Here is a 53849-nt window from a genome sequence, read left to right as displayed (position 1 = left end):
CCGCGGCTGGAGCCCCATCCGGTCGTGGAAGTGGACGACGCCAATGATCCGCGCGCGGCCCGTCGTCTCGCAGCGACCCCTGATGCTGATGGAAACCGAGACGATGCTGCCTGCTGACCTGGCCCCCGTGGCCGCCCCCGCATTGACCCCATGGGGCATGTACCTGGCCGCCGACGTGGTGGTGAAGGCCGTGATGATCGCGCTGGCACTGGCGTCGCTGGCCACCTGGACCATACTGCTGGCCAAGGGTTGGGAACTGACGCGCCAGGCCCGGCAGCTGCGCGCGGCGCGCGCGCTGTTGCTGCAGTCCGCACAGCTGCCGCCGCAGAGCGAAGAGGCAAGTCTGCAGCAGGGCATCGCGCTGGCGATGCTGGACGCCGCCCGCACCGAACTGCGTCTGTCGCAGGATCTGGATAGTCGCGACGGCATCAAGGAGCGCATCGCCTCGCGCCTGGACCGCATCGAGCTGGAGACCGCGCGCGTGCAGCGGCGCGGCATCGGTGTGCTCGCCAGCATCGGCGCGGTGGCGCCCTTCGTCGGCCTGTTCGGCACGGTGTGGGGCATCATGAACAGTTTCATCGGCATCGCACACAGCAACACCACCAACCTGGCGGTGGTTGCGCCCGGCATCGCCGAGGCCCTGCTCGCGACCGCACTCGGCCTGGTCGCGGCGATTCCCGCGGTACTGGTCTACAACCATTTCAGCCGCGTGCTGGCCGGCCTGCGGGGCCTGCTCGGCGATCTGTCGGCGGCCGTGCAGCAGCTGGTCTCGCGCGATCTTGATCGTGTCGTGCCGCGTAGCGCAGCGGCACCGCTGCGCGCCGTGCACTGAGGCGCGACGATGGCGATCAGGACCGCGTCCGACCGCGACGACGCACCGGAAGAAGCACACGAGATCAACGTCACGCCCTTCATCGACGTAATGCTGGTGCTGCTGATCATCTTCATGGTAGCCGCACCGCTGGCCACCGTATCAGTGCCGGTGCAGCTGCCGGCCAGCAGCGCCAGTGCCACGCCGCCCGAACAGGCGCCGGTGTATGTGACCGTGCAGGCCGATCTGTCGCTGCGCGTGGGCGAGCAGGCGGTGGCGCGTGACGGGCTGGCCGCTGCATTGCAGGCGGCCACCCACGGCGACACCGCGCAGCGCATCTTCCTGCGTGCCGATACCCACGTGCCTTACGGTGAACTGATGGCGACGCTGGACGCGCTGCGTGGCGCAGGCTACTTGAAGGTGGCACTGGTTGGACTGGAGCAGGGCGCGCGATGAGTGGACTGCGGCGCTGGGCGACCAGCCTGGCGATCGTGCTGCTGGTGCACGCGCTGCTGATCGGCGCAGCCTGCTGGTGGGCGACGCGCGCACCGGTGCTGGCTGCGACGGCGCCGCCCGCCGCGCTGATGCTGGAACTGGCACCGATGGCGCAGGCACCGCCGGTGCCGCCGCGCGAGGTCGCCACCGGTCCACTGCAGCAGCAACAGCAGCGGCAGGCGCCGAAGCCGGCGCTGCGCGAGCAACCGGAGGCGCCGGTGCAGCCGCAGGGTGACCTGCCACCGCCGCGGGCACCGGATCCGACCCCCTCGCCGGACACCGCCGACGCCAACGTCGCGCAGACCAGCGCGCCACCACAGGTGGCCGCCGATGCGGCCACGCGCTATACCGCGCCGCAGACGACGGCCGGCGAGCGCAGCCGTGCCGAGGCCACCTGGGAAGGGCGCCTGCTCGGGCACCTGCAGAAGCATCGTCGCTATCCGCGCCAGGCCGAGCGGCTGCGCCAGCAGGGCGTGGTCTACGTGCGCTTTGCCGTGGCCCGCGATGGCGCGGTCTCGGGGTTGAAGCTGGGCCGCAGCAGTGGCTTCGCGCTGCTTGACCAGGAGACGCTGGACACCGTGCAGCGCGCCAGCCCGGTACCGGCGCCGCCGGCCGAAGTGGCCGGCGACCCGGTGGACGTAATGGTGCCGGTGTCGTTTTTCCTGCGCGGGCGGTGATTGACGGTGGGGTCGGATCCCTTTCCTGGGAAAGGGCTCTGACCCCATCGAGGCCGTCATCCACGCATGGCGTGGATCTACAACAACGGCACCAGCAGCAGCGCCACGATGTTGATGATCTTGATCAGCGGATTGATCGCCGGGCCGGCCGTGTCCTTGTACGGGTCACCGACGGTATCGCCGGTCACCGCAGCCTTGTGCGCCTCGCTGCCCTTGCCGCCGAAGTGGCCATCTTCGATGTACTTCTTGGCGTTGTCCCAGGCGCCACCGCCGGTGGTCATCGAAATGGCCACGAACAGGCCGGTCACGATCGTGCCGATCAGCAGGCCACCCAGTGCGCGTGGCCCCAGCAGCAGGCCGACCACCACCGGCACCGCCACCGGCAGCAGCGAGGGCACGATCATTTCGCGGATCGCCGAGCGGGTCAGCATGTCCACCGCCTTGTCGTACTGCGGCTTGCCGGTGCCCTGCATGATGCCGGGGATCTCGCGGAACTGGCGACGTACTTCCTCCACCACCGCACCCGCCGCGCGGCCGACCGCTTCCATCGCCATCGCACCGAACAGGTAGGGAATCAGGCCGCCGATCAGCAGGCCGATGATCACCGTGTGGTCGCTGAGGTCGAAGCGGAATTCCTGCCCGGGATGTGCAGCCTGCAGGTTGTGCGTGTAGTCCGCGAACAGCACCAATGCGGCCAGTGCGGCCGAACCGATCGCATAGCCCTTGGTCACCGCCTTGGTGGTGTTGCCCACCGCATCCAGTGGATCGGTGATGTCGCGGATCTCCGAGGGCAGCTCGGCCATCTCGGCAATCCCACCGGCGTTGTCGGTGATCGGCCCGTAGGCATCAAGAGCGACGATCATGCCGGCCATCGACAGCATCGCGGTGGCGGCGATGGCGATGCCGTACAGCCCACCCAGCGCGAACGCGCCCCAGATCGCCGCACACACGGCCACCACCGGCAGCGCCGTGGACTTCATCGAGATGCCGAGGCCGGCGATGATGTTGGTGCCGTGGCCGGTGGTCGAGGCCTGCGCCACGTGCTGCACCGGCTTGTACTGGGTGCCGGTGTAGTACTCGGTGATCCACACGATCAGCCCGGTCAGGACCAAGCCGATCAACGCGCAGCCGTACAGGGCCATCGGCCCGTGCACGTTGTCACCCATCAGGCCGGTAGTGATCGGGTAGAAGGCGATGGCGGCCAGCACGCCGGAGACGATCACGCCCTTGTACAGCGCGCCCATGATCGAGCCGCCAGGCTTCACTTTGACGAACAGCGCGCCGATGATCGAGGCGATGATCGATACGCCGCCCAGCACCAGCGGATACAGCACCGCATTGGTTCCGGCTTCGGCCAGCATCAGGCTGCCCAGCAGCATCGTTGCGATGACGGTCACCGCGTAGGTTTCGAACAGATCGGCGGCCATGCCGGCGCAGTCGCCCACGTTGTCACCCACGTTGTCCGCGATCACCGCCGGGTTGCGCGGGTCGTCCTCGGGAATGCCGGCTTCCACCTTGCCGACCAGATCGGCGCCGACGTCGGCGCCCTTGGTGAAGATGCCACCGCCCAGCCGCGCGAAGATCGAGATCAGCGACGAGCCGAAGGCCAGGCCGACCAGCGCATGCAGCGCCTGTTCCATCGGCAGGCCCATGCGCAGCAGCAGCGCGTAGTAGCCGGCCACGCCCAGCAGGCCGAGGCCGACCACCAGCATGCCGGTGATGGCACCGCCGCGGAAGGCGACGTCCATTGCGGCGCTGATGCCGTGGCGTGCAGCTTCGGCAGTGCGCACGTTGGCGCGTACCGACACGTTCATGCCGATATAGCCGGCCGCGCCGGACAGTATCGCGCCGACCGCGAAGCCGATCGCGGTGTACCAGCTGAGGAACACACCGACCAGCACGAACAGCACCACACCGGCCACGCCAATGGTCAGGTACTGGCGGTTGAGATAGGCACGCGCACCTTCCTGGATCGCCGTGGCGATCGCGATCATGCGTTCATTGCCGGTGGGTTGGCGCAGGATCCAGCGCGCCGAGACGATTCCGAACAGGATCGCGAGAATGGCGCAGCCCAGCGCCAATGACAGCCCGTGACGTTCCAGCATTAGACCCCTCCGCAGAATGGATGTAGGCATCCAGTGGCGATGAACGGCACCACGAGGGGGACGACGGGCTGCAGCCTGGAACCAACCCGTACCGACCTTGGCGGTCGTCCGACGTATGGCGGTGTTCAGCATTCCCTGGTGCCCGCAGTATGCGTGCCGCGCACTGTAGAGTCGAGCCGTGCTCGACTGGCTTCTGCGAGCCGCAGCGCATGCCGCCAGTCAATGGGCTTGATTCGAGAGCCACCGGCCTTTGCACCCCGTTAAGCCAGGCTCTGCAAGCCTGCGCTCAGTCCTGTAGGAGATCTCCCATGCGCCTGTCCCTGTTGATGCTTGCCGCCCTGGTCCCGGCCGTACCAGCACTCGCCGCGGAAACCCCGGAGCTACAGCGCGCCGTGGGCGCTCCGCAGGCGGTAGGCGCGGTGCATACGCTGCGGCAGATCCCCGAGGCCTGTGCGCGCCTGGAAGGCGCCTTCACCGGGCAGGCGGCCGAGCCGTACCGCTTCTCTGCGGTGCGTACCAGTGAGCAGTGCCAGCCGCGCGCGCGCTTCGTCGACTACGCCAAGGCGCAGCCAAGTGCCGACAAGGGCTGGAAGCTCAATGATGTGATCCGCGTGCCCAGCGCCGCATGCCCGGCACAGCAGGCCGTGGTGCGCGTGTGGCGCCTGCCGTCGACCAACAAGGTCGAGCTGGACGGTCAGGGCCAGTCGCGCATCTATCTGGAGGAAGCGAAGAAGCAGGCCGCTGCCGGCCAGATTCCGCAGGTGACGATGTTCGCCGCGCAGCTGCAGATGGAAGGCAAGGCCTGCAACTGAAATTGCCTGGGCGGTGTACCCAAGCGGTCATCCACGGGTAGTGCCGGCCGCTGGCCGGCAACCCTGCAATCATCACTCCGCCAGCGTCGCCCCGCGCGCCACCAGCAGCTCGCGCAAAGCCCTGCGATGGCAGTGCGCCTCATCCTCGCAGTAGCACCCCACGCTGATGTCGCTGTGCTGCGACAGTGCGGCAAGCAGGTCCAGTGCATGGGCGGCATCCGGCGCTTTCATCTCGGCCTTGTAGTGGCGGAAGAACGCGGTCCAGTCGGCGGCCGTCGTCGCCTCATGCGCCCGCTTCACCAGTTCCGCGCTGGGTGCCAGGGTCGGGAACCAGACGTCGTACCAGTCCTGTCGGGCGAACTCGCTGCGCGGAACGCCGCGCGGCGGCCGCCGCACGGTGCCGATGCGCAGGCCCTCGCCAGACACGCGCGGCGTACCGAGTCGAACAACACGCAGTGCCATGGTGTTCCTCCATTAAAAGGGGACGGAGGGGATTAAGTCGTATCCGACCCACTGCTGACGCTGTTGGAGATGACAGAGGGGCGTATGCGACTTAATCCCCTCCGTCCCCTTTTTCGGGTCAGCCCTCGAACGGCGGCAGCTTCTGCTTCACCGCCACGTTCTTCAGGGTGACGTACTTCGGCAGGCCGTCGGCGCCATACGGCAGCGGCGCTTCGCCCTTGATCAGTGGCGACAGGTAGGCCCGCGCCCTGGCGGTGATGCCGAAGCCGTCGCGGCGGATGAAGCCGGCGGGCATCTTCTTTTCATGGTTGGCGATCTTCGACAGTGGCGCCGCTTCGATCTTCCAGCGGTAGGGCGCATCGCTGCTGCGCACGATCACCGGCATCACGCCGTTCTGGCCCTTCAGCGCCAGCTGCACGGCGGCCTTGCCGACCGCCTGCGCCTGCTCCCAGTCGGTCCTGCTGGCCAGGTGCCGGGCCGAGCGCTGCAGGTAGTCGGGCAGCGCCCAGTGCACCTTCAGGCCCAGCTGGTCCTTGACCCGGCCGGCCAGGTGCGCGGCCACGCCGCCCAGCTGCGAGTGGCCGAACGAGTCCTTGCCGCCGCCAGCGTCAGCGACGAAGCGGCCATCGCCGGTGGCGATGCCCTCCGACGCCACCACCACGCAGTAGCCGACGCGCTCGACCACCGCTTTCACCTTGGCCAGGAACGCCGCCTCGTCATAGGCGCGTTCGGGCAGCAGGATGACGTGCGGCGCTTCGTCATCGCCGTTGCCGGCAAGGCCTGCGGCCGCGGCCAGCCAGCCGGCGTGGCGGCCCATCGCCTCGTAGATGAAGACGCGGGTGGAGGTTTCGGCCATCGCCGCCACGTCCAGCGCTGCCTCGCGTACCGACACCGCAGTGTACTTGGCCGCCGAGCCGAAGCCGGGGCAGGTGTCGGTCACCGCCAGGTCGTTGTCGATGGTCTTGGGCACGCCGATGCAGGTCAGGTCGTAGCCGGAGGCTTTGGCCAGCTGCGAGACCTTCAGCGCGGTATCGGCCGAGTCGTTGCCGCCGTTGTAGAGGAACCAGCGCACGTCGTGCGCGCGCAGCACCTCCAGCAGGCGGTCGTAGCGGGCGCGGTCGGCGTCCAGCGATTTCAGCTTGACCCGGCAGGAGCCGAACGCGCCGCCCGGGGTATGGGCGAGGGCGCGGATGGCCGCAGCGCTCTCCTTGCTGGTGTCGATCAGTTCCTCGCGCAGCGCGCCGAGGATGCCGTTGCGCGCGGCCAGGACCTTGATGCCCTTGGCCCGGGCCTGCTCGATCACCGCCGCCGCCGTGGCGTTGATGACCGCGGTGACACCACCGGATTGGGCGTAGAGGAGAGTACCGTTGCGCATGCGTCTACCTGCTCGGGGGAAAGGACATTGCAGGGACATTACCCGGATGCGGTAAAGTGGCGCTATTGCGGTGCAGCGATACCGGTCCGTCCGGGACGCGAACCTTCTTTGTTTTCAACACGTTGGAGTCAGGTCAATGCGATTGGTTCTGTTGGGACCGCCCGGTTCGGGCAAGGGGACACAGGCGACGCGCCTGAAGGAAAAGCTGGGGATCGCCCACATTTCGACCGGTGACATGCTGCGCGCGGAAATCGCCGCGGGCACGGAGCTGGGCAAGCAGGCCAAGACGGTGATGGATGCCGGCAACCTGGTGTCGGATGACATCCTGCTGGGCATGCTGGAGTCGCGCCTGACCCAGCCCGATGTCGCCAAGGGCTTCATTCTTGATGGTTATCCGCGCAATGTGGCCCAGGCCAATGCGATGGACGGCCTGCTGGCCAAGATCGGCCAGCCGCTGGATGCCGTGGTGCAGCTGGACGTGGCCACCGAGCTGCTGGTCGAGCGCATCGCCGGTCGTGCCAAGGAACAGGGCCGCGCCGATGACACGCCGGAAGCGGTGCGCCAGCGCCTGCAGGTCTACAACGACCAGACCGCCCCGGTGGTCGACTTCTACGCTGGCCGTGGCACCCTGGCCCGCGTCGATGGCGTCGGTGAGCTGGACGAGATCGAAGCCCGCATCCTGGCGGCGATCAAGGCCTGATCCGGCGGGGCCGGCCTGTTGCCGGCCCTTCGGGCGCAAAAAAACACAGGCCTGGTCCGTGAGGATCAGGCCTGTGTCGTTTGACAGGCGCCAGCGAAGGGCTTGCTCAGGGCCCCGCAGCATGAGCTCCCTTGGGGATGGCCTCTTGGGGAGTAGGACCGGTTCGGGTACTGCGGCTGGCAGTTCGAATTGTGTCCGGGTTCACAGAACATCGCTATCGGGAATTCCCTGACAGGTGATTGGAGTTTTCTCACATCCCGTGTAGGACTTGTCTTACCCGGGGGCGGACATTGGCCCTATACAGCCGTCATCGGTCACAATCCTCGGTCATGAGCAGCGTACATATCCTTGCAATCGCCGGCACCTTCATGGGCGGCGTGGCCGCCCTGGCGCGGGAACTGGGCCATACGGTCAGCGGCAGCGACCAGGCCATCTATCCGCCAATGTCGACCCAGCTCGAGCAGCTGGGCATCGCCCTGGACCAGGGCTACCGCGCCGACAGCGTGCCGGCCGGCACCGATGACGTGGTGATCGGCAACGCCCTCTCGCGCGGCAATGCCGCCGTTGAGGCCGTGCTCGACGCCGGCCAGCGCTACATTTCGGGAGCGCAATGGCTGTCCGAACAGGTACTGCCGGGTCGCGACACCCTGGCCGTGGCAGGTACCCATGGCAAGACCACCACCACCACCATCCTCACCTGGCTGCTGGAAAGCGCGGGTCGTTCGCCCGGTTTCCTGATCGGCGGCGTCGCCGAGGATTTCGGCGTCTCCGCCCGGCTGGGCCAGGGCCGCGAGTTCGTGGTCGAGGCCGACGAGTACGACACCGCGTTCTTCGACAAGCGCAGCAAGTTCGTGCACTACCGGCCGCTGGTGGCCATCCTCAACAACCTTGAATACGACCACGCCGACATCTTCCCGGACGTGGCCGCGATCCAGCGCCAGTTCCACCACCTGGTGCGCACGGTGCCGGCGCGTGGCCGACTGATCGTCAACGGCGAGGACCCGCATCTGGCCGAAGTGCTGGCGATGGGCTGCTGGACCCCGGTCGAGCGCTTCGGCTTCGACCCGTCGCTGGAATGGCATGCCGAGCTGCTGGCCGCCGATGGCAGCGCCTTCCGCGTACACCACCGCGGGCAGGCAATGGGCGATGTGCACTGGTCGTTGCTGGGCCGCCACAACGTGCTCAACGGCCTGGCTGCGCTGGCTGCCGCACACGCTGTGGGCGTGGCGCCGGCCGACGTGATTCCTGCGCTGGCGCGCTTCCGCAGCGTCAAGCGCCGCATGGAAGTGATCGGCCGCGATGACGGCATCACCATCTACGACGATTTCGCCCATCACCCGACCGCGATCGCCACCACGCTGGAAGGCCTGCGTGCCAAGGTGGGTGACGCGCGCATCGTGGTCGCGATGGAGCCGCGCAGCAATTCGATGCGGCTGGGGGCGCACGCGCAGGCGCTGGCCCCGTCGCTGGCGTTGGCTGACGAGGTGGTGTTCCTGCATCGCCCGGAACTGGCCTGGGATGCGGCCGCGGTGATCGCCGCGGTGCGCGGCGAAGCGCACGCGGTGCCCGATACCGACGCGCTGCTGGCGCAGCTGCAGGCCAGCGCGCGCAGCGGCGACCACGTGGTGTTCATGTCCAATGGGGGCTTCGACGGCGCACCGCGCCGCTTCCTCGCCGCGCTGCAGGCCCGATGAGCAGCGACACATCACTGCCGCTGTTTCCGCTGCATACCACGCTGGTGCCGGGTGCAGCGGTCGGGCTGCGCGTGTTCGAGCGGCGGTACCTGGATCTGGTCCGCGACAGCGGCCGCAGTGGCGAGGGCTTTGGTGTCTGCCTGATCCTCGACGGCCAGGAAGTGGGAGCCCCAGCGACACCGGCAGCGTATGGCGTGCAGGTACGCATCGAAGACTTCGATGTCGGCGCCGACGGCGTGCTGCAGTTGCGCCTGCGAGGCACCCGCCGCTTCCATGTCGAGCGCACCCGCGTACGCGACAACGGCCTGGTGGTGGCCGACGTGCGCTGGTGCGACGAAGACCCCGACGATGAGCTGCGGCCGCAGCATGCGCTGCTGGCCACGGTGCTGGGGCACATCATCGAGCAGGCCGGTGAGGCCTATGCGCCGGCCAATCCGGCGTTGCTGGACCAGGCCAGCTGGGTTGGCTGGCGGCTGGCCGAACTGCTGCCGCTGAGCGAGCAGCAGCGCCTGCAGCTGCTGCAGATGGACGACCCGCACCAGCGGTTGCAGCAGTTGCTGGGCTGGATGCCGTAGCCGATAACCGCCAACCAAGGTTGGCCACTACCCACGGCAGGGGACGACCAGGGCGCGGCGGAACCGGTAGCTGCCAACCTTGGTTGGCGGCCTTCCCCGAAACGCCAACCAAGGTTGGCATCTACCAGAGCGCCGCGGCGGCCTCAGGGCGTTGTCGTCTTCAACCGCAGCACCGGCAACCCGGTTTCGCTGTGCACGTCCTCGCGCTGCGGCAGGTCCTGCACGGCGTCCTTCACCGCGTTCAACGCCGGGTCGACGCCACGCAGCGGGTGCCACATGCCGATCCACTCGAAGTGGCGTTCGTAGCGCAGGGTCTGTGCACTGCCCAGCCACAGCGGCGTGTTGCCCGCCTGCAGCTGCGCGGGTGCCGGCCACAGGCGCAGCACATAGCGTTCGTCCGGCTTCGCACCCTGGCGCACCATCAGCAGTGCTTCCACGCGGGTGTCCAGCGTGGCCGGCAGCACCGGCAGTTCATCGGCGCCGGTGTTCTTGTCCAGCATCAGCAGCGCCTGCTGCCAGCCGGCCTGTTCCTGCCGCTTCCAGCCACGCGCTTCCAGCTGCGCCTGCAGCGGTGCCAATGGCCCGGCCACCTGCACGTCCAGCGGCCAGCGCTGGTCGTCGTCGAACTCGTTGCGGCGCGCCGGCAGCGTGGCCCAGTCGTGCTGCCACCAGGCCTGCATGTCCATCGCCTGCGGGGCCGGCAGGGTCGGTTCGAAGCGTTCCAGCTTCACCGGGATGTTGCGCGGTGCGTACCACATCGCCGCCACGGCGAAGACGCCGTAGAACAGCCAGGCCACCGGCTTCACCCAGAACGAGCGGTTGAAGCGGCGGCGATAGGCGATGCCCAGCACCAGCAGCCAGAACGTGCCGAACAGCATGCCGCCGATCACGTCGCTCAGCCAATGCGCGCCCAGGTACAGGCGCGAGAAGCCGATCAGGCTGACCACGATGCCCGAAACCAGGTACGGCCAGACGCGGGTGCGGCCGGGCATCTCGCGTGCGATCAGCACCGCGAAGAAGCCGAAGGTGATGGTGGCCATGGTCACCGACACCGACGGGAAGCCGAAGCCGCTGCTGGCGTCGATCGGGCGCACCACATCCACGGTGGCGCCCAGCAGCATGGTCAGCGCCAGGCCGAAGGCCAGTGCCGCCAGCCAGTGCGCAGCGGCCATCCAGCGTCGGCGCCAGATCAGATAGCCCATCGCCGCGGCGGTGGCCGGCAGCAGGACCTGCCAGGCCCCGAGCGACGCCAGCGCAGCCATCGGGTAGTCGGCCAGCGGATTGCGCAGCGCCAGCATGGCCTGGTGCACCAGCAGGTCGATCGCCAGCGGCTCGCCGTGTGCGACCACCACGGTCAACAGCGCGAACCAGCCCCAGCCCAGCAGGAGCAGCATCAGCGCCAGCATCGCCAGCGGCACCGATTCGCGCCGCTTCGGGTCCAGCACGCCAACGGTGTAGCGGCCCAGCGTCGGGTGGCGGTTGGACCAGTCCAGCAGGCGTGCCAGCCAGTTGTCCATGCGTGCGGCCGACCAGCGGTAGCCGTACAGCACGATGGCCCAGACCAGGCCAAGGATCACCGCCAGCAGGCCGACCACCACCACCAGCCGCCCGGCCACAGCAGCCACCGCGTCGTACGCTTCGCCGAGGATCCAGCCCGGCGCCAGGAACAGCACCGCCCAGGAAATGCTGGCGATGCCGCTGGCCTGCACGTAGCGGCTGGCGGGCATCTTCATCATGCCGGCGATGGCCGGCACGAACGGGCGGATCGCGCCGACGTAGCGTGCCACCAGGATGCTCTTGAAGGCATTGCGGCGGAACAGGTTTTCGCCGCGGTCGAGCAGCTGCGGGTAACGGCTGAACGGCCACACGCCGCGCAGGCGGTCGCCCCAGCGGCGGCCGATCCAGTAACTGATGCCATCGCCGGCAAACGCACCCAATGCCGCAGCCGCCACCGCGTACGGCCCGGAGATCTGGCCCAGGCCAATGAACACGCCCACCGCGAACAGCAGTGGCAGCGCCGGCACGATGGCGCCAAGAATGATGACCGCATCGCAGAAGGCGATGAGGAAGATAACGGCGCCCGCCAGCACGGGGTGAGCGGCAATCCACGCGAGCGTGGCGTCGATCCATGAAGAGTCCATTGCCCGATTATAGGGGCGTGAAGGTGACTGGTTCCCAGCCGCTTCGTGACCGTTTGCAACCGGCGCCATCGCCTAGAATGGAGTCATGCCGAATACGCCAGACGCTCCCCACCATGCTCTGAAGGCCGACAGCTTCGGCCGGATCCTTCTTGTGAAAGGGCCCGATGGCCGGTTCGTACGCCGCGATCTGGGGGCCACGCCGCTGTGGCTGCGGTTGCCCGCGTGGTGGCTTGCACGTCGCGAAGCACGCGCGCTGCGCCATATCCATGGCATGGCCGATGTGCCGCAGCTGCTGGCCTGGGATGGCCGCCACCTCGACCGCAGCTTCATGGCCGGCGATGCCATGTACCAGCGTCCGCCGCGCGGCGATCTGGCTTGGTTCCGCGCCGCGCGTCGCCTGCTGCAGCAGCTGCATCGCAATGGCGTGGCCCACAACGACCTGGCCAAGGAAGCCAACTGGCTGGTCACTGAAGATGGACGACCGGCGCTGATCGACTTCCAGCTGGCGGTGATCGGCAACCCGCGCTCGCGCTGGATGCGGCTGCTGGCCCGCGAGGACCTGCGCCACCTGCTCAAGCACAAGCGCATGTACTGCCGCGAATCACTCACCCCGGTGGAGAAGCGCGTGCTCAAGCGTACGTCGTGGGTGCGCGAGCTGTGGTTCGCCACCGGCAAGCCGGTCTACCGCTTCGTCACCCGCCGCATCCTGCACTGGGAAGACAACGAGGGGCAGGGACCGAAGCCGTGAGTGCATCGCAGGTGATGAGCGCGCCGCCGAGCGCGGGCAGCGTGCTGCGAACTCAGCTGCCCGGTGCGGATTTCGTGCATGCGTGCCATGCGACCACCCGTCGTGACGGGCGCTCGGCCTTGCAGGCCTATCGCGACATGGCCGCGAGCATTCCCGGTTGGTTCGACGGTCTGATGGCGCTGCGCAACCACGGCATGCGCCTGCTTGGGATGAAGCACCTTGGCTCATTGCGTGCGGTGCAGGACACCGACGATCCGGCTGCCGGCCAGCGGCTGGGCATCTTCACCCTGCAGTCGCTGGATGACGATGCCATCGTGCTGGAAGACGATGATCGCCACCTGCGCGTACAGCTGGCCCTGCAATGGCAGGGCGATGTGCTGGAAGTGGTGACGGTGGTGCATACGCATAACGCATTCGGGCGCCTCTACATGCTGCCGGTCGCGCCCGTGCACAGGTTGATCGTGCCGCATCTGCTGCAGAAGCAGGTGCAGGCGTACCGGTGATTCGACACTGCGCTCGCCGGGCCATGCCCGGCGACACGCGGCGTTTCCGGATTACGGCGTCGCCGGCACCACCTGCTGGCCGATGAAGTTGCGCTTGGCATCGAAGTCATAGGCGATCTGCAGCTGGCCCACGTCCGGGCAGGCGTGGCAGTCGCGCAGCGGTGTGCGGTACAGCAGGCGGATCCCGCCGCCCTCCAGCGGTGTCGCTCCGGCCGATTGCGCCGGCGCGAATGGCGTGGCCTGCGGGTTGGCCTTCAACAGCTCCTGCACGGCCGGGTCGGCACGCAGCGTGTCGTCCAGCTGTACGGCATCCACATCGATGCGCTTGCCGCCGGCGTCGACCAGGCGGGTGCCTTCGTTGGTGTTGGCCCGGAAGGGATACTCGACCGTGGCAATGCCCAGCCCCTCGTTCTCATGCCAGGCGGTGACATACGCCAGTTCCCCGGCGCTGGACAGTTGCTCGGCCGCGGTGATCGCCTCGGCGCTTGCTCCCCCCGCTCGCATCGCATCGCGCAGGCAATCCCGGGTGGCGGCATTCTCGCCCTGGCGGCATGCGTTCAGATCGCCATCCCAGACCACGGCCTCGCTCCAGCGCATCTTGCCGTCGGCGGCGGCCTTCTCCGCGCTGGGCGCGTCACCGGCGGGTGGCTCCTTGCCGGGTTCCGGCGAACGGCCCTGGCAGGCAGTCAGCAGGGCAAGCCCCAGGGCAGGCAGCAACAGGCGGGAACGGCGCATGGCGTGGACCTCGTGCGTTGGCTGGAGGCCCGAGTATCGTCAAGGCCGGGTGAACTCCGCGTCGGCGCGGCATACTAGCGGCTCATTGCATACGCTGGAGTGTGGAACGTGGGCAGTCTGCAGGGCAAAACGCTTTTCATCACCGGAGCCTCGCGTGGGATCGGCCTGGCCATCGCACTGCGCGCTGCGCGCGACGGCGCCAACGTGGCCATTGCGGCCAAGTCGTCGGTGCCGAATCCGAAGCTGCCGGGCACCATCCATACCGCGGCCGAAGCGGTGACGGCGGCAGGCGGGCAGGGCCTGGCCCTGAAGTGCGACATCCGCGAGGAAGAGCAGGTGCACGCGGCGGTTGCGGCCACGGTCGATACCTTCGGTGGCATCGACATCCTGGTCAACAACGCCAGCGCGATCTGGCTGCGCGGTACGCTGGATACGCCGATGAAGCGTTTCGACCTGATGCAGCAGGTCAATGCGCGCGGCAGTTTCCTGTGCGCGCAGGCCTGCCTGCCGTACCTGCTGCAGGCGCCGAATCCGCACATCCTCACCCTTGCACCGCCGCCCAGTCTGGAGCCGAAGTGGTGGGCACCGCATACCGGCTACACGCTGGCGAAGATGGGCATGAGCTTCGTTACCCTGGGCCTGGCCGCGGAATTCGGCCCGCAGGGCGTGGCGGTGAATGCGCTGTGGCCGCGCACGGTCATCGCCACCGATGCGATCAACATGATCCCGGGCGTGGATGCGGCCGGCTGCCGCATGCCGCAGATCATGGCTGATGCCGCGCATGCGGTGCTGGTGCGCGAAGCGGCGGGCTTCCATGGCCAGTTCCTGATCGACGATGACGTGCTGGCGCAGGCGGGTATCACCGATCTTTCGGGCTACGCAGTGGATCCATCGCGTCCGTTGCTGCCGGATCTGTTCCTGGATTGATCGTACGTCGCCGGAAGAGGCCGAGGGCTGCGAGCTTCGGCCTGCTGCGCTAGAATGTGCGTCTGTAATCGTTTTCAACAGGGATGTGAACACATGCCACGCACTCTTTCCGTCGCGGCGCTGGCCGCTTCGCTGTCGTTGATCCTGGCCGCCTGCGGTGGCAAGGCACCCGCCGCTGCGGGCGGCGGCGCTGCCTCCGGCACGCCGGACGCCAGCGCGGCGCCGTCCGACCCGCAGCAGCAGTTGACCGCCAAGCTCAACGCCTACATCGGCTGCTTCAACGCGCTTGATTCGAAGACCCACGGCAGCATCGAGTCCTATACGCGCTGGATCAAGGATGTCGCCGCCGGCCCGACCGGTCGCGAGACACAGGTGTACGGTCCGTTCGAGATCAGCGATTACGACATGAAGCAGTGCGATGCCCCCGTGACCGAGGCGATCGCTGCCAAGCCAGTGCTGGCCGAACTCGATGCTGCTGCCGGCCACTACCAGCAGGCGCTGAAGGCGCTGGTGCCGATCAGCAAGGACGCGCACGACTACTACGATCGCCAGGACTACGAAGACGACCAGTTCGCCAAGGGCAAGCAGCTGCACGCGCCCTTGATGGCCGCCTTCAAGGATTTCGTGGCTGCCAGCGAAACGTTCAATGCCGAGCTGGAGCGCCAGAACGACGCCGCCCAGCGCGAGCAGCTCAAGGCACTGGAGCAGGCCGAGGGTCGCACGCGCGAGTACTACCGCCTGACGATGATGCTGGAAGCCAAGGCCATCATGGATCTGATGAGCGAGGATGATTTCGATCAGGCCAAGGCCCGCGAGCGTCTGGATGCGTTCAACCGCATTTCCGACGAAGCGCATGCGAAGGTGGCTGATCAGGAACCGGGCAAGCTGGACTGGAACAGCTTCGAGCGTGAGGCCGAGAACTTCCGTCGGGAAGGCAAGGCGCGGCTGCAGCGCGTCAGCGAGAAAGAGCCTTACACCGATTTCGAACGACGCATGCTTGATTCGCCGTCGATGGCGCCGCGTGGATCGGCCAGCAAGCTGATGCAGGAATACAACACGCTCGTTTTCCAGAGCAACCGCCAGTAGTGCTCCCGCTCATGGCGTGATCAGCGTGCGCCGGTGTACATCGCCGGCGCTCGCATCAATGACTGAACGCATCCGACAGCTTGCCGCCGCACTTGCGGCAGTGCAGTGCATCCGGTTCATGGCCTTCCAGCCCACAGTCCGGGCAGCCACGCGCATCGCGGCGTGCGGCCTGCTCGGCTTCACGCATGGTGCTGGCCAGTTCGGCGGTGTAGATGCCGGTGGGCACGGCGATGATGCTGTAGCCGATCAGGATCAGCACCGAGGTGACGAAGCGGCCGAGCACGGTCTGCGGCACGATATCGCCGAAGCCGACCGTGGCCATGGTCACCACCGCCCAGTACATGCTGGCCGGGATGTTGGTGAAACCGTGTTCGGGGCCCTCGATCACGTACATCAGCGCACCGGCGATGATGGTGATGGTGATCACCGTGAACAGGAACACCAGTACCTTGCGCCGGCTGCGCCACAGCGACGTCATCAGGACGCCGCTTTCCTCGATGTAGCGGGTCAGCTTCAGGATGCGGAACACCCGCAGGATGCGCAGCGCGCGCACCACCAGCAGGCTCTGCGCGCCGGGGATGAACATCGACAGGTAGGCGGGCAGGATCGACAGCAGGTCGATGATACCCCAGATGCTCACTGCATACCGCAGCGGGCGCTTGACCACCGCCAGCCGCAGCAGGTACTCGGCGGTGAAGATGATCGTGAATCCCCATTCCAGGATGTACAGGCCGGTGGACCATTCGGCATGCAGGTGCTGCACGCTGTCGATCATCACCACCAGGATGCTGGCGACGATCGCCACCACCAGGATCAGGTCGAAATTGCGCGAAGGGCGGGTGTCATGGCGGTAGATGATGTCGAACCACCGACGGCGCCAGCCGGTCTCGGTGGCGGGGTTGAGCTGGGGGGCGGAAAACGGTCGCATGGGCGCATTGTGCCGCAGGGGTTCCGGCGCGAGAATGGGCGTTCCTGAACCCTGCCGACTGCCATGACCGCCGCGACCGATCCGCTGATCTCCCTTTCGCACTATTACCTGCCGGTCTACAAGCCCCGCCAGGTGGTACTGGAGCGAGGCCAGGGCGCCCGCGTATGGGACAGCCAGGGCCGTGAGTTCATCGACCTGGCTGCCGGCATCGCCGTGTGCGGCCTGGGCCACAACGATCCGGACCTGGTGGCCGCGCTGGTCGAGCAGGCCGGCAAGCTCTGGCACACCAGCAACGTGTTCTACAGCGCACCGCCGCTGCACCTGGCCGAGGAACTGGTGAAGGCCAGTCGCTTCGCCGAGCGGGTGTTCCTGTGCAACTCCGGCGCCGAAGCCAACGAAGTGGCGATCAAGATGGTCCGCAAGTGGGCCTCCAGCCAGGGCCGCCCGGCCGACAAGCGCGTCATCATCACCTTCCGTGGCAGCTTCCACGGCCGCACCATGGGCGCGGTGACCGCTACCGCCCAGCCGAAGTACCAGGAAGGCTACGAGCCGCTGCCGGGTGGCTTCCGCTACATCGATTTCAACGACGAAGTGCAGCTGGAAACCGCGATGGCCGCCGGTGACGTGGCGGCGGTGATGCTGGAGCCGATCCAGGGCGAGGGCGGCGTGATGCCGGCCAAGTCCGGCTTCCTCAAGCGCGTGCGCGAACTGTGCGACCAGCACGACGCGCTGCTGGTGCTGGACGAGATCCAGGCCGGCATGGGCCGCACCGGCACGCTGTTCGCGCACTGGCAGGACGACGTGGTGCCGGACATGGTCACCCTGGCCAAGGCACTGGGTGGCGGCTTCCCGATCGGTGCGATGCTGGCCGGCCCGAAGGTGGCCGAGACCATGCAGTTTGGCGCGCACGGCACCACCTTCGGTGGCAACCCGCTGGCCGCTGCGGTGGCCCGCGTGGCGCTGCGCAAGCTGGCCTCGTCGGAGATCGCCGCCAACGTCAGCCGCCAGTCGAAGGCGCTGCGCGATGGCTTCGCGCGCATCAACGAAGAGTTCGGCGTGTTCAGCGAGGTGCGTGGCCGCGGCCTGATGCTGGGTGCGGTGCTGAGCAAGGACTTCGCCGGCCAGGCTGGTGCGATCCTCGACCACGCTGCCGGGCAGGGGCTGCTGACCCTGCAGGCGGGCCCGGACGTGCTGCGCTTCGTGCCGTCGCTGAACATCACCGACGAAGAAGTGGCTGAAGGCCTCAAGCGCCTGCGCGCGGCAATTGCCGCGTTCATCGCCGCGCGCTGACGCCCTGGCGTCGGGGTCGGATCCCTCTCCTGCGGAGAGGGCTCTGACCCCGATCAGCCCACCGCGTAACGCTTCAACACCTTGCCCAGCCCACGGCCATCGCGCACGGTTTCCGCGTGCAGGCCGGCGGCGCGTGCGCCGCGCACGTTGGCGAACAGGTCATCGATGAACAGCGTGCGCGCAGGTGCCACGTCCAGTGCTTCCAGCGTGCGCAGGAACACCGCGGGCGCCGGTTTGCGCAGGCCGAACTCCGCGCTGCAGAACACGCGGCCCTGCAGGGCAGGGAACAGTTCCGGTAGCAGAGTCGGCAAGGCCTGCTGCATCAGTGCGCCATTGTTGGTCAGCACCGCCATCGGCAGCTGCAGGGCCTGCAGCCGCTGCAGCACGGCCGGCTGTGGATGGCTGGCGGCCTGTCGCGCCGCGATCCACGTGTGTACATCAACGGTACGGCCCAGCTGTTTGCTCAGCTGCGCCAGATAGGCCGGGCCATCCAGCGTGCCATTGTCATGTGCCGCTTCCAGCCCGCTGTCGTACAGCGCGGCCTGCACGGTTTCCGGCGCGACATCCAGCGCCTGTGCCAGATGCAGCACGCGCTGCGCGCGCTGGTACTGCACCAGCACGCCATCCACATCCAGCAGCAACAGATCGATCCGCATCGGCCGAGCATGCCATCGCGGTGGATGCGCGGAAACCCTGGAGTGCGCGTGCGACAGACGGTCGCAGACGCGGCCACAGGGGGCTGCCTAGAATGGCGTTTGAATCCGCAGGAGATGCAACGATGAAGGCTTGGATGGTGGCAGTGGGACTGGGCGCGCTGATGCTGGCGCCGTCGGCGATGGCGCGGGTGTGTGCGGTCAGCATCGACAGCACCGACCAGATGAGCTTCAGCAGCCGCGAGATCAAGGTCGCCGCCGACTGCACCGCCGTGGACCTGACCCTGCGCCACACCGGCAAGCTGGCTGTCACCGCGATGGGTCACAACTGGGTGCTGACCCGTACCGCCGATTACCAGCCGGTGGCGATGGCGGGCATGCGCATGACCCTGGCCGACAGCTACCTGCCGAAGGCCGACAAGCGCGTGCTGGCGCACACCAAGGTGATCGGCGGTGGCGAGACCACGCGCGTGCGCTTCTCCACCCAGGGCCTGCAGAAGGGCGGTGACTACACCTTCTTCTGCTCGTTCCCCGGCCACTTCGCGATGATGAAGGGCAAGTTCGTCTTCGGTTGAAAAAAAGGGGACGGAGGGGATTAAGTCGTTTGTGCACAAACGACTTAATCCCCTCCGTCCCCTTTTTTGCGATCAGCCCTTGGCAGCCTTGAACGCCACGCGTGCTGCGGCCAGCGTCGCCTCGATCACGGCATCGTCGTGCGCGCTGGACAGGAAGCCGGCCTCGTACGCCGACGGGGCCAGGAACACGCCCTGCTCCAGCATCGCGTGGAAGAAGCGGTTGAACGCCGGAATGTCACAGGCGGTGGCCTGCACATAGGTCTCCACCTTCTCGCTGGTGAAGAACAGCCCGAACATCGCACCCACGCAGGTGGTGGTCACGGCCACACCGGCGTCGGCGGCGGCCGCTTCCAGACCGGCACACAGGCGTGCGGTGCGCTCGGCCAGGTCGGCATGGAAACCCGGCTGCTGGACCAGCTCCAGCATCGCCAGGCCGGCGGCCATTGCCACCGGATTGCCGCTCAGCGTGCCGGCCTGGTAGATCGGGCCGGCCGGTGCGATCTGCTGCATCAGCTCGCGGCGACCACCATAGGCACCCACCGGCATGCCACCGCCGATGATCTTGCCGAAAGTGGTCAGGTCCGGGGTAATGCCGTAATGCGCCTGCGCACCGCCAAGGGCAACACGGAAGCCGGTCATCACTTCGTCGAAGATCAGCAGCGCGCCATGCTTCGTGCACAGCGCACGCAGGTGTTGCAGGTAGCCCTCGCGCGGCGGGATGCAGTTGGCGTTGCCGACCACCGGTTCGATGATCAGGCCGGCGATGTCGTCACCCTGCTGTTCGAACAGGGCGGTGGCCGCTTCGAAGTCGTTGTAGGGCAGGGTCAGGGTCAGTTCGCTCAGGCCGGCCGGGACGCCCGGCGAGGTCGGCACGCCCAGGGTCAGCATGCCGCTGCCGGCCTTGACCAGGAACGAGTCGCCGTGGCCGTGGTAGCAGCCTTCGAACTTGACGATGCGGTTGCGGCCGGTGGCGCCACGCGCCAGGCGGATCGCCGACAGCGTGGCCTCGGTGCCGGAGTTGACCATGCGCACCATCTCGCACGATGGCACCAGGCGGGTGATGGTCTCGGCCATGGTGACTTCGGCCGCGCACGGCGCACCGAAGGACAGGCCATTGTCGATCGCCTTCTTCACCGCCTGGCGCACGGCCGGGTGGTTGTGGCCGACGATCATCGGGCCCCAGGAACCGACGTAGTCGATGTAGCGGTTGCCATCGACGTCGTACAGGTAGGCGCCATCGGCGCGTTCAACGAAGAACGGCTCGCCGCCGACCGACTTGAACGCACGTACCGGCGAATTGACGCCGCCCGGCAGCAGCTGCTGGGCACGGGAGAACAGGGCGTGGGACTGGTCGTGGTTCATGGGGCTTTCCTGGGCATTACGCGAACTGGGCGAGATAGGCGCGCTGGGTCGCGACCGGGTCCGATGCGGCATAGATACCGCTGACCACGGCCACCAGATCGGCGCCGGCGTCGATGATGGGACCGACATTGTCCGGCGTCAGGCCGCCGATCGCCACCCGCGGCACGCCGAGTGCGGCGCTTTGCCGCAGCAGGTCGGTGTGGGCGCGGCTGCTGGTGACCTTGGTGGTGGTCGGGAAGAAGGCGCCGAAGGCCACATAGCTGGCGCCGGCCGCCACGGCCTTCTCTGCATTGGCCAGCTGGTCGTAGCAGGAGGCGCCGATGATGGCCTCGGCACCGAGCAGCGCGCGCGCGCTGGGGATGTCCCCGTCGGTGCCGCCCAGATGCACGCCGGCCGCGCCCACGGCCTTGGCCAGCACCGGATCGTCGTTGACGATCAGCGGCACGCCGTGGGCGGCGCACAGGCCTTGCAGGGCCGCCGCCTGTTCCTGCCGCAGCGCGTCGCTGGCGGTCTTGTTGCGGTACTGCAGCCAGGTGGCACCCGCGGCCAGCAGCGGCGCGGTACGGGCCAGCAGGCGCGCGGTATCTGGCTCGTCGGGGGTGATCAGGTAGACGCCGCGGGGCGCAGGGGAAGCAGAAGTCATCGATGGCTACCGGTGCGTGGGCTGCAATGGGACAATGGCGGCCCGTGAATCCAGCCCCGATTATCCGATGAGCGACGCCAGCCCCACCACCCTGCGAACCTGGATGTGCGTGGTCTGCGGCTTCCTGTACAGCGAAGCGGAAGGCTTGCCGGAGGAGGGTATTGAGCCCGGGACGCGTTGGGAGGACATTCCCGAGACCTGGACCTGCCCGGACTGCGGGGTGACCAAGGCCGATTTCGAGATGGTCGAGGTCGACTGACCGGCGGGCAACCCGGCCCATCCTGTGGGTGCGGACCGTTGGGGTGGGTGTGGACCGTTGGTCCACACACCGACACCCTCAATGCAGCCGCGGCACCGGCCCGCCGAGGTCGATCAGCTTCTCGCGCAGCCACTGCGCATCGCTGGCCTCGGGATTGCGCTTCAGGTACTGCCCCAGGTCATGGCGGGCACCGGCCAGATACTCCAGTTGCAGGTACGCCAGGCCGCGGTCGCGCAGCGCGTCGTCCTGCTCGGGCGCCAGTTTCAGCAGGCGGTCGGCACTGCGTGCGGCACGATCCCATTCACCGGCTTCGGCGTAGACACCATGCAGGTTGCGCAGCATGCGCATCAGGATCGCGCGCGCCGGCGCCGGGTCGAGGATCTGCGCCAGCACCTGGTCATCGGGCATCTGTCCGCCCAGGTGTGACTTGGCGCGTTCGCGCAGTTCGTCCACGTCCAGTGGCCGGCCACCGTTGAACGGGTCCATCACCAGCACGCCGTCGTCCACCGGCAAGCGCACCAGGAAGTGGCCGGGGAAGGACACGCCATCCAACGGTATGCCGAGCCGGCGCGCGACTTCCATCTGCACCAGCGCCAACGAGATCGGATTGCCCAGGCGCCGCTCGAACACCTGGTTGAGGTAGCTGTTGCGCGGGTCGTAATACTCGTCGTGGTCGCCGCTGTAGCCCAGCTCGTCGAACAGGTGGCGGTTGATCGCCGCCATTTTCAGTGGGCTGTTGTCGATGCTCTCCACTTCCGAACGGAGGTGGTCGACATGGCTCTGGATCAGCGCGTCGTAGGTGGACGGCTGCAGATCGGGGTATTCATCGCGCGCGATCAGCAGCGCGGTCGGCAACAAGGGCAGCGCCTCGTCTTCGAGGTCGGCCAGTGCATCCCAGTCGGGGAGTGTGATCCGGTCCTGCATGACCACAGACTGGCGTCATTCGCAGGCGGTTTCAAGCGGTGCCGCGTGAAAAATCCGGGGGTCAGATCCCTTTCGCGTGCGAAAGGGAGCTGACCCCTGCAGGGTTGCCGGCCAGCGGTCGGCACTACCGCGGGCAGAACCCTGTTACTCGATGCCTGGGCCGAACTTCAGCTCCGTGCCGTCCTTCAGCTTGAGCTTCTCGGCCTGGCCGGCGTTGAGCTCCAGCACATAGCGCGCCGGGCCACCGCTGGGGTAGGGCGGGCACATGTCACCGGCCGAGCACGGCGGCACATCGCGCTGCTGGCTGACCAGCTTGCGCTGGCTGTCGAAGTACAGGATGTCCAGCGCAAGCTTGGTGTTCTTCATCCAGTACGCCTGCATTTCCTCGCGGTCGTGGATGAACAGCATGCCGTGGTCGGCGGCCATCTGGTCGCGGAACATCAACCCGCGCGCGCGGGTTTCATCGTTGGTGGCCAGCTCCACCTGGTAGCGGGCGCCATCCAGCTCGACCCAGTGGCGGGCCGCGTCGGTGGCACAGCCGGCCAGGGCCAGCAGCGGAAGCATCAGCAGCGAACGCAACAGCGACATCGTCAGGATCCTTCGAAAGGGTCAGAGCACGACCGGCGGCTCGCCACCGACGATCACCACATCGGCGCGGCGGCGGGCGAACAGGCCGACGCAGACCACGCCCGGCAGCTGGTTGAGCTCGCGCTCCAGCTTTTCCGGATCGGTGATCTGCAGGTTGTGGATGTCCAGGATCTGGTTGCCGTTGTCGGTGACCACGCCTTCGCGCCAGGTCGGCTGGCCGCCGGTCATGTCGCGGATCTGGCGGGCGACCAGGCTGCGCGCCATCGGGATCACTTCCACCGGCAGCGGGAACCTGCCCAGTACCGGCACCTGCTTGCTCGGGTCGATGATGCAGATGAAGCGCTCGCTGGCCTCGGCGATGATCTTCTCGCGGGTCAGCGCGGCGCCGCCGCCCTTGATCAGGCACTTGTTGGCGTCGCACTCATCGGCGCCATCGACGTACAGCGACAGGTTGCCGCTGTGGTTCAGCTCGATCACCTCGATGCCGTGCTGCTTCAGGCGCGCGGTGCTCTGCTCGGAGCTGGACACAGCGCCCTTGATGCGGTGCTGGATGCGGGCCAGGGCATCGATGAAATAGGCCACGGTGGAACCGGTGCCGACACCGACGATCATGCCGTCTTCAACGTACTCGATGGCTTTCTCGGCGGCCAGGCGCTTGGCTTCGGACATGGGAGAACTCTCAGGCAGGGAATCAGGATTTCTTTTCCAGCGACAGCAGCAGCTTCCACTGCGCGGCGGTCACCGGGAACACCGACAGGCGGTTGCCCTTGGCAACCAGCGGGAAGCCCTCGCCGAGTTCTTCGGCGTGCAGCTTGATCTCGTCCAGCGCGATCACCTGCTTGAGCTTGCGGTCGAAGGCCACGTCCACCAGCATCCAGCGCGGGTTTTCGCGCGTGCTCTTGGGGTCGTGGTAGTCGGATTTCGGATCGAACTGGGTGTCGTCCGGGTAGGCCGTACTGGCCACGGTGGCCAGGCCGACGATGCCGGGCACCTTGGTATTGGAGTGGTAGAACAGGATGCCGTCGCCCACCTGCATGCCATCACGCATGAAGTTGCGCGCCTGATAGTTGCGCACCCCGTTCCAGGGTTCGACCTTGACCTTGGCCAGGTCATCGATGGAGAAGGCGTCCGGTTCGGACTTCATCAGCCAGTAGCGCTTGCGGGCGGTCATGCGTTCACGGGGGCAGCGGAGGGGAACAGGGTGCCGTCTTCGGTGCAGATCGCATCCACCGGCACGTCCCACGACGCCACCGGCAAGGACTCGACCTGCTGCACCGCGAACGCAGCACCGACCAGCCAGGGCGGCGCCGGCCGGTCGTGGCGGAAGGCGAAGCTGCGATCATACCAGCCGCCCCCCATGCCCAGCCGCCGGCACTGCGTGTCGAAACCCACCAGCGGGGCCACCACCAGCGCCATCTGTGCTGGTTCCAGGGTGTCTTCCAGCGCCACGTCCGGCTCGGGAATGCCGTAGCGGTTGCTGGTCAGCGGCTGCCCCGGCCGCCACGGCGCGAAGCGCAGCACGTCGCCGGCCAGCACCGGCAGGCAGTAGGTGAGGCCTTCGGGCAACTGCAACTGCCAGCGGTGCAGGGCGATCTCGCCATCCAGCGCCCAGTAGCCGGCCACGGCGCCTTCGCGCGGGGCGAACGGCAGGGCGAGCAGGGCATCGGCAAGCGATTCGGCGGCGGCGATGCGCTCAACGGCGGAAAGGTCGCGGCGGCGTTGCCGCAGGTCGTGGCGCAGGGCCTGGCGCGGGTCGGTCATGGCAGCGTGCGGCAAGGATCAGCCGTCATTGTGCCGGAAAGAACAAGGGCGACGCCCGAAGACGCCGCCCTTGCTGGAATATTGCATTCTCCGCAATGTCGATGCATGCGAAACGACCTTGAACCCGGGGGCTCAAGTGGGAACGCTGGAGAACCATCGGGCTTCCCGCTGCAAGGCGGACCTGCACTCCCGGCGCTGTCGCGCTCCCGGTGTCGTTCTTAAGGGACAAGGCGAATGTTTGCACATGCCGTCGAGTACCGCAGAGAACGCGTGGCCATTATAGCCAGCACGCGGGATCTGGATAGGCCGTTCGTCGGCAACAGTCCGTGCCAATTCAGATATGAGAAGACGCGTTTTGCACGATTTTCAGGGGGTGCCGTCGATGGCGCGGTCCAGGCGCCGGTTCAGGTCGGCCAGGGTCTGCTGCAGGGCCACGGCCTGGCGGGCGTTTTCGTCGCGCAGCAGCTGCAGTTCGTGGGCCAGGTTCAGCGCGGCCAGTACGGCAACGCGATCAACCGCGGCCATGCGGTTGCTGCCGCGGATCTCGCGCATGCGCGCATCCAGCAGGCGCGCGGCGGCCATCAGGCTGTCACGTTCATCGCCACCGACGCCCACGGTGTATTCGCGATCGAGGATGCGGACACTGACCGGTTCGGCGCTCATGTGTGCTGCTCCAGGGATTTGAGCCGGCTGATCATTGCTTCCACCCGCGAACGTGCCTGCTCATTCTTGGCCAGCAGCGTCGAGCGCTCGGCCACCAGCTGCTCCTGCTGGTGGCGCAGGCTGCGGTTCTCCTCGGCCAGGCGCTGGTTGCGTTCAAGCAACGCTTCCACGCGGGCGGCGAAGTCCTGCAGCTGGGCAAGGGGATCGGCGGGTTCCATGCGGGCACGATAGGCAAGCCGGGTAAGGGCGGTCAAGCGTTGTCGCAGCAAGGCTGGACGGCTGCGGAGAGGATGCCGTCGGGTTGCTACACTACGGGGTCTCACGGGCGCGCGCGTGCGCGCCCCGGGTTTCCTTTCCGAACGAGCCGCACGATGACCGAACTTCCCTCCGTCGACGACGTTACCCGCGCCAGCCAGGAACTGGGCCTGGGCGCCACCGCTGCCGAGCTGCACGGCGCGCTGTGTGGCTGGCTGGCCGCCGGCGGCGCCCCCGGCAACGACTGGCCGGCGCGCGTGCTGGCCGACGACAACCTGCCGCCGGTGGCTGCCGACAGCGTGCTGGGGCAGCTGCTGCAGGCCACCATCAAGCAGCTGGAAGACCGCGACTTCGCCTTCGAGCTGCTGCTGACCGACGGCGACGATGTATCCGCGCAGGCCGATGCCATGTTCAGCTGGACCCGTTCCTTCCTGGGCGGCTTCGGCCTGGGCAGCGGCGGCCGCCGCCCGACCCTGTCCGAAGAGGGCGAGGAAGCGCTGACCGACATGGCCAGCCTGGCGCGTGCCTCCAGCGAGGATTTCGAGGCCGGTGGCGATGACGACGACGAAGCCCTGTCGGAGATCGAGGAATTCATCCGCGTGGCGGTGCTCTTGCTGCACGGCGACGTGGTGCTGGCCTCGCGCCATCGTCAGCGCCTGAACTGATGGACATCAAGCAGCGCACCGGCATTGCCGCCGGCGAGTACAAGCGTCGCCGCCGCCAGCTGATGGACATGGCCGGCGAGGACGCGATCCTGGTGCTGCCGGCCGCGGCCGAGAAGGTGCGCAGCCTCGATACCCATTATCCGTTCCGGCAGGATTCGGATTTCCAGTACCTGAGCGGCTTCCCGGAGCCGGAAGCAGTGCTGGTACTGATCCCGGGCCGACGCCACGGCGAGGCCATCCTGTTCTGCCGCGAGCGCGATGCCGAACGCGAAGCCTGGGACGGCAGCCGCGCCGGCCAGGAAGGCGCGGTGGCGCAGTACGGCATGGACGACGCCTACCCGATCGATGATCTGGACGACATCCTGCCGGGCCTGCTGGAAGGCCGTTCGCGCGTCTACTACCACTTCGGCCGGGATGCCGACTTCGACCTGAAGCTGATCGGCTGGGTCAACCGCGTGCGTTCGCAGGTGCGCCACGGTGCGCAGCCGCCGCACGAGTTCCTCGAACTGGGCCACCTGCTGCACGAGCAGCGCCTGTTCAAGTCCGGTGCCGAAGTGGCGTTGATGCACCACGCCGCGCAGATCAGCGTGCGTGCGCATCTGGCCGCGATGAGGGCCGCCAGGGCCGGCATCCACGAGTACGAACTGCAGGCGGAGCTGGAACGCGTGTTCCGCGCCAACGACGCCGTGCCGGCCTATTGCAGCATCGTCGGCGCCGGCCGCAACGGCTGCATCCTGCATTACCGCGACAACAACGCGCGTTCGCGCGACGGCGAGCTGGTGCTGATCGACGCCGGTGCCGAGTACCGTGGCTACGCCAGTGACATCACCCGCACGTTCCCGGTGAATGGCCGCTTCAGCGCTGAGCAGCGTGCACTGCACGACCTGGTCGGCGATGCGCAGGCCGCTGCGTTGGCCCAGGCCAGGCCGGGCGTGCCGTACGAAGCCGGTCACCTCGCCGCAGTGCAGACCCTGACCGAGGGCCTGCTGCGGCTGGGCCTGCTGAAGGGTACGCTGGAAAAGAACCTGGCCGAAGGCCTGTACCAGCGCTTCTACCGGCACAAGACCGGGCACTGGATCGGCATGGACGTGCACGACGTGGGCGACTACCGCCTGGCGGGTGACTCGCGTCTGCTGGAGCCGGGCATGGCGTTCACCATCGAGCCCGGGTTGTACATCGGCGTGGATGACACGACGGTGGAACCGCGCTGGCGCGGTATCGGCATCCGTACCGAGGATGACGTGCTGATCACCGATGACGGCCATCGCGTGCTGACCGAAGGCCTGGCGCGCAGCGCCGACGAGATTGAAGCGGTGATGGCGGGGTAAGGGGTGTTCTGCAGGGCTTGCAGCCCTGCACCTGCTGCAATCAACGGCAACTGCCAATGCCAGAGCGGCATTCCGTGGGATGGCGGGGCGGTGTGGGTGGTCAGGACACGCCGTAAACCCATCCATGGGGGCTCGATGGCGCCATCCATGGCGCCAACGGTCCTGCCCACCCACACCGCCCCACCCCTGACAGATTCCTGTGGCTGTTGGTGGGTGCCGACCGTTGGTCGGCACATCTGTCAGATATCGAATGAATCATCCACGCATGGCGTGGATCTACGGGCAATTGCGATTGTTGGCACGCGCGGCTGTTGGTAGGTGTCGACCTTGGTCGACACAGAGCGAGCGCAGCGAGCGACCCGCTTTTGCTTTTCTTTTTCTTTTCCGTGGTTGGACGCGCGCAGGAAACTGTCAAAGGCCGGGCGGGGTGGGTTTGCAGGACCGTTGGCGCCATGGATGGCGCCATCGAGCCCCCATGGATGGGTTTACGGCGTGTCCTGCAAACCCACCCCGCCCGGCAAAGCGCGGCTTTTGCTCCAAGCGACCAACCACGAGGGGCTCAGCCGTTCGCCGCCGCAAACGCCGGCCGCGTCAGGTTGTCCGCCTCGCCATCAGTGCACAGCACTTCGTCTTCAATGCGGATGCCACCATACGGACGGAAGAAATCCACGCGCTCCCAGTTGATCGCATCACCATGGCCGGCGTCCTTCACTTCGTTCAACAGCATGTCGATGAAGTACAGGCCTGGCTCGATGGTCACCACCATGCCCGGTTCCAGCACGCGGGTCAGGCGCAGGTAGGGATGGCCGGCCGGGCGCTCGATGCGGCCACCTTCGTCGCTGGCGGCGAAGCCGGCCACGTCGTGCACCTGCAGGCCGATCAGGTGGCCGATGCCGTGCGGGAAGAATGCGGCGCTGACGCCGGTCTCCAGCGCGGTCTGTGGCGACACCTTGATCACGCCGAAGTCCTTCAGCACGCCCATCAGCGAAAGATGTGCGTCCACGTGCAGCTGCTTGTAGTCGAAGCCCGGGCGCACCGCTGCGCACATCTGCTGCTGGGCGGCGTCGACGGCCGCAATCATCGCGGCGAATTCGTCGTGGCCCTGCGCGGCGTAGGTGCGGGTGATGTCGCTGGCATAGCCGTGCGCACTGGCGCCGGCGTCGATCAGGAAGCTGCGCAGCGGCTGCGGTGCCTTGCGGCCCAGCTCGGTGTAATGCAGCACGGCGGCGTGTTCGTTCAACGCCACGATGTTGCCGTAGGGCAGCTCGTTGGCATCCTGGCCGACGGCCTGGCAGTACGCCATGTGGATGCTGAATTCGTCGGCACCGTTGCGGAACGCGGCCTCGGCGGCGCGGTGGCCGCGCACGCCCAGCACCTGGGCCTGGCGCATCAGTGCGATTTCATACGGTGTCTTGCTGCCGCGGTGCCATTCCAGGTAGTTCACCACCGGCGCTGGATTGTTCGGCATGTAGTTGCCCAGTGCGCTCTGCGGCTCGCCCAGGATCGCGCAGCGCGACGGGTCGGCCGGCAGCAGGGCCAGCGCCTCTTCGGGCTTGCGGATGATGTGGATGTCGAAGTGCTCCACCCACCAGCCACTGGGGGCGTCCGGTACCACGTGCCAGTAGTCGAAGGGCTGGTGGAAGATCACTGCCGGGCGCTTGCCCGGGGTGAACACGATCCAGCTGTTGGGCACGCGGGTCAGCGGCAGCCAGGCCTTGAACTGCGGGTTGACCGCATACGGGTAGTCGCGGTCGTCGAACACCTGGTAGTGCAGGGTGCCGCTGGGCACCACCAGATGGTCGAAGCCGCCGCGGGCCAGCGCCTGTTCGGCGCGTCGGCACAGCACGGCCAGGTGGTCGGAATACAGGGCGCCGGGGTCTTGCTGGATCATTGCGGTGGCTCGACACGGAAAACGGCCCTTGATTCTGCCGCATACCGCGAAAAACCGCTGTGCCGGAACCGGCACTCAGGCCGTCGAAACCGGTCCCTCGTCGCTGTCCTCGCCCACCCACTGCCGCAGCAGCTGCCGATGTTCGCGCGACAGGGTCAGGAAGCGGAAGCCGGTCCAGCTCTGCCCGGGAACGTGTGCGGGCTCGCTCCACAGCAGATGCACGCCTACGTCGATGGCCTGCTGGCGGCCATCACCCAATGGCAAGGGAAAGCGCAGCTGGTACAGCGCATCCTCGCGCAGCGGCATGCTGGCCAGCATCAGCATGCCAGTTTCGGAGACATTGCCGAGGCGCCCGACCACGCACTCGCGCATCTGGTCGGTAACCGGCACCAGGTCCGAGACCTGGCGGCGCGGCGCGCGGCGGGTGTCCTGCGGCGGTACGGCTTTCATGCGGGGGTCTCCTGTGCGCGAGCCGTGGCCAGTGCGCGCAGCGCACCGAGGCTGGCTTCCCAGGCACGGTCGACCAGCCGGCCCTTGTCTTCGGTGACCAGCTGCGCGCGCCCGGCACTGATCTGCCGTGCCAGCGCATCCAGGTCGGTATCGGTGATCTTCTGCCCGCGCGCATTGACGAACAACGCGTGGCCGGTCAGCAGGCTGTACCAGGACAGGCGCTGGCGGCGCATCGTGCCATCGCCCGTGTCGATGTCGAACCAACTGCCGAACGGCAGGCTGGACAGTTGTTGGTAGGCCGCTTCTTCGGCGCTGCTGCGCGGCGTGGCAGGTGCGGCGCCACTGTTCGTGCCGGCGTGCTCGCCCAGGCGCGCACGTGCCTTGAGGCGTGCGCTGAGCTCGGTACGCGAGGTGCTTTCATCCTCGCCGCCGGGCGTGGCCAGCCTGCGCGCGACAGCGGCGGCTTCCTCGGCGTGGTAGCCGACCTGCAGCAATGCGGCCTCCACGTCCGCTGCCAGTGCGGTATCGGTGCCGCCGGGGGCGTCGATGGCCTGCGCGGTGATGGCAGCGATGCGCTCGGTCTGTTGCAGGCGCTCCTGCCATTGCGGTGAATCGTCGCCATGGCGCAGGCGGGTGAGGGTCAGTGCATCGGCCCAGGCCTGGCGCAGCAAGGTCTGCACGAAACGCGGTGGCGACCGGGTGTCGCAGCACTGGTCGATCTGTGCGGTGGCCTGGCGACGGGCCAGTTCCAATCGTTCCTTGCCGCGCGCGGCTTCCACATGGCGGCGCTCGGCCAGTTCGGCACGATGGGCCGCCGCGCGCTGGTGCTGCTGCACGTCTTCACTGGCGGCGGCAAAGACTTCCGGCGCACGCGCATCCTGCCCCAGCAGGCCCTGCACGCTCTGCGCCATGCGCTGCAGCAGCTGCGGGTCGACATCCTCATCGCCCAGCCAGTTGGCGCCGACTTCGGCGATCTGATTGAGCAGCTCACGCGCGGGGTGTTCGTCGCGCACGAAGAAGCCCGGATCGGCCATGGCGGCGCGTGCCAGGGGTACCTGCAGGCGGGCCAGCAGCGCGGCCGGCACTGGATCGGGACGCTGTTGCTGTTGCACCTGCTGCATCAGCATGCGCAGCAGGTCGAGGTTGTCCCGGTCGTGACTGCCCAGCTGGGCCTGCGCACCATGCTCGCTGCGCAGCTGCGCGACCACGGCAGCCTGCAGGTCGGCCACACCGGTTGCCGCACTGGACTGGGCCTGCAGGCGCGCGAGTACCGCGTCGACTGCCGCGCTGGGCACCGCGCCGCTGTCCCCCGGGGCAGGGCTGCCGTGCCGTGCCTGCTGCAGCAGCTCATGCAGTGCACTGCCAGTGGAGGTGGTCACGCCCGGCGTGGCGGGGCCGGCTGCGCCGCCCTCGTGGAAGGCGTCCTGTACCAGGCTGGACCAGGAGCCGGCCGGTGCCGAACCGTTCCAGCCGGTCAAGGGGGCTGCGGTGCGCTTGGCCGGCTGCGTGGTGCGGCCGCCCCCCACCGACTGGGTGATGATCCGCCGCGTGCTCGACGAGCGTGCCAGGTAGGGGGTGTAGACCAGCCCCGGCAGTACACCGGACTGGGCCAGCAGGGCATTGGCACGGTCAAGGATATCGCCCAGCCGTTCCAGCACCTGCCGTTCGAAACTGCGATACAGCGCCAGCTGTACCTCGACGCTCAGCGCGTCCTGTTCGGCAATCCGGCGCACCATCGCGCACAGTGCCTGCGGTGCCAGTGGCAGGGTGTCGGCCTCGAAGGCCGGCGCCGCCGCCAGCACGCCCAGGCGTTGGCCCAGCAGGTTCAGTGTGTTGGTTGAACGCAGGGTTTCGCGCCGCACCATCTCGGTCAGCAGCAGGTCGCGATCCACTTCGTGCTCATCAACCAGCGACAGCCCGAGCATGCCCGGCAGCGCTGGCGGCCCAGCACTGGTACTGACACCGCTGACCGGTTCGCGCAACCGCGCGAGGGCGCCGGCCACGGCATCGAGCATGCGATCGGCGAAATGGCCGGCGAAGGCGTGCAGCTGTCCACGCTGGGCCATCAGCTCGGCCTGCTGCTGCGGATTGCGTGCGCGGTCGGCGTCGTGCAGCAGGGTCTGCTCCAGCGCCTCGACGGTCAGGATCAGGGGCGCCGCCAGCGTCTGCCGGCACAGGCCGATCAGCGCGCCCAGCAGCTCACGTACCCGCGGTGGCAGATCGCTGGCGGCCAGGCGGTTCTTGTCGGCAGGAGTGATGGAAAAGACAGCTGACATCGGCAGGCGGTACCCGGATTCCCGCGGATCGATCTGGTGAATCTACCGTGTCGGCCGATGTCGGCGCTACTTTAGGCTGAACGTGAATCGCATCCGCCGGGCCTGGCCCGACCGATGAACGGTAGTGCCGGCCGCTGGCCGGCAGATATGTCTTCACCGGATTGCCGGCCAGCGGCCGGAACGATCCTCTGTCAGGCGAGGATCAATCTTCCAGGAACAGGCTCACCACATCGTTGGTGAAGCGGCGGCCCAGCTCGGTCGGCTGCACATGCCCATCGGTCATGTCCAGCCAGCCGCGCTGCACGGCCTCGGCCAGGGGAGCGTCCAGCACGCTGCGCGGCAGCCCCGTGCGCGACTCGAAATCGCGCAGGCCAAAACCTTCGTGCAGGCGCAGCAGGTTGAGCATGTATTCGAACGGCAGGCGCTCCGGCGCGATCACATCGTCGCCGCCGAACGAGGCGGGCGTGCCGGCGCTGTCCAGGTAGGCCTGCGGGTGCTTCAGCTTCCAACGCCGCAGCACATGCTCCTCGGCGCCGGAACTGATCTTGCCGTGCGCGCCGGCACCGATGCCCAGGTAGTCGCCGAAGCGCCAGTAGTTCAGGTTGTGCGCGCTCTGCCGGCCGGGGCGCGCATAGGCGCTGACCTCGTACTGGCCGAAACCGGCCTGTGCCAGCAATGCCTGGCAGTGTTCCTGCATGTCCCAGGCGTTGTCTTCATCTGGAATGCCCTGCGGCGGCCGCGCGAAGAACACCGTATTCGGTTCCAGGGTCAGCTGGTAGTGGGAGATGTGTGCCGGCTGCAGCGCGAACGCGCGTTCCAGGTCGGCCTCGGCACCGGCCAGGGTCTGTTCCGGCAGCGCGTACATCAGGTCGATGTTGAAGTTGTCGTAGCCCGCGTCCTGCGCCATCTTCACCGCGCGCTCGGCTTCGCCACTGTCGTGGATGCGGCCCAGGCGCTTGAGCATCGCATCGTCGAAACTCTGGATGCCGAAGCTGAGGCGGTTCACGCCGGCCGCGCGATAGCGGTCGAAGCGGCCATGCTCGGCGGTGCCCGGGTTGGTTTCCAGGGTGATTTCGGCATTGGGTGCGAAACGCAGGCGTGCGTTGGCCTGTTGCAGGAAGCGGTCGATCGCCTCCGGCGGGAACAGGCTGGGCGTGCCGCCACCGAAGAACACGCTGTGCACCACCCGGCCCCAGACCAGCGGCAGGTCCTGGTCGAGGTCGCGCAGCAGCGCATCGATATAAGCGTCGAACGGCAGCTCGCCCTTGGCCTGGTGCGAATTGAAATCGCAGTACGGGCATTTGCGCACGCACCACGGCAGGTGCACGTACAACGACAGCGGTGGCGGCACCAGCCGCGGCGGGTTGTCGTGGTCGGCGGAGCAGGCTTCGCCGGGCAGGTGGTTGCAGTGGTCGTGGGCGTGCGGCATGGGCTTCTTCGGTAGTGCCGGCCGCTGGCCGGCTTCCCTGGGTCGATCGGGTGGCGTCAGTACAGCGTCGCCAGCTGCTGCTTGAGCTGCTGCAGGGCAATGGCGCGGTGGCTGATGGCGTTCTTCAGTGCCGGCTCCATTTCCGCGGCGGTCAGGCCGTGGGTGGTGTCCAGGAATACCGGGTTGTAGCCGAAACCATTGGTGCCGCGCAGTTCGCGGATGATCTGGCCTTCCCAGCGGCCTTCGCAGATCAGCGGCTGCGGGTCGGTGGCGTGGCGCAGCAGCACGATCACCGCATAGAAGCGGGCGCTGCGCTGGCCATCGGGAATGTCGGCCATCGCGTCCAGCAGCTTGGCATTATTGGCCGCAGCATTGGTCGGGTGGCCGGCATAGCGTGCGCTGTACAGGCCCGGCGCACCGCCGAGGGCATCGACGATCAGGCCCGAATCATCGGCCAGCGCCGGCAGGCCGGTCGCTTCGCAGGCTGCGCGTGCCTTCAGCAGCGCGTTCTCGACGAAGGTCAGGCCGGTCTCTTCCACATCGCCCAGGCCCAGTTCGGCGGCCGAGGTGATCTGCAGCGGCAGATCGGCAAGGATCTCCTGCATCTCCACCAGCTTGCCGGCGTTGTGGCTGGCCAGTACCAGTTTCTTCATTGACGGGGCTCCAGCAGGTCCCAGGTGTTGCCATACAGATCGCGGAACACCGCAACCGTTGCATAGGGTTCTTCGCGCGGCGCTTCCAGGAACTCGACGCCGGCGGCGACCATCGCCGCGTGGTCGCGGCGGAAGTCGTCGGTGTTGAGGAAGAAGCCGACGCGGCCGCCGGTCTGGTTGCCGATGCGGCTGCGCTGTTCCTCGTCGCTGGCGCGGGCCAGCAGCAGCGCGGCGGCACTGCCGTCGGTCGGGCCGACCACCACCCAGCGCTTGTGGCCCTGGTCGATGTCCTCCAACAGTGCGAAGCCGAGCTTGCCGGTGTACCAGGCAATGGCTTCGTCATAGTCGGCCACCACCAGGGTGGTCAGGGCGATGCGGCGGTTCATGCCGACAGCGCCGCCTGCTGTGCGGCCAGCAGTTCGCCCACGCCCTTTTCGGCCAGGCCCAGCAGCGCATCCAGTTCATCGCGACGGAAGGCGTGGCCTTCGGCGGTGCCCTGCAGCTCGATGAAGCCGCCACCGTCGTTCATCACCACGTTCATGTCGGTGTCGCAGTCGCTGTCTTCGGCGTAGTCCAGGTCCAGCACCGGGGTGCCGCGGTACACGCCTACCGATACGGCGGCTACTGCGCCCAGGATCGGGTTGCGCTTGATGTCGCCACGCTTGATCAGCACGTTCACCGCATCGACCAGCGCCACGTAGGCGCCGGTGATGGCGGCGGTGCGGGTGCCACCGTCGGCCTGCAGCACGTCGCAGTCGAGGGTGATGGTGCGCTCGCCCAGCGCGTTGCGATCCACGCAGGCGCGCAGGCTGCGGCCGATCAGGCGCTGGATCTCCAGCGTGCGGCCACCCTGCTTGCCACGGGCCGCTTCACGGTCACTGCGGGTGTGGGTGGCGCGCGGCAGCATTCCGTACTCGGCGGTGACCCAGCCTTCGCCCTTGCCGCGCAGGAAGCCCGGCACGCGGTTCTCGACGCTGGCGGTGCACAGCACACGGGTTTCACCGAAGCACACCAGCACCGAACCTTCGGCGTGGCGGGTGAAGCCGCGTTGGATGACGACCGGGCGGAGCTGGTCGGGCTGGCGGCCGCTGGGGCGGGAATCGGACATGGTGCGGGTTCCGTAATGGCAAGGGAGTACGCCGCCACGCCCGCGGCCTTCACGGGGCGGGCAAGGGGGCTCTGGTGAGGGCGCTAGGGTACCATTCCCCCTTTGCACGCACCGGACACAATCCATGATTCGAAGCATGACCGCCTATGCCGGCGGCGAGCGGGTCACCCCGTGGGGCACGCTGGGCTGCGAGCTGCGCTCGGTCAACCACCGCTTCCTGGAGGTCGGCACCCGCCTGCCCGAGGAGCTGCGGGCGCTGGAACCGCAGCTGCGCGAGCGCATCGCCGCGCGCCTGAGCCGTGGCAAGCTGGATCTGGTGATGCGCCTGCGCGCGCCGGAAGCGGCGGCCAACCTTCAGGTGGACGAGGCCCTGCTGGGCCAGCTGGGCCGCCTGGCGCACCGCCTGACCTCCGATTTCCCCAACCTGCAGGTCAGCTTCACCGACCTGCTGCAGCTGCCGGGCGTGACCCGTGGCGAGGCCACCGACGCCGCCGCCCTGCAGGTCGAGGCGCTGGCGCTGCTGGACCAGGTGCTGGATGGCTTCGTCGAGGCCCGTGAGCGCGAAGGCGGCAAGTTGGCTGCGGCCATCAGCGAGCGCGTGGACGGCATCGAACGCATCGCCACCGAAGTGCGCACGCTGATTCCGGCCATTCGCGACGGCCAGCGCGCCAAGCTGGCCGCACGCCTGGCCGACCTGCCGCACCCGGTCGACCCCGGCCGCGCCGAGCAGGAACTGGTCCTGTGGCTGCAGAAGCTGGACGTGGATGAAGAGCTGGACCGCCTCGGCAGCCACATCGTCGAGATCCGCCGCGTGCTCAAGCAGCGCGAGCCGGTCGGTCGCCGCCTTGACTTCCTGCTGCAGGAGTTCAACCGCGAAGCCAATACGCTGGGCTCGAAGTCGGTGGACAGCCGTACGTCCAATGCCGCGGTGGAGCTGAAGGTGCTGATCGACCAGATCCGCGAACAGGTGCAGAACATCGAGTGATGTTGCATCCAGCGGTACAGCAGGGGCGCCTTCGGGCGCCCTTGTCGTTCCAGCGCATCAGCGCACGCTGACGCCCGGCGCTCCTTCGCTCAAACGCCCGACCACGGCTGCCTGGCCGAACCTCGCGTCGTGGAAGCAGGCCAGCACCGCATCCGTCGCTTCCGGGGCGCACGACACCAGCAGGCCACCGCTGGTCTGAGGGTCGGTCAGCAGTGGCTGCCAGTGTGCCGGCAACCCATCGGCGAAGCGCACCTCGGTGCCATAGGAGGCCCAGTTGCGGTTGGATGCGCCGGTCACGCAGCCACGCTGCAGCAGCTCCAGCGCCTGCGGCAGCAGCGGCACCTGTGCACTGTCCACCTCGGCAGCGACACCACTGGCGCGGCACACTTCCAGCAGGTGGCCGAGCAGGCCGAAGCCGGTGACGTCGGTCATGGCATGCACGCCGTCCAGCGCAGCCAGCGGCACGCCCACGGTGTTCAGGCGGGTGGTCGACGCGATCATCTGCTGGTAGCCGTCGGCGTCCAGCACTTCCTTCTTCAGTGCTGACGAATACACGCCCACGCCCAACGGCTTGCCCAGCACCAGCACGTCGCCGGCGCGGGCATCGGCATTGCGCTTGAGTCGTTGCGGGTCGAGCACGCCGATCGCAGCCAGGCCGTAGATGGGTTCCACCGAATCGATGCTGTGGCCACCAGCGACCACGATGCCAGCATCGGCGCAGGCGCGTTCGCCACCCTGCAGAATGCCGCGGATCGTGTCCTGCGGCAGCGTGTTGATCGGCATGCCGACGATGGCCAGTGCGAACAGCGGGCGCGCGCCCATCGCATACAGGTCCGACAGCGCGTTGGTGGCCGCGATGCGGCCGAAGTCGAACGGGTCGTCGACGATGGGCATGAAGAAATCAGTGGTGGCGACGATTGCCTGGCGATCATCGAGGCGATACACCGCGGCGTCGTCGCTGTTCTCACGGCCCACCAGCAGCTCAGCCGGTGCCGGAAGTGCTGGAACGCCACGCAGCAGTTCGCTCAGCACGCCCGGCGCGATCTTGCAGCCGCAGCCGCCGCCATGCGCGAGAGAGGTCAGTCGTTGCGGGGCATCGGCCGTTGAAGGGGCGGGGGACTGCGCGTGCGTGGCCATGCCGACATCTCCTGCGGGAACGCGAATGGCGGAAGGCAGCAGGAGTCGAACCTACCAGGGAACGATCGACGCCCCCTACTGGGTTTGAAGCCCAGCCGCATGCCCGGATGCGCATGCCTTCCGAAAGTACGGCGGTACCGGTGGGCTCAGTCGCGGGCTGCGTTCCACTGCAGGTCGCCGCGCGGCCGATGCTGGTCACCGACGCGTCGAGTGTAGCCAACGCGATTGAAGAACTCCAAGATCTGGATGCTGCGTTTGCGGCCCAGGCCGATGGCATCGCGGAACGTGGCCGCATCCACCGTGCCGCTGGCCTGTGACAGCTGCGCGACGATCGCGGCGAGTTCGGCAATGCACGCGGGTGCATAGAACAGGTCCGGCACCACCTGGAACAGCTCGCCACGTGCGGTGGCGCGGCGCAGGACGGCGCGGACTTCGTCTTCGGCCAGGCCGATCTCGGCAGCAAGGGTGCGCACCCACGGCGGATCGAAGCCACCGGCGTGCAGTTGCGGCAGCACGCGTTCCAGCAGCAGACGCTCGCGTTCCGGTGGCGCATGGTCATGCCCGGGCAGGCGCCACCAGGCACCCACGCGTTGCACGCTGCCGTCGTCCAGCAGGTCCTGCAGCAGCGCATTCCAGAGGCTCGCTGCAAGCGCGGGCAGGGTGCTGCGCTGCAGGCGGCCGCTGTCGACACCGGGTTCGTCCGGGCGTCGCTCATGCCATCCACGCAGTGAGGCGATCACCTGCTCGCGCAATGCCTGCCAGTGCGACACAAGGATGACTACCGTGTCTTCGCGGGTGACGATGCGTCGCGTGTCTGCAGGAAGATCGATCCGGTCGGCGGCGCGCCGGCAGTAGCGCTGCAGCGCGGCCATGGCAACGCCGAAGGGCGCCTGCTGCAACAGTGGACCGATTCCCGCACCCGCGGCCAGTTGCTCCAGTGCTCCCAGCCATGCGAGCCGTGCAGGACTGCGCCGGCGCCGCTGTGGCGGGTCCGGATCGAGCACAAGGCCGCCGCCCAGCGTGTGGGTGGCCGCTGAATCGCGGGCAATGAAGCGATCGCCACACATCGCACAGACCGGAGCATCGAACACCAGCTGCACCAACTGCCCATCACCGTGGTCATGGTCCTCCAGCAGCACCACATGGGCCTGCCGGTGCATGGTGCCCCAGTGGATATGCAGCGGTGCCCAGTCGCGCAACGGTGCGGCCAACGCGGACAGCCGCAACCGCACATCAACGCGGGTGGTGGCCAGCAGTGCGCGTGCGTCGGCGATCCAGTCACCGCGGCGGATGTCATCACGGGCGATGGCCGCCAGGTTCAGCGCGCAGCGCTGCCCGGCCATCGCGTGGTCACTGGCCTGGTTCTGCGCGTGGATGCTGCGTATGCGCACTTCAGTGGCGGCCGGCATCAGTTGCAGATGCTCACCCACCGAGGCGATGCCGCCGTGCACTGCGCCGGTCACCAGCGTGCCGTGGCCGGCCAGCGAGAACACGCGGTCCACCGGCATGCGGAACAGCTCGCTGCGCAGTTCGGCCTGGCGCGTGCTGGCGTCGTCCGCCGCCCACGCGTGCAGCTGGGTACGCAGCGCGTTGATGCCAGCATCGTCCGGTGCGGTGCTGTTGCAGGTGAACACAGGGGAATCCTGCAGCGGCGTGCCGGCCAGCAGGGCAGCGACCTCGATCTCGACCCGGGCCAGGCGCGCCGCATCCACACGGTCGATCTTGGTCAGCGCCACCGCACCCCGGTTCACGCCCAGCAGCTGCAGGATGGCCAGGTGCTCGCGGGTCTGTGGCATCACGCCGTCGTCGGCAGCGATGACCAGCAGGGCGACGTCGATACCCGTGGCGCCGGCCACCATCGTGTGCACGAAGCGCTCGTGGCCCGGCACGTCGACGAAACCCAGTGTCGCGACAGGACCTGTGCCGTCCCTGCGTTCCACAGGAACATAGGCATAGCCCAGCTCGATGGAAATACCACGCGTACGCTCTTCCTGCAGGCGATCGGTTTCGATGCCGGTCAGTGCCCGCACCAGGCTGGTCTTGCCATGGTCGATATGCCCGGCGGTGCCGACGATCATGCCTTCAGCGTGCTCCACTGGTCGAGGAAGCGCGCTTCGTCGGCGGGTTCCAGGCAGCGCAGGTCCAGCCACAACGCATCATCGGAGATGCGGCCCAGCACGGGTCGCGGCAGCTGACGCAGGCTCTTGGCCAGCAGATCCAGTCCGCCACGGCGCGCGCTGGTAATGCGCAGTCCGGCGCTGGCCAGCTGCGCCTGTGGCTGCGCGCCGCTGCCAATCTGGCTGTGCATCGAAGCAGGCTCGAGGCTGTAGTCCGCCGCCAGTGAGGCACGCATCGGCTGCAGCAGGCGCTGGGCCTGCGCATCAATGTCATCCTGCGTGCGCGAGAGCGTGCGCAGTGTCGGCAGCCGCTGTGCCAGCAGCTCGGGTTCGCGGTACAGGGCCAGCACCGCTTCCAGTGCGGCCAGGCCCATCTTGTCCATGCGCAGTGCCCGCTTCAGCGGGTTGCGGTTGATCCGTGCAATCAGGTCGGCGCGACCGGCGATGATGCCGGCCTGCGGGCCACCCAGCAGCTTGTCGCCGCTGAACGAAACCAGATCGGCGCCGTCCGCCAGTGTTTCCTGCACGGTGGGCTCGTGCGGCAGGCCGAACGTGGCCAGATCGCACAGGCTGCCACTGCCCAGGTCCACCACCAGCGGCAGGCCGTGTTCGTGCGCGATCGTGGCCATCGCCGCCGTGTCGACCTTGGCAGTGAATCCGCTGATCGCGTAGTTGCTGGCATGCACCTCCATCAGCAGCGCTGTGCGCGCGCCGATGGCGTTGGTGAAGTCGGCCGGATGGGTGCGGTTGGTGGTACCTACTTCCAGCAGCCGCGCGCCCGCGCTGCGCATCACATCGGGGATGCGGAAGGCACCACCGATCTCCACCAGCTCGCCGCGCGACACCACCACCTCGCGGCGGTTGGCCAGGCTGTTGAGCAGCAGCAGGACCGCTGCCGCATTGTTGTTGACCACAGTGGCGGCTTCGGCACCGGTCAGTTCGCAGATCAGTGCCTGTACCCGCGCATCGCGGTCGCCGCGACGGCCACGGATGACGTCGAACTCCAGATCGACCGGCGCGGTCATCGCGCGGGTGACTGCCTGCACCGCGGCCTCGGGCAGCAATGCGCGACCCAGGTTGGTATGCAGTACGGTGCCGGTCAGGTTGAACATCGCTTGCAGGTCCAGCCGTGCATCGGCTGCCAGTGCGGCCTCGACCGCTGCCACCAGCGCCGGGCCGTCGACCGCTTCCTGCAGCTGCGCGGTCGACAACTGGCTGGCGCTGACACGCTCACGCAGCACCTGCAGGTGCGAACGCAGCAGCTGGGTGATGCGGCTTCGACCGTGGCCTTCGATCAGTGGCGCCAGTGCAGGCAGGCGCAGCACCCGGTCCAGCGAGGGCAGGGCGGCGGCCGATGCCGGGGCGGGGGGCATGGCTGTCATCGCCTCAATCGCCGTCGGATTGCCACAGCAGAGGATTCTGGCTGGCACGCGCATAGCCTTCCTCGGCCAGCAGCAGATCCAGCGCCAGCGTGCCGAGGTCATCGGCCACCGGCTCCAGTGACGGGTCCTTTTCCAGATACAGGATCTTGCGGTAGCTGTGGCAGTGGTCGCAGGTCTCGGCACGCACCGCGCTCTCGCGCACCGCCTCGCCGCTGTCGCCGTCCACATCGGCCAGGGCGCGATAGGCGATGTCCTTGCCGGCGGCACCACACTGGCTGCACTGCACGCGCACGTAGTGCCACTGGCAGGCGCACAGCGAGCACGACAGGTAACGGTAGGACGCATAGGGTGGCCGCGCCTGCACCACGCTGGTCACCGGCAACGTGCCGCACAGCGGGCACAGCCCTGGCGCATCAGCCAGCGGCTTCAGGTCGATAGGGCGGAAGCTGGCTGCGAGCACCGCCCAGTAAACCTGCAGTGCGTTCATCACCAGCAGCGCAGCGACCGCATCCACCGACGGCGCGTCATCGCGCTCCAGCACCGCGTGCGCCTGCGCATCCAGCCAGGCGTCGTCGGCCGCGGCGACGCGTTGCAGCTCCTGCCGGGTTTCCAGCGGCAGCCCCGTTTCGTCGGCACAGTGCTGGCACAGCGTGCGCAGCCAGTCGCGCCAGCATCCATCCAGCTGAAGCGTGTTGGCCGGCCGCAACGGCATGCCGGCACCGGCCGCCGCACTCGACTGCTGCGCGCGCGCCTGCGACTGCAGTGCCTCGCGCTGCTGCGGTGTCAGCTCATCCAGCAGCGCCTGCTGTGCATCGGCCAACGCCGCCAGCAGCTGCAGGTAGCCGCCGATGGCACTGTGCGCGGCCAGGCTGCGCAGGCGCGTCGCGCGCTCAGCGAACAGTGACTCGATATCGGGCAGGATGATGCGCGGCACATCGCGCGAGGCGAGCGTCTCGATCTCACCGGGTTCAAGGATGCGTTGCGCCATGCAGGGCCAGCCAGAAGAACCAGCCTCCATCCTCGCCGTTGTCGGCGCTCGCGTCCAGCGGGTTCAAACAACGCAGTCGAGCAAAGCAGTCGAGCACGGCTCGACTCTACAAAAACCGGTTTCGGTCGTTGCCATGTTCATCGTGTCGACCAAGGTCGACACCCACCAAGAGCAGCTCATGCCATTCCGACAGCAGCGGGAAACTGTCGAAGGCGGGGCACTGTGGGTTTGCGGGGTGTCCGCGGCATGGATGCCGCGGCCAAGCCCCCAGGGACGGGTTCACGGCGTCCCCGCAAATCCACAGTGCCCCGCCATCCCACGTATAGCCAGCTTTTGACGTTGACGTTGCCTCTGCGGGTGCAGGGCCGCAGGCCCTGCCGCTAACCCTCTTCCCGACGTCCGCGCAGGATGTCCCGGAACCACTGCCGGTGGTGCTTGTACGCCCACCCATAGGTCACCTTGCCCTGGGTCATCGCCCGCACCGACCCCTTGATCCAGATCGCCGCATAGATGTGCACCACGATCGCGCACACCAGCACCCAGCCGAACAGCGCATGGGCCAGCACCGAGAAGCGGATCACCCCGATCGGGAAGAAGTGGCTGAAGTACTGCCGCCAGATCACGAAGCCGGTCAGCAGCAGCGCCGACAGGCAGCCGATGATGGCCCAGAACAGCAGCTTCTGGCCGGCATTGAAACGGCCCACCGGCGGCAGCTTCTCATCCTCGTTGCGCAGTACATCGCGCATGCCGCGCATCCATGCGCGATCGTCGGCGGTCGGCAGATTGTCGCGCCACATGCGGAACGCCAGCAGCGCAAAGCCCACCACCATGGCCAGCCCGATGAACGGATGCAGGATGCGCGTCCACGGTCCGCCACCGAACAACTGGGTCAACGGGAACAGGGCAGGGTGGAACAGCGCCAGCCCGGACAGCGCGGTCAGCACGAAGCAGATCGCCACGATCCAGTGGTTGATGCGGGTCGGTGCGCGGTAGCGGATGATCTGGCGCGGGTGCGGGGCGTACTTCATGGCCGCTGCTCCTCTTCGATCTTCTTCGCCTCGTGCTCGGCTTCCTCTTCTTCCTCGTCATTGACCGTGTTGCGGCCGATGCCGATGTAATGCAGGAAGCCGGCGAAGGCGGTGGCGGCGATCGCCAGCACGCCCAGCGGCTTGGCCACGCCCTTCCACACCTCCACCATCGGGCTGATGCGCGGGTCCTTGGGCAGGTCGGCATACAGCTCCGGCTTGTCCACGTGCTGCAGCACGTACATCACGTGGGTGCCGCCGACGCCCTGCGGATCGTACAGGCCGGCGTTCTCGTAGCCGCGAGATTTCAGGTCTTCCACGCGTCCGGCCGCGTGCTCGGTCATCGCCTGCTTGCTGCCGAAGGTAATCGCGCCGGTCGGGCAGGTCTTCACGCAGGCCGGTTCCTGGCCCACCGCCACCCGGTCCGAACACAGCGTGCACTTGTAGGCCTTGTGGTCCTTCTTGGAGATGCGCGGCACGTCGAACGGACAACCGGTCACGCAGTAGCCGCAGCCGATGCAGTTCTCTTCCTGGAAGTCGACGATGCCATTGGCGTACTGGATGATCGCGCCGGGCGACGGACAGGCCTTCAGGCAGCCCGGATCGCTGCAGTGCATGCAGCCTTCCTTGCGGATCAGCCACTCCAGCTTGCCCTTCTCGTCCTCGTACTCGCGGAACTTCATCACCGTCCACGACTGGTCGCTCAGGTCGGGCGGGTTGTCGTAGCTGCCAACGCAGCTGCCCACTTCGTCGCGCAGATCGTTCCACTCCATGCAGGCGACCTGGCAGGCCTTGCAGCCGATGCACTTGCTCACATCGATCAGCTTGGCGACCTGGCCGGTGTGCGCACCACGCGCCTCCGGCGAGGGCGTGGTGGTGGCCGAGCGGCGGATGATGTCCAGGGATTGCAGTGACATGGCGTGTCTCCTACACCTTCTCGACCTTGACCAGGATGCACTTCGATTCGGGCGTCTGCGAGTTGCCGTCACCGATGGCGTTGGTCAGCGTATTGGCGATGTATCCGGGCTTGGCCGCACCGAGGAAGCCCCAGTGGATCGGCACGCCCACCTGGTGCACGGTCCGGCCATCGATCTGCAGGGCCTTGATGCGCTTGGTCACCATGGCGACCGCTTCGATGTGGCCGCGCTTGGAACTGACCCGCACGCGGCTGCCGTTGTTGATGCCCAGCTCGTCGGCCAACGCCGCGCCGATCTCGACGAACTGCTCGGGCTGGATGATGGCGTTCAACTTGCCGTGCTTGGTCCAGAAGTGGAAATGCTCGGTCAGGCGGTAGGTGGTGGCCACATGCGGGAACTCGTCCGGCGAACCGATCTGTGCGCGATCGCTGGCGAATACGCGGGCGGCCGGGTTGTTCAGCGTCAGTACCTGGCCGGGGCTGAGCGGGTTGCTGCGCAGCGGTGTATCGAACGGTTCGTAGTGCTCCGGGAACGGGCCTTCGGCCATGCCGGCCTTGGCGAAGAAGCGGGCGATGCCCTCCGGATTCATGATGAACGGGCCCATTCCGCCGGCGGGATCTTCGTCGGCCTTGAAGTCGGGCACGTCCACGCTGCCCCAGTTTTTCCCGTTCCACGCCAGCAGCGTGCGCCGCGGATCAAACGGCTTTCCGGCGACGTCGCACGAGGCGCGGTTGTACATCACGCGACGATTGGCCGGCCACGCCCAGGCCCAGCCCAGCGTGTTGCCGATGCCAGTGGGGTCGCTGTTGTCACGCCGCGCCATCATGTTGCCGGTCGGGCCCCAGGCACCGATGTAGATCCAGCAGCCGGAGGCGGTGCTGCCGTCGTCGCGCAGGTCGCCGAATGCGGCCAACTGCTCGCCGGCCTTGCGCACCAGCTTGGTTGGGTCCTTCGGATCGAACACGTCGGTCAGCGCCTTGCCGTTGTATTCCATCGCCAGTTCTTCGGGCGTGGGTACCTCAGGGTTGGCGTAGTTCCAGGCCAGGTCGCGCACCGGCTCCCACCACGCCCCGCCGTCCTTCTCGTACATCGCTTTGATGCGATGGAACAGCTCGGACATGATCTCGATGTCGCTGCGTGCTTCTCCCGGTGGGTTGGCACCCTTCCAGTGCCACTGCAGCCAGCGCGAGGAATTCACCACCGCGCCGTTCTCCTCGGCGAAGGAGGTGGTCGGCAGGCGGAATACTTCGGTCTGGATCGTGCTCGGGTCGACGTCGTTCAACGCACCGTGGTTCTGCCAGAAGGCGATGGTCTCGGTTTCCAGCGGGTCCATGCTGACCATGAACTTCAGCTTGGAGAACGCGCTGATCAGCTTGCCCTTGTTCGGCGCCGAGGCCAGCGGATTGAAGCCCTGGCAGATGTAGCCGTGGATCTTGCCTTCGTTCATCAGCTCGTACGCCTGCAGCATGTCGTACGGCTTGTCGAGCTTGGGCAGGTAATCGAAACACCAGTTGTTGTCGGCGGTGGCGGCGTCGCCCCACCACGATTTCATCAGGCTGACGTGGAACTTCGGGTAGTTCTGCCAGAACGACATCTGGTTGGCGCGCAGCGGCTTCTGCGTGCGCTTGGCGATGTAGGCCTCGTAGTCCTGCTCGTCCTGTTTCGGCAGGGTCAGGTAGCCGGGCAGCAGGTCGGACATCAGGCCGATGTCGGTCAGGCCCTGGATGTTGGAATGCCCGCGCAAGGCGTTCATGCCGCCACCGGCCACGCCGATGTTGCCCAGCAGCAGCTGCACCATGGTGCCGGCACGCACGTTCTGCGCGCCGATCGAGTGCTGCGTCCAGCCCAGCGCGTACAGGATGGTCATCGCCTTGTCCTTGCCGGCGGTGGACGCGATCATGTCCCAGATCTGGCGGATGCTGTCGGCCGGCGTGCCGCAGATGCGTTCGACCATCTCCACCGTGTAGCGCGCATAGTGCTGCTTGAGCAGGTTGTAGACGCAGCGCGGGTCCTTCAGCGTCGGGTCGCTGCGCACGAAGCCGTCGTCACCGTAGGCGTAGTCCCAGCTGGAGCGGTCGTAGCTGCGCTTTTCTGCGTTGTAGCCCGAATACAGGCCGTCCTTGAAGGCGAACTCGTCCTTCACCAGGAACGACATGTCGGTGTAGTTCAGCACGTACTCGTGCTGGATGCGGTCCTCGGTCAACAGGTAGTTGATCAGGCCCCCCAGGAACACGATGTCGGTACCGGTGCGGATCGGCGCGTACACGTCGGCCACCGCGGCCGAGCGGTTGAAGCGCGGATCGACCACGATCAGGCGTGCCTTGTTGTGTGCCTTGGCCTCGGTCACCCATTTGAACCCGCACGGGTGCGCCTCGGCGGCATTGCCACCCATGATCAGGATCAGGTCGGCATTCTTGATGTCGACCCAGTGATTCGTCATCGCACCACGGCCTAGCGTCGGGGCAAGACCTGCCACCGTCGGGCCGTGTCAGACACGTGCCTGGTTGTCGAATGCCAACATGCCAAGGGAGCGCACGACCTTGTGGGTCAGCACCGCGGTTTCATTGCTGGTGGCCGAGGCCGCCAGCATGCCGGTGGTCAGCCAGCGGTTGACCGTCTGCCCGGCCTCGTTCTTCTGCACGAAGTTGGCATCGCGGTCTTCCTTCATCAGCCGCGCGATGCGGTCCAGCGCATCGTCCCAGCTCAGCCGCTTCCACTCGTTCGAGCCCGGCGCGCGGTACTCGGGGTAGAGCAGGCGCGACTTGCTGTGGATGATGTCGGCCAGGCCGGCGCCCTTCGGGCACAGCGTGCCGCGGTTCACCGGATGGTCCGGGTCGCCTTCGATATGGAAGATGCTCGGCTCGGCGTTCTTGGCACCATCGCCGAGGCTGTACATCAGGATGCCGCAGGCCACCGAACAGTAGGTACAGGTGTTGCGGGTCTCGGTCGCGCGGGTCAGCTTGTACTGCCTGACCTCCGCGAGCGCGATGCCGGGCGCGAAGCCCATCAATGCCAGGCTGGAGCCGACCAGGGTTGTCCCGGTCACTTTCAGGAACTGGCGGCGGCTCATCGATGGCATGCCGTTCTCCTGGGATGGCGGGGAGGCGCAGGCCTCCGGGCTGTCGTTGGGTACGGCCCGGTTATAGCACAGCCCCCGCACGCCCATGTGGCACAAGGCCCGGCGCCCGCCAGACGGGCGCGCAACGGGGCCGCTCTGGTAAAGTTGCGTGCCCGCCCCCCGGGGAAAGCGTCTGCCGGGCCTGGTTCCAGGATGTTCCGCGCAGCCCCGCCGTCCTGGCGCGATCCTCCGCGCCGGATCTGGAACACCGAGGAAAAATTTTGCGAAATCAACCCGTTGGATCCCCCGCATGAGCGCCCCGTCGAAGCCGTCGGACGCCGTTGCGCGCGGCACGCTCTACATCGTTGCCGCCCCGTCCGGTGCCGGCAAGAGCAGCATCGTCAATGCCACCCTGGCGCGTGACCCGCAGATCGCCCTGTCGATCTCCTTCACCTCGCGCGCGATGCGCCCGGGTGAAGTGAACGGCCAGCACTACCATTTCGTCTCTGCGGAGAAGTTCGAGCAAATGATCGCCGCCGGCGACTTCTTCGAACACGCCTGGGTGCACGGCGACTGGAAGGGCACTGCCCGCCAGTCGGTGGAGCCGCAGCTGGCCGCCGGCCAGGACGTACTGCTGGAGATCGACTGGCAGGGCGCGCAGCAGGTGCGCCAGCTGGTGCCGGGCACGGTTACCGTGTTCATCCTGCCGCCATCCAAGCAGGCCCTGCAGGACCGCATGCGCAAGCGCGGCCAGGACAGCGAGGCGGTCATCGCCCAGCGCCTGGGCGCGGCCCGCGATGAAATGCTGCACTTCAACGAGTTCGACTACGTCATCGTCAACGAGGTGTTCGACACTGCGGTGGACGAGCTGTGCGCCATCTTCACCGCCAGCCGCCTGCGCCGGGAGGCCCAGAAGGTCCGCCATGCCGGCCTGATCCAGGCCCTGCTGACCCCCGATCCGGGTGCAACTGACTGATTCCAAAAGAATCGGGTGGGGGTTGGCTTGATTTTGTCCAGCCCCTGCCAGTACACTCCGTCCCCTTTCCCTCATTCGACTGAGCGGCCGACCGGTCGCCGGGAGCCCGTATGGCCCGCATCACCGTAGAAGATTGCCTGGAAGTCGTTAACAACCGTTTCGAACTGGTCATGATGGCTTCCAAGCGTGCCCGCCAGCTCGCCAACGGCGTGCAGGCCACGCTGGACAACAGCGAGACCGAGGACAAGCCGACCGTGCTGGCGCTGCGCGAAATCGCCGCCCGCAAGATCGACAACGCGCTGATCGACGAAGTCGAGAAGGCCGAGCGTGAGCGCGCCGAGCGCGAAGCGCTGGAGTGGGCTGCCGCCGAAGTGGTCGCCGACGAAGACATGTCCAAGAACGACGATTGATCGCATCGATCAACGTCATTGCTGGATCGCCGAACAGCCCGCCCCGTGCGGGCTGTTTCGCATTCAGGATTTGCCGTAAACGTCGCGCTGGAATAGGCTTCGGGCATGAACCCAGGCCCCACTGCCAAGGTCGCCGCAGCCCCCGCTGCCGCCGTACCCGACTACGTCCTCCAGCTTGAACGCGCCGCCCATTACCTGCCGCCGGAACAGCTGCCGCTGCTGCGCCGTGCCTGGGAAGTCGGTGCCTCCGCGCACGCTGGGCAGACGCGCAAGTCGGGCGAGCCCTATATCACCCATCCGGTGGCCGTGGCCCAGGTGCTGGCCGAGCTCGGCCTGGACGTGGAAGCGCTGATCGCCGCGATCCTGCACGACACCATCGAAGACACCCCGCTCACCCGCGAGGCGCTGGCTGCCGAGTTCGGCGAGGCCGTGGCCGAACTGGTCGACGGCGTGACCAAGCTGGACAAGCTGAAGTTCCGCGACCGCCAGGAAGCGGCCGCCGAGAGCTTCCGCAAGATGCTGCTGGCGATGTCGCGCGACCTGCGCGTGATCATGATCAAGCTGGCCGACCGCCTGCACAACATGCGCACGCTGGGCGCGCAGAGCCGCGAAGCGCGCGGCCGCATCGCCCGCGAGACGCTGGAGATCTACGCACCCATCGCCCAGCGCCTGGGCATGAGCCTGGTCAAGAGCGAGCTGCAGAACCTCGGCTTCAAGGCGCTCTACCCGTGGCGCCACGCCATCATTGAAAAACACATCCGCAGCCAGCCGGTGGTGCGCCGCGAGGCGATGGCGCAGGTGGAAGTGCAGCTGTCGCAGCGCCTGGCCAAGGAGGGGATCGAGCATCGGCTGATCAGCCGCATCAAGACCCCGTGGAGCATCTACAACAAGATGCGCGACGAGAACAAATCCTTCGACCAGGTGATGGACGTGTTCGGCTTCCGCCTGGTCGTGCGCAGCGTGCCCAGCTGTTACCACGCGCTGGGTTCGGTGCATGCCACCTTCAAACCGCTGGATGGCCGCTTCCGCGATTTCATCGCCATTCCCAAGGCCAACGGCTACCAGTCGCTGCACACCGTGCTGTTCGGGCCGTATGGCTCGCCGATCGAAGTGCAGATCCGTACCGAGGAAATGGACCTGATCGCCGAGCGCGGCGTGGCCGCGCACTGGACCTACAAGTTTGGTGGCGATTCGCCCAACAGCGCGCAGAGCCGTGCCCACGCCTGGATCGTCGAACTGATCGACTCGCAGCGCGCTGCCGGCTCTTCGCTGGAGTTCCTCGACAACGTCAAGGTCGACCTGTTCCCGGACGAGGTCTACCTGTTCACCCCGAAGGGCAAGATCCTGGCCCTGCCGCGCAATTCCACCGCGCTCGATTTCGCCTACGCCGTGCATACCGATGTCGGCAACATGGCGGTGGCCTCGCGCGTTGACAAGAAGCTGGTGCCACTGCGCACCAAGCTGGTGTCGGGGCAGTCGGTGGAGATCATCACCGCACGCTCGGCCACGCCGAAACCGCAGTGGCTGGAATTCGTGGTTACCAGCAAGGCGCGCACTGCCATCCGCCACCAGCTCAAGCAGCTGGAACACGAAGATGCCGTGCAGCTGGGCCACCGCATGCTCGACCGTGCGCTGGAGGCGATGGATTCGTCGCTGGAACGGCTGCCGAAGGGGCGCCTGGATGCGTTCCTGGCCGAGCATCGTTTCCCGCGCCTGGAGGCGCTGCTGGCCGAGGTCGCGCTGGGCAACTGGATGCCGACCCAGGCCGCGCAGGCGCTGATGGCCTACGCCGAACTGCGTGGCGGCCCGCATTCGCGCCACCATTCGCAGGAGAAGATCCTGATCAACGGCAGCGAGCGCGGCGTGGTCACCTTCGCCGGCTGCTGCCAGCCGATTCCCGGCGACGAGATCATGGGCTACCACACCGCCGGCAAGGGCATCGTGGTGCACCGCATGGACTGCCCGAACCTGGCCGAGCTGCGCAAGTCGCCCGAGCGCTGGGTGCCGATCGGCTGGGACACCACCGTTTCCGGCGACTACGACACTTCGCTGGTGGTGGAAGTAGAGAACGGCACCGGCGTGCTGGCGCAGCTGGCCGCCGCCATCGCCCAGAGCCATTCCAACATCGAGCGCGTGGACTACCTGGACCGCGACTTCAACGCCGCCGTGCTGGCGTTCAACATCCAGGTACGCGACCGCAACCACCTGGCCGAAGTGATGCGCCGCCTGCGTCGTCTGTCGGTCGTGCAGTCGGTACGCCGCCAGTAGGTCCACGCCATGCGTGGATGACGTTCCGCGCACACGACGTACGGGGTCGGATCCGTTTCCCGCCGGGAAACGGATCCGACCCCCAGCCGATGCCGCGCCCACCCGGTACAATCACCGCTCTGTTTTCCCCCAAGCACCGGAGCGACCCATGTCCCGCCAGATCATCAACACCGAAAAGGCCCCCGCCGCCATCGGCCCGTACTCGCAGGCCGTGCGCGCCGGCAACACCGTGTACTTCTCCGGCCAGATCCCGCTCGACCCGGCCACCGGCGACATCGTCGGCGCCGGCGACGTCGAAGCACAGGCCCGCCGCGCCTTCGACAACCTCAAGGCCGTGGCCGAAGCCGCTGGCGGCTCGCTGGACAAGGTCGTGCGTCTGGGCCTGTACCTGACCGATCTGGGCGAGTTCGCCAAGGTCAACGCGGTCATGCAGGACTACTTCCAGGCCCCGTACCCGGCCCGTTCCACCATCGAAGTCTCCGGCCTGCCCAAGGGCGCCAACTTCGAGGTCGACGCGGTGATGGTCATCGACTGACCGCCACGTGGCACGCAAGGCGGCGGTCACCCCGGTCCTGTCACCGTCCGGCGAAGCATCCCTGGCGATGCTCGCGGGCGTCGGTCCGGCCGTGGCCGCCAAACTGCAGGCGCGTGGCCTGGCCACCCTGCAGGATCTCTGGCTTCATCTGCCGCTGCGCTATGAAGACCGGACCCGGCTGACCCGCATCGAAGACCTGCGCAACGGCGTACCGGCGCAGGTGGAAGGGCGGGTGGTCGCGGTCGAGCGCGGCATGCGCTACCGGCCGATGCTGAAAGTGGCGGTGGAAGACGAAGGGCGGGGCACTTTGGTGCTGCGCTTCTTCCACTTCCGCCAGCAGCAGGTCGGCCAGTTCGCGGTCGGCAACCGGCTGCGCTGCTTCGGCACGCCCAAACCGGGCCAGCTCGGCCTGGAAATCGTCCACCCCAGCTACCAGGTGCTGGGCCGCAACGACGATCCCGAACTCGGCGACCGCCTCGACCCGGTGTATCCCACCGTCGAAGGCGTCGGTCCGATGACCATGCGCAAGCTGATCGGCCAGGCGCTGGACCGCCTGCCCGAGGAAAGCGCGCTGGAACTGCTGCCCAGCGGCTGGCTCGATGGCCTCGGCCTGCCGTCACTGCGCAGCGCGCTGCTGACCGTGCACCGGCCGCCACCAGATGCCGATCTGGCCGCGCTGGCCGCCGGCACCCACCCGGCGCAGCGCCGCCTGGCGATGGAAGAGCTGCTGGCCCACCACCTCAGCCTGCGTCGCCAGCGCATCGCGTTGCAGGCGCACCATGCGCCGCCGCTGGCCGGCCCCGGCAAACTGGCCAAGGCGCTGCTGAAGCAGCTGCCGTTCGCCCTGACCGGCGCACAGGCGCGCGTGTTCAAGCAGATCCGCGAGGACCTCGCGCGGCCCAGCCCGATGCTGCGGCTGGTGCAGGGCGATGTGGGCTCCGGCAAGACCGTGGTCGCCGCGCTGGCGGCGATGCTGGCGGTGGAGCAGGGCAAGCAGGTTGCATTGGCTGCGCCCACCGAACTGCTGGCCGAACAGCATCTCAACAACCTGCGCGGCTGGCTGGAACCGCTCGGTGTGCGCATCGCCTGGCTGGCCGGCAAAGTCACCGGCAAGGCGCGCGCCAAGGTGATGGAGCAGGTCGCCAGCGGCGAAGCGCAGGTGGTGGTCGGTACCCACGCGCTGATGCAGGAGGCGGTGGTGTTCCAGGATCTGGCGCTCGCCATCGTCGACGAGCAGCACCGCTTCGGCGTGCACCAGCGCTTGGCGCTGCGCGACAAGGGCGCGGGCGGCAACAGCGTGCCACACCAGCTGGTGATGACCGCCACGCCGATTCCGCGCACGCTGGCGATGTCCGAATACGCGGACCTGGATGTGTCGGCCATCGACGAACTGCCGCCGGGCCGTACCCCGGTGCAGACCGTCGCGCTCAACAACGATCGTCGTCCCGAGCTGATCGAGCGCATCGCACTGGCCTGCCAGGAAGGGCGGCAGGTGTACTGGGTGTGCACCCTCATCGAGGAAAGCGAAGAACTGGATGCCACCCCGGCGCAGGCCACCTACGAATCGCTGCAGGCGCTGTTGCCGGGCGTGCGCGTGGGGCTGGTGCATGGTCGCCTGAAAGCCGCCGAAAAGCTGGCGACGATGGTGGCGTTCAAGGCCGGCGACATCGACCTGCTGGTGGCGACCACGGTGATTGAAGTGGGCGTGGATGTGCCGAACGCCTCGCTGATGGTGATCGAGAATGCCGAGCGCCTGGGCCTGGCCCAGCTGCACCAGCTGCGCGGCCGCGTCGGCCGTGGTTCGGCGGTATCGCGCTGCGTGCTGCTGTACCAGGCACCGCTCTCGCAGATGGCACGCGAGCGCCTGCAGACCATGCGCGAAACCAACGATGGTTTCGTCATTGCCGAGAAGGATCTGGAACTGCGCGGCCCCGGTGAATTGCTGGGTACCCGGCAGACCGGCCTGGCCGGTTTCCGCATCGCCGACCTGGCCCGCGACGCCGGCCTGCTGCCCGGCGTGCACGACCTGGCCGAGCGCCTGCTGGACCAGCAACCCACGCTGGCCGATCGTGTGGTGCAGCGCTGGATCGGCACCGCCGTGCGTTACGCCTCGGCGTAAGTACCCAGGGGTCGGATCCCTTTGTGCAGCAAAGGGCTCTGACCCCATTTCCGGGATGCTCATCCGCGCATGGCGTGGATCTACCTCGCGCTGCGCGCGGGAGTCGGACAAGGCTCGACTCTACAGACAGCGCTTTGGATCATTTCCATGTTCATCCACGCATTGCATGGATGTGTCGACCAAGGTCGACACCCACCAACAGCCGCGGAAATCTGTCGAAGGCGGGGTGGGTCCGGTTGCGGGGGTGTCCGCGGCATGGATGCCGCGGCCAAGCCCCCAAGGTGAAGTGACCCCCGAGACTTGGACGGGGTCAGGCGGCCGATTGGGCCCGCTCCCGGTACTCTACCGGGCTCAGACCTTTCAGTTTCAGTTTGATGCGCTCCTG

54 protein-coding genes, 1 tRNA gene and 1 other RNA gene (1 of these 56 running past the window's edge) are annotated in these 53849 nt (G+C 67.5%); 23 read left to right on the top strand and 33 right to left on the bottom strand.

Annotation, left to right across the window (positions count from 1 at the left end; translation table 11 throughout):
• The 4 genes in view from AC5P5R_RS07810 to AC5P5R_RS07795 are tightly spaced (at most 9 nt apart) and all read left to right on the top strand, a layout consistent with a single transcriptional unit that may run on beyond the window.
• Window positions 1–117, top strand: the 3' portion of a protein-coding gene (locus tag AC5P5R_RS07810; protein WP_100438088.1) for a YbaN family protein. It extends 351 nt beyond the left edge of the window; only the last 117 of its 468 coding nucleotides appear in the window; its start codon lies off the left edge, out of view; its stop codon occupies window positions 115–117.
• Window positions 104–832: a tonB-system energizer ExbB gene (exbB, locus tag AC5P5R_RS07805; RefSeq protein WP_059035503.1), complete on the top strand. Its 729-nt coding sequence runs from the start codon at window positions 104–106 to the stop codon at window positions 830–832. Before AC5P5R_RS07810 ends, exbB begins: the two co-directional genes overlap by 14 nt.
• A gap of 9 nt (window positions 833–841) precedes the next feature.
• Window positions 842–1267: a TonB system transport protein ExbD gene (exbD, locus tag AC5P5R_RS07800; protein WP_043034068.1), complete on the top strand. Its 426-nt coding sequence runs from the start codon at window positions 842–844 to the stop codon at window positions 1265–1267.
• Window positions 1264–1983, top strand: coding sequence for an energy transducer TonB (locus AC5P5R_RS07795; RefSeq protein ID WP_100438087.1), 720 nt, complete (start codon window positions 1264–1266; stop codon window positions 1981–1983). Before exbD ends, AC5P5R_RS07795 begins: the two co-directional genes overlap by 4 nt.
• A 77-nt stretch (window positions 1984–2060) precedes the next feature.
• Here the strand turns inward: AC5P5R_RS07795 and AC5P5R_RS07790 are convergent, their stop codons facing one another.
• Window positions 2061–4088, bottom strand: a complete 2028-nt coding sequence (locus AC5P5R_RS07790) for a sodium-translocating pyrophosphatase (protein ID WP_059035334.1) — start codon at window positions 4086–4088, stop codon at window positions 2061–2063.
• A gap of 308 nt (window positions 4089–4396) precedes the next feature.
• Between AC5P5R_RS07790 and AC5P5R_RS07785 the strand changes: the two genes are divergently transcribed.
• Window positions 4397–4900, top strand: a complete 504-nt coding sequence (locus AC5P5R_RS07785) for a hypothetical protein (RefSeq protein ID WP_005410923.1) — start codon at window positions 4397–4399, stop codon at window positions 4898–4900.
• A 72-nt stretch (window positions 4901–4972) separates the two neighbouring features.
• On the opposite strand, the gene AC5P5R_RS07780 is transcribed toward AC5P5R_RS07785, so the two are convergent.
• Together AC5P5R_RS07780 and AC5P5R_RS07775 are read right to left on the bottom strand one after the other, a co-directional pair.
• Window positions 4973–5362: a DUF488 domain-containing protein gene (locus tag AC5P5R_RS07780; RefSeq protein ID WP_100438086.1), complete on the bottom strand. Its 390-nt coding sequence runs from the start codon at window positions 5360–5362 to the stop codon at window positions 4973–4975.
• Between the two features lie 118 nt (window positions 5363–5480).
• Entirely contained in the window at window positions 5481–6737 is a 1257-nt protein-coding gene (locus AC5P5R_RS07775) for a 6-phosphofructokinase (protein ID WP_076739722.1), read from the bottom strand.
• A gap of 136 nt (window positions 6738–6873) precedes the next feature.
• Between AC5P5R_RS07775 and AC5P5R_RS07770 the strand changes: the two genes are divergently transcribed.
• The 3 genes from AC5P5R_RS07770 to AC5P5R_RS07760 all read left to right on the top strand — a co-directional run bounded on the left by AC5P5R_RS07770 (window position 6874) and on the right by AC5P5R_RS07760 (window position 9706).
• Window positions 6874–7437: an adenylate kinase gene (locus AC5P5R_RS07770; protein WP_005410920.1), complete on the top strand. Its 564-nt coding sequence runs from the start codon at window positions 6874–6876 to the stop codon at window positions 7435–7437.
• 329 nt (window positions 7438–7766) lie between these two features.
• Window positions 7767–9131 carry a UDP-N-acetylmuramate:L-alanyl-gamma-D-glutamyl-meso-diaminopimelate ligase gene (gene mpl, locus AC5P5R_RS07765; protein ID WP_076739721.1) on the top strand — a complete coding sequence of 455 codons (1365 nt, stop codon included), beginning with the start codon at window positions 7767–7769 and terminating at the stop codon, window positions 9129–9131.
• Window positions 9128–9706 carry an LON peptidase substrate-binding domain-containing protein gene (locus tag AC5P5R_RS07760; RefSeq protein WP_012481182.1) on the top strand — a complete coding sequence of 193 codons (579 nt, stop codon included), beginning with the start codon at window positions 9128–9130 and terminating at the stop codon, window positions 9704–9706. The genes mpl and AC5P5R_RS07760 overlap by 4 nt, the downstream gene beginning before the upstream one ends.
• A 143-nt stretch (window positions 9707–9849) precedes the next feature.
• Here AC5P5R_RS07760 and AC5P5R_RS07755 read toward each other — a convergent pair whose 3' ends face one another.
• A complete protein-coding gene (locus tag AC5P5R_RS07755; RefSeq protein ID WP_012481181.1) occupies window positions 9850–11847 on the bottom strand; it encodes a bifunctional DedA family/phosphatase PAP2 family protein in 1998 nt (665 codons plus the stop codon).
• A gap of 85 nt (window positions 11848–11932) precedes the next feature.
• Between AC5P5R_RS07755 and AC5P5R_RS07750 the strand changes: the two genes are divergently transcribed.
• Window positions 11933–12595 carry a serine/threonine-protein kinase gene (locus AC5P5R_RS07750; protein ID WP_100438085.1) on the top strand — a complete coding sequence of 221 codons (663 nt, stop codon included), beginning with the start codon at window positions 11933–11935 and terminating at the stop codon, window positions 12593–12595.
• A gap of 14 nt (window positions 12596–12609) precedes the next feature.
• Window positions 12610–13098, top strand: a complete 489-nt coding sequence (locus tag AC5P5R_RS07745) for a DUF2867 domain-containing protein (protein WP_217279012.1) — start codon at window positions 12610–12612, stop codon at window positions 13096–13098.
• A gap of 51 nt (window positions 13099–13149) precedes the next feature.
• Here the strand turns inward: AC5P5R_RS07745 and AC5P5R_RS07740 are convergent, their stop codons facing one another.
• On the bottom strand, window positions 13150–13833 hold the full coding sequence (locus AC5P5R_RS07740; RefSeq protein ID WP_100438084.1) for a hypothetical protein: 684 nt from the start codon (window positions 13831–13833) through the stop codon (window positions 13150–13152).
• A gap of 108 nt (window positions 13834–13941) precedes the next feature.
• Here AC5P5R_RS07740 and AC5P5R_RS07735 point away from each other — a divergent pair, with 108 nt between their 5' ends.
• Together AC5P5R_RS07735 and AC5P5R_RS07730 are read left to right on the top strand one after the other, a co-directional pair.
• Complete coding sequence (locus tag AC5P5R_RS07735; RefSeq protein WP_062605701.1) at window positions 13942–14760, top strand: SDR family oxidoreductase; 819 nt, start codon at window positions 13942–13944, stop codon at window positions 14758–14760.
• Between the two features lie 93 nt (window positions 14761–14853).
• The gene (locus AC5P5R_RS07730) at window positions 14854–15846 is read left to right on the top strand and encodes a YiiG family protein (protein ID WP_164281699.1); all 993 of its coding nucleotides are present in this window, start codon (window positions 14854–14856) and stop codon (window positions 15844–15846) included.
• A 55-nt stretch (window positions 15847–15901) separates the two neighbouring features.
• Here AC5P5R_RS07730 and AC5P5R_RS07725 read toward each other — a convergent pair whose 3' ends face one another.
• Window positions 15902–16774, bottom strand: coding sequence for an ion transporter (locus tag AC5P5R_RS07725; RefSeq protein WP_100438082.1), 873 nt, complete (start codon window positions 16772–16774; stop codon window positions 15902–15904).
• Window positions 16775–16837: 63 nt separating this feature from the next.
• Between AC5P5R_RS07725 and AC5P5R_RS07720 the strand changes: the two genes are divergently transcribed.
• Window positions 16838–18064, top strand: coding sequence for an acetylornithine transaminase (locus AC5P5R_RS07720; RefSeq protein WP_005414378.1), 1227 nt, complete (start codon window positions 16838–16840; stop codon window positions 18062–18064).
• Window positions 18065–18117: 53 nt separating this feature from the next.
• Here the strand turns inward: AC5P5R_RS07720 and AC5P5R_RS07715 are convergent, their stop codons facing one another.
• Window positions 18118–18720 carry an HAD-IA family hydrolase gene (locus AC5P5R_RS07715; protein WP_099472591.1) on the bottom strand — a complete coding sequence of 201 codons (603 nt, stop codon included), beginning with the start codon at window positions 18718–18720 and terminating at the stop codon, window positions 18118–18120.
• 122 nt (window positions 18721–18842) lie between these two features.
• On the opposite strand from AC5P5R_RS07715, the gene azu reads away from it, so the two are divergent.
• Window positions 18843–19292 (top strand): azurin, encoded by a 450-nt coding sequence (gene azu, locus AC5P5R_RS07710; protein WP_005410908.1) that lies wholly within the window; start codon window positions 18843–18845, stop codon window positions 19290–19292.
• Window positions 19293–19364: 72 nt separating this feature from the next.
• On the opposite strand, the gene hemL is transcribed toward azu, so the two are convergent.
• On the bottom strand, window positions 19365–20654 hold the full coding sequence (gene hemL, locus AC5P5R_RS07705) for a glutamate-1-semialdehyde 2,1-aminomutase (protein WP_100438081.1): 1290 nt from the start codon (window positions 20652–20654) through the stop codon (window positions 19365–19367).
• Between the two features lie 16 nt (window positions 20655–20670).
• A complete protein-coding gene (gene thiE / locus AC5P5R_RS07700; RefSeq protein ID WP_005414374.1) occupies window positions 20671–21297 on the bottom strand; it encodes a thiamine phosphate synthase in 627 nt (208 codons plus the stop codon).
• A gap of 67 nt (window positions 21298–21364) precedes the next feature.
• Between thiE and AC5P5R_RS07695 the strand changes: the two genes are divergently transcribed.
• The gene (locus AC5P5R_RS07695; RefSeq protein ID WP_012481171.1) at window positions 21365–21556 is read left to right on the top strand and encodes a rubredoxin; all 192 of its coding nucleotides are present in this window, start codon (window positions 21365–21367) and stop codon (window positions 21554–21556) included.
• 78 nt (window positions 21557–21634) lie between these two features.
• Here AC5P5R_RS07695 and AC5P5R_RS07690 read toward each other — a convergent pair whose 3' ends face one another.
• The 8 genes from AC5P5R_RS07690 to AC5P5R_RS07655 all read right to left on the bottom strand — a co-directional run bounded on the left by AC5P5R_RS07690 (window position 21635) and on the right by AC5P5R_RS07655 (window position 25710).
• Window positions 21635–22480 (bottom strand): SirB1 family protein, encoded by an 846-nt coding sequence (locus tag AC5P5R_RS07690; RefSeq protein WP_005410904.1) that lies wholly within the window; start codon window positions 22478–22480, stop codon window positions 21635–21637.
• A 144-nt stretch (window positions 22481–22624) separates the two neighbouring features.
• A complete protein-coding gene (locus tag AC5P5R_RS07685; protein ID WP_049421686.1) occupies window positions 22625–23068 on the bottom strand; it encodes a DUF192 domain-containing protein in 444 nt (147 codons plus the stop codon).
• Window positions 23069–23089: 21 nt separating this feature from the next.
• Entirely contained in the window at window positions 23090–23737 is a 648-nt protein-coding gene (gene rpiA, locus AC5P5R_RS07680; protein ID WP_005410902.1) for a ribose-5-phosphate isomerase RpiA, read from the bottom strand.
• Window positions 23738–23759: 22 nt separating this feature from the next.
• Window positions 23760–24239, bottom strand: a complete 480-nt coding sequence (locus AC5P5R_RS07675) for an EVE domain-containing protein (protein WP_005410901.1) — start codon at window positions 24237–24239, stop codon at window positions 23760–23762.
• Window positions 24236–24829, bottom strand: coding sequence for a 5-formyltetrahydrofolate cyclo-ligase (locus AC5P5R_RS07670; RefSeq protein ID WP_043034081.1), 594 nt, complete (start codon window positions 24827–24829; stop codon window positions 24236–24238). Before AC5P5R_RS07670 ends, AC5P5R_RS07675 begins: the two co-directional genes overlap by 4 nt.
• An 83-nt stretch (window positions 24830–24912) precedes the next feature.
• Window positions 24913–25098, bottom strand: a non-coding RNA gene (ssrS, locus tag AC5P5R_RS07665) — 6S RNA.
• A 97-nt stretch (window positions 25099–25195) separates the two neighbouring features.
• A complete protein-coding gene (locus AC5P5R_RS07660; protein WP_005410899.1) occupies window positions 25196–25492 on the bottom strand; it encodes a cell division protein ZapA in 297 nt (98 codons plus the stop codon).
• Entirely contained in the window at window positions 25489–25710 is a 222-nt protein-coding gene (locus AC5P5R_RS07655; RefSeq protein WP_005410898.1) for a TIGR02449 family protein, read from the bottom strand. Before AC5P5R_RS07655 ends, AC5P5R_RS07660 begins: the two co-directional genes overlap by 4 nt.
• Before the next feature lie 153 nt (window positions 25711–25863).
• On the opposite strand from AC5P5R_RS07655, the gene AC5P5R_RS07650 reads away from it, so the two are divergent.
• Window positions 25864–26412, top strand: coding sequence for a YecA/YgfB family protein (locus AC5P5R_RS07650; protein WP_014648288.1), 549 nt, complete (start codon window positions 25864–25866; stop codon window positions 26410–26412).
• 5 nt (window positions 26413–26417) lie between these two features.
• Window positions 26418–27740 carry an aminopeptidase P N-terminal domain-containing protein gene (locus tag AC5P5R_RS07645; RefSeq protein ID WP_086016280.1) on the top strand — a complete coding sequence of 441 codons (1323 nt, stop codon included), beginning with the start codon at window positions 26418–26420 and terminating at the stop codon, window positions 27738–27740.
• Between the two features lie 559 nt (window positions 27741–28299).
• On the opposite strand, the gene pepQ is transcribed toward AC5P5R_RS07645, so the two are convergent.
• From pepQ to rph, 7 genes are all read right to left on the bottom strand, one after another.
• Window positions 28300–29631, bottom strand: a complete 1332-nt coding sequence (gene pepQ / locus AC5P5R_RS07640) for a Xaa-Pro dipeptidase (protein WP_043034083.1) — start codon at window positions 29629–29631, stop codon at window positions 28300–28302.
• 75 nt (window positions 29632–29706) lie between these two features.
• Window positions 29707–30081, bottom strand: a complete 375-nt coding sequence (locus AC5P5R_RS07635; protein WP_005410894.1) for a PilZ domain-containing protein — start codon at window positions 30079–30081, stop codon at window positions 29707–29709.
• A complete protein-coding gene (locus AC5P5R_RS07630; protein WP_164281752.1) occupies window positions 30078–32357 on the bottom strand; it encodes a DUF1631 family protein in 2280 nt (759 codons plus the stop codon). The genes AC5P5R_RS07635 and AC5P5R_RS07630 overlap by 4 nt, the downstream gene beginning before the upstream one ends.
• Window positions 32358–32559: 202 nt before the next feature.
• On the bottom strand, window positions 32560–33786 hold the full coding sequence (gene hemW, locus AC5P5R_RS07625; RefSeq protein WP_043034085.1) for a radical SAM family heme chaperone HemW: 1227 nt from the start codon (window positions 33784–33786) through the stop codon (window positions 32560–32562).
• A 56-nt stretch (window positions 33787–33842) separates the two neighbouring features.
• A complete protein-coding gene (rdgB, locus tag AC5P5R_RS07620) occupies window positions 33843–34439 on the bottom strand; it encodes an RdgB/HAM1 family non-canonical purine NTP pyrophosphatase (RefSeq protein ID WP_005410891.1) in 597 nt (198 codons plus the stop codon).
• A complete protein-coding gene (locus AC5P5R_RS07615; protein ID WP_005414366.1) occupies window positions 34436–34825 on the bottom strand; it encodes a VOC family protein in 390 nt (129 codons plus the stop codon). Before AC5P5R_RS07615 ends, rdgB begins: the two co-directional genes overlap by 4 nt.
• Window positions 34822–35547: a ribonuclease PH gene (gene rph, locus AC5P5R_RS07610; RefSeq protein WP_043034086.1), complete on the bottom strand. Its 726-nt coding sequence runs from the start codon at window positions 35545–35547 to the stop codon at window positions 34822–34824. The genes AC5P5R_RS07615 and rph overlap by 4 nt, the downstream gene beginning before the upstream one ends.
• Before the next feature lie 124 nt (window positions 35548–35671).
• Between rph and AC5P5R_RS07605 the strand changes: the two genes are divergently transcribed.
• Complete coding sequence (locus AC5P5R_RS07605; protein WP_005410888.1) at window positions 35672–36532, top strand: YicC/YloC family endoribonuclease; 861 nt, start codon at window positions 35672–35674, stop codon at window positions 36530–36532.
• A gap of 57 nt (window positions 36533–36589) precedes the next feature.
• Here the strand turns inward: AC5P5R_RS07605 and selD are convergent, their stop codons facing one another.
• The 8 genes from selD to fdnG all read right to left on the bottom strand — a co-directional run bounded on the left by selD (window position 36590) and on the right by fdnG (window position 47177).
• Window positions 36590–37669 (bottom strand): selenide, water dikinase SelD, encoded by a 1080-nt coding sequence (gene selD, locus AC5P5R_RS07600; protein WP_100438080.1) that lies wholly within the window; start codon window positions 37667–37669, stop codon window positions 36590–36592.
• Window positions 37670–37695: 26 nt separating this feature from the next.
• Window positions 37696–37791 (bottom strand) — tRNA-Sec (locus tag AC5P5R_RS07595).
• A gap of 24 nt (window positions 37792–37815) precedes the next feature.
• Entirely contained in the window at window positions 37816–39747 is a 1932-nt protein-coding gene (gene selB / locus AC5P5R_RS07590) for a selenocysteine-specific translation elongation factor (RefSeq protein WP_099484848.1), read from the bottom strand.
• Window positions 39744–41168, bottom strand: coding sequence for an L-seryl-tRNA(Sec) selenium transferase (selA, locus tag AC5P5R_RS07585; RefSeq protein ID WP_164281753.1), 1425 nt, complete (start codon window positions 41166–41168; stop codon window positions 39744–39746). The genes selB and selA overlap by 4 nt, the downstream gene beginning before the upstream one ends.
• A gap of 4 nt (window positions 41169–41172) precedes the next feature.
• Window positions 41173–42156: a formate dehydrogenase accessory protein FdhE gene (fdhE, locus tag AC5P5R_RS07580; RefSeq protein ID WP_087802384.1), complete on the bottom strand. Its 984-nt coding sequence runs from the start codon at window positions 42154–42156 to the stop codon at window positions 41173–41175.
• 380 nt (window positions 42157–42536) lie between these two features.
• Window positions 42537–43184 carry a formate dehydrogenase subunit gamma gene (locus AC5P5R_RS07575; protein ID WP_005410882.1) on the bottom strand — a complete coding sequence of 216 codons (648 nt, stop codon included), beginning with the start codon at window positions 43182–43184 and terminating at the stop codon, window positions 42537–42539.
• Window positions 43181–44098, bottom strand: coding sequence for a formate dehydrogenase subunit beta (gene fdxH, locus AC5P5R_RS07570; RefSeq protein ID WP_005410881.1), 918 nt, complete (start codon window positions 44096–44098; stop codon window positions 43181–43183). Before fdxH ends, AC5P5R_RS07575 begins: the two co-directional genes overlap by 4 nt.
• Before the next feature lie 10 nt (window positions 44099–44108).
• Window positions 44109–47177: a formate dehydrogenase-N subunit alpha gene (gene fdnG, locus AC5P5R_RS07565; protein WP_138927449.1), complete on the bottom strand. Its 3069-nt coding sequence runs from the start codon at window positions 47175–47177 to the stop codon at window positions 44109–44111.
• A gap of 289 nt (window positions 47178–47466) precedes the next feature.
• Here fdnG and gmk point away from each other — a divergent pair, with 289 nt between their 5' ends.
• The 5 genes from gmk to recG all read left to right on the top strand — a co-directional run bounded on the left by gmk (window position 47467) and on the right by recG (window position 53464).
• Window positions 47467–48132, top strand: coding sequence for a guanylate kinase (gene gmk / locus AC5P5R_RS07560; RefSeq protein WP_005410878.1), 666 nt, complete (start codon window positions 47467–47469; stop codon window positions 48130–48132).
• 110 nt (window positions 48133–48242) lie between these two features.
• Window positions 48243–48542, top strand: coding sequence for a DNA-directed RNA polymerase subunit omega (gene rpoZ / locus AC5P5R_RS07555; RefSeq protein WP_005410877.1), 300 nt, complete (start codon window positions 48243–48245; stop codon window positions 48540–48542).
• 105 nt (window positions 48543–48647) lie between these two features.
• Window positions 48648–50810 (top strand): RelA/SpoT family protein, encoded by a 2163-nt coding sequence (locus AC5P5R_RS07550; protein ID WP_005410876.1) that lies wholly within the window; start codon window positions 48648–48650, stop codon window positions 50808–50810.
• Window positions 50811–50958: 148 nt separating this feature from the next.
• Window positions 50959–51345, top strand: coding sequence for a RidA family protein (locus AC5P5R_RS07545; protein WP_005410875.1), 387 nt, complete (start codon window positions 50959–50961; stop codon window positions 51343–51345).
• A 7-nt stretch (window positions 51346–51352) separates the two neighbouring features.
• Window positions 51353–53464, top strand: a complete 2112-nt coding sequence (gene recG / locus AC5P5R_RS07540) for an ATP-dependent DNA helicase RecG (RefSeq protein WP_076739916.1) — start codon at window positions 51353–51355, stop codon at window positions 53462–53464.
• Window positions 53465–53774: 310 nt separating this feature from the next.
• On the opposite strand, the gene AC5P5R_RS07535 is transcribed toward recG, so the two are convergent.
• Window positions 53775–53849 (bottom strand): IS3 family transposase (locus AC5P5R_RS07535; RefSeq protein WP_338322609.1); only part of this gene is annotated, 75 nt, incomplete at its 5' end.

The organism is Stenotrophomonas sp. YJH_SMC_19 (assembly GCF_059367915.1).
Note: the sequence above shows the minus strand (reverse complement) of the source record. Positions and strands in the feature narration are given on the sequence as shown.

What these genes read in the sequence shown, in the direction of transcription:
- exbB (WP_059035503.1), top strand. Translation starts at nt 104, where the DNA reads ATGCTGCCTGCTGACCTGGCCCCCGTGGCCGCCCCCGCATTGACCCCA.
- exbD (WP_043034068.1), top strand. Translation starts at nt 842, where the DNA reads ATGGCGATCAGGACCGCGTCCGACCGCGACGACGCACCGGAAGAAGCA.
- AC5P5R_RS07795 (WP_100438087.1), top strand. Translation starts at nt 1,264, where the DNA reads ATGAGTGGACTGCGGCGCTGGGCGACCAGCCTGGCGATCGTGCTGCTG.
- AC5P5R_RS07790 (WP_059035334.1), bottom strand. Translation starts at nt 4,088, where the DNA reads ATGCTGGAACGTCACGGGCTGTCATTGGCGCTGGGCTGCGCCATTCTC.
- AC5P5R_RS07785 (WP_005410923.1), top strand. Translation starts at nt 4,397, where the DNA reads ATGCGCCTGTCCCTGTTGATGCTTGCCGCCCTGGTCCCGGCCGTACCA.
- AC5P5R_RS07780 (WP_100438086.1), bottom strand. Translation starts at nt 5,362, where the DNA reads ATGGCACTGCGTGTTGTTCGACTCGGTACGCCGCGCGTGTCTGGCGAG.
- AC5P5R_RS07775 (WP_076739722.1), bottom strand. Translation starts at nt 6,737, where the DNA reads ATGCGCAACGGTACTCTCCTCTACGCCCAATCCGGTGGTGTCACCGCG.
- AC5P5R_RS07770 (WP_005410920.1), top strand. Translation starts at nt 6,874, where the DNA reads ATGCGATTGGTTCTGTTGGGACCGCCCGGTTCGGGCAAGGGGACACAG.
- mpl (WP_076739721.1), top strand. Translation starts at nt 7,767, where the DNA reads ATGAGCAGCGTACATATCCTTGCAATCGCCGGCACCTTCATGGGCGGC.
- AC5P5R_RS07760 (WP_012481182.1), top strand. Translation starts at nt 9,128, where the DNA reads ATGAGCAGCGACACATCACTGCCGCTGTTTCCGCTGCATACCACGCTG.
- AC5P5R_RS07755 (WP_012481181.1), bottom strand. Translation starts at nt 11,847, where the DNA reads ATGGACTCTTCATGGATCGACGCCACGCTCGCGTGGATTGCCGCTCAC.
- AC5P5R_RS07750 (WP_100438085.1), top strand. Translation starts at nt 11,933, where the DNA reads ATGCCGAATACGCCAGACGCTCCCCACCATGCTCTGAAGGCCGACAGC.
- AC5P5R_RS07745 (WP_217279012.1), top strand. Translation starts at nt 12,610, where the DNA reads ATGAGCGCGCCGCCGAGCGCGGGCAGCGTGCTGCGAACTCAGCTGCCC.
- AC5P5R_RS07740 (WP_100438084.1), bottom strand. Translation starts at nt 13,833, where the DNA reads ATGCGCCGTTCCCGCCTGTTGCTGCCTGCCCTGGGGCTTGCCCTGCTG.
- AC5P5R_RS07730 (WP_164281699.1), top strand. Translation starts at nt 14,854, where the DNA reads ATGCCACGCACTCTTTCCGTCGCGGCGCTGGCCGCTTCGCTGTCGTTG.
- AC5P5R_RS07725 (WP_100438082.1), bottom strand. Translation starts at nt 16,774, where the DNA reads ATGCGACCGTTTTCCGCCCCCCAGCTCAACCCCGCCACCGAGACCGGC.
- AC5P5R_RS07720 (WP_005414378.1), top strand. Translation starts at nt 16,838, where the DNA reads ATGACCGCCGCGACCGATCCGCTGATCTCCCTTTCGCACTATTACCTG.
- AC5P5R_RS07715 (WP_099472591.1), bottom strand. Translation starts at nt 18,720, where the DNA reads ATGCGGATCGATCTGTTGCTGCTGGATGTGGATGGCGTGCTGGTGCAG.
- azu (WP_005410908.1), top strand. Translation starts at nt 18,843, where the DNA reads ATGAAGGCTTGGATGGTGGCAGTGGGACTGGGCGCGCTGATGCTGGCG.
- hemL (WP_100438081.1), bottom strand. Translation starts at nt 20,654, where the DNA reads ATGAACCACGACCAGTCCCACGCCCTGTTCTCCCGTGCCCAGCAGCTG.
- thiE (WP_005414374.1), bottom strand. Translation starts at nt 21,297, where the DNA reads ATGACTTCTGCTTCCCCTGCGCCCCGCGGCGTCTACCTGATCACCCCC.
- AC5P5R_RS07695 (WP_012481171.1), top strand. Translation starts at nt 21,365, where the DNA reads ATGAGCGACGCCAGCCCCACCACCCTGCGAACCTGGATGTGCGTGGTC.
- AC5P5R_RS07690 (WP_005410904.1), bottom strand. Translation starts at nt 22,480, where the DNA reads ATGCAGGACCGGATCACACTCCCCGACTGGGATGCACTGGCCGACCTC.
- AC5P5R_RS07685 (WP_049421686.1), bottom strand. Translation starts at nt 23,068, where the DNA reads ATGTCGCTGTTGCGTTCGCTGCTGATGCTTCCGCTGCTGGCCCTGGCC.
- rpiA (WP_005410902.1), bottom strand. Translation starts at nt 23,737, where the DNA reads ATGTCCGAAGCCAAGCGCCTGGCCGCCGAGAAAGCCATCGAGTACGTT.
- AC5P5R_RS07675 (WP_005410901.1), bottom strand. Translation starts at nt 24,239, where the DNA reads ATGACCGCCCGCAAGCGCTACTGGCTGATGAAGTCCGAACCGGACGCC.
- AC5P5R_RS07670 (WP_043034081.1), bottom strand. Translation starts at nt 24,829, where the DNA reads ATGACCGACCCGCGCCAGGCCCTGCGCCACGACCTGCGGCAACGCCGC.
- AC5P5R_RS07660 (WP_005410899.1), bottom strand. Translation starts at nt 25,492, where the DNA reads ATGAGCGCCGAACCGGTCAGTGTCCGCATCCTCGATCGCGAATACACC.
- AC5P5R_RS07655 (WP_005410898.1), bottom strand. Translation starts at nt 25,710, where the DNA reads ATGGAACCCGCCGATCCCCTTGCCCAGCTGCAGGACTTCGCCGCCCGC.
- AC5P5R_RS07650 (WP_014648288.1), top strand. Translation starts at nt 25,864, where the DNA reads ATGACCGAACTTCCCTCCGTCGACGACGTTACCCGCGCCAGCCAGGAA.
- pepQ (WP_043034083.1), bottom strand. Translation starts at nt 29,631, where the DNA reads ATGATCCAGCAAGACCCCGGCGCCCTGTATTCCGACCACCTGGCCGTG.
- AC5P5R_RS07635 (WP_005410894.1), bottom strand. Translation starts at nt 30,081, where the DNA reads ATGAAAGCCGTACCGCCGCAGGACACCCGCCGCGCGCCGCGCCGCCAG.
- AC5P5R_RS07630 (WP_164281752.1), bottom strand. Translation starts at nt 32,357, where the DNA reads ATGTCAGCTGTCTTTTCCATCACTCCTGCCGACAAGAACCGCCTGGCC.
- hemW (WP_043034085.1), bottom strand. Translation starts at nt 33,786, where the DNA reads ATGCCGCACGCCCACGACCACTGCAACCACCTGCCCGGCGAAGCCTGC.
- rdgB (WP_005410891.1), bottom strand. Translation starts at nt 34,439, where the DNA reads ATGAAGAAACTGGTACTGGCCAGCCACAACGCCGGCAAGCTGGTGGAG.
- AC5P5R_RS07615 (WP_005414366.1), bottom strand. Translation starts at nt 34,825, where the DNA reads ATGAACCGCCGCATCGCCCTGACCACCCTGGTGGTGGCCGACTATGAC.
- rph (WP_043034086.1), bottom strand. Translation starts at nt 35,547, where the DNA reads ATGTCCGATTCCCGCCCCAGCGGCCGCCAGCCCGACCAGCTCCGCCCG.
- AC5P5R_RS07605 (WP_005410888.1), top strand. Translation starts at nt 35,672, where the DNA reads ATGATTCGAAGCATGACCGCCTATGCCGGCGGCGAGCGGGTCACCCCG.
- selD (WP_100438080.1), bottom strand. Translation starts at nt 37,669, where the DNA reads ATGGCCACGCACGCGCAGTCCCCCGCCCCTTCAACGGCCGATGCCCCG.
- selB (WP_099484848.1), bottom strand. Translation starts at nt 39,747, where the DNA reads ATGATCGTCGGCACCGCCGGGCATATCGACCATGGCAAGACCAGCCTG.
- selA (WP_164281753.1), bottom strand. Translation starts at nt 41,168, where the DNA reads ATGACAGCCATGCCCCCCGCCCCGGCATCGGCCGCCGCCCTGCCCTCG.
- fdhE (WP_087802384.1), bottom strand. Translation starts at nt 42,156, where the DNA reads ATGGCGCAACGCATCCTTGAACCCGGTGAGATCGAGACGCTCGCCTCG.
- AC5P5R_RS07575 (WP_005410882.1), bottom strand. Translation starts at nt 43,184, where the DNA reads ATGAAGTACGCCCCGCACCCGCGCCAGATCATCCGCTACCGCGCACCG.
- fdxH (WP_005410881.1), bottom strand. Translation starts at nt 44,098, where the DNA reads ATGTCACTGCAATCCCTGGACATCATCCGCCGCTCGGCCACCACCACG.
- gmk (WP_005410878.1), top strand. Translation starts at nt 47,467, where the DNA reads ATGAGCGCCCCGTCGAAGCCGTCGGACGCCGTTGCGCGCGGCACGCTC.
- rpoZ (WP_005410877.1), top strand. Translation starts at nt 48,243, where the DNA reads ATGGCCCGCATCACCGTAGAAGATTGCCTGGAAGTCGTTAACAACCGT.
- AC5P5R_RS07550 (WP_005410876.1), top strand. Translation starts at nt 48,648, where the DNA reads ATGAACCCAGGCCCCACTGCCAAGGTCGCCGCAGCCCCCGCTGCCGCC.
- AC5P5R_RS07545 (WP_005410875.1), top strand. Translation starts at nt 50,959, where the DNA reads ATGTCCCGCCAGATCATCAACACCGAAAAGGCCCCCGCCGCCATCGGC.